Source organism: Mesorhizobium sp. M1227 (assembly GCF_040318315.1).
Classification (GTDB): Bacteria; Pseudomonadota; Alphaproteobacteria; order Rhizobiales; family Rhizobiaceae; genus Mesorhizobium.
In genome coordinates, this window is record NZ_JAMYLZ010000045.1 from 1 (window position 1) to 41341 (window position 41341).

32 protein-coding genes and 6 pseudogenes are annotated in these 41341 nt (G+C 59.6%); 15 read left to right on the plus strand and 23 right to left on the minus strand.

All coding sequences use genetic code 11. The annotated features are described in order from the left end of the window. From NKH28_RS30490 to NKH28_RS30570, 17 genes and pseudogenes are all read right to left on the minus strand, one after another. Positions 1-232, minus strand: a pseudogene (locus NKH28_RS30490) (hypothetical protein); the annotation flags it as partial. A gap of 69 nt (positions 233-301) precedes the next feature. After that, positions 302-519: pseudogene (locus NKH28_RS30495) on the minus strand (cupin domain-containing protein); the annotation flags it as partial. A gap of 129 nt (positions 520-648) precedes the next feature. Next, on the minus strand, positions 649-1197 hold the full coding sequence (locus NKH28_RS30500) for a class I SAM-dependent methyltransferase (protein WP_352819735.1): 549 nt from the start codon (positions 1195-1197) through the stop codon (positions 649-651). 124 nt (positions 1198-1321) lie between these two features. Next, the gene (locus NKH28_RS30505; protein WP_352981079.1) at positions 1322-2152 is read right to left on the minus strand and encodes a PA3715 family protein; all 831 of its coding nucleotides are present in this window, start codon (positions 2150-2152) and stop codon (positions 1322-1324) included. Between the two features lie 453 nt (positions 2153-2605). Continuing rightward, positions 2606-2962: a GYD domain-containing protein gene (locus tag NKH28_RS30510; protein WP_352819738.1), complete on the minus strand. Its 357-nt coding sequence runs from the start codon at positions 2960-2962 to the stop codon at positions 2606-2608. A 74-nt stretch (positions 2963-3036) separates the two neighbouring features. Continuing rightward, positions 3037-5337, minus strand: a complete 2301-nt coding sequence (locus tag NKH28_RS30515; RefSeq protein WP_352981080.1) for an AGE family epimerase/isomerase — start codon at positions 5335-5337, stop codon at positions 3037-3039. Between the two features lie 12 nt (positions 5338-5349). Continuing rightward, the gene (locus tag NKH28_RS30520; RefSeq protein WP_352927129.1) at positions 5350-5478 is read right to left on the minus strand and encodes a hypothetical protein; all 129 of its coding nucleotides are present in this window, start codon (positions 5476-5478) and stop codon (positions 5350-5352) included. A 683-nt stretch (positions 5479-6161) separates the two neighbouring features. Beyond that, positions 6162-6566 (minus strand): annotated as a pseudogene (locus NKH28_RS30525) (NAD-dependent epimerase/dehydratase family protein); the annotation flags it as partial. Positions 6567-6595: 29 nt separating this feature from the next. Then, on the minus strand, positions 6596-7666 hold the full coding sequence (gmd, locus tag NKH28_RS30530; protein ID WP_352981081.1) for a GDP-mannose 4,6-dehydratase: 1071 nt from the start codon (positions 7664-7666) through the stop codon (positions 6596-6598). A 478-nt stretch (positions 7667-8144) separates the two neighbouring features. Continuing rightward, complete coding sequence (locus NKH28_RS30535) at positions 8145-8843, minus strand: FkbM family methyltransferase (RefSeq protein WP_352981082.1); 699 nt, start codon at positions 8841-8843, stop codon at positions 8145-8147. A 722-nt stretch (positions 8844-9565) separates the two neighbouring features. Beyond that, positions 9566-10342, minus strand: a complete 777-nt coding sequence (locus NKH28_RS30540) for a phosphatase PAP2 family protein (protein WP_352981083.1) — start codon at positions 10340-10342, stop codon at positions 9566-9568. A 45-nt stretch (positions 10343-10387) separates the two neighbouring features. Beyond that, positions 10388-11725, minus strand: coding sequence for an NAD(P)H-dependent oxidoreductase (locus NKH28_RS30545; RefSeq protein ID WP_352981084.1), 1338 nt, complete (start codon positions 11723-11725; stop codon positions 10388-10390). A 46-nt stretch (positions 11726-11771) separates the two neighbouring features. Further along, entirely contained in the window at positions 11772-12305 is a 534-nt protein-coding gene (rfbC, locus tag NKH28_RS30550; RefSeq protein WP_352473828.1) for a dTDP-4-dehydrorhamnose 3,5-epimerase, read from the minus strand. 106 nt (positions 12306-12411) lie between these two features. Then, positions 12412-13494, minus strand: coding sequence for a GHMP family kinase ATP-binding protein (locus NKH28_RS30555; RefSeq protein WP_352819748.1), 1083 nt, complete (start codon positions 13492-13494; stop codon positions 12412-12414). A 33-nt stretch (positions 13495-13527) separates the two neighbouring features. Beyond that, on the minus strand, positions 13528-14583 hold the full coding sequence (locus NKH28_RS30560) for an NAD-dependent epimerase/dehydratase family protein (RefSeq protein WP_352981085.1): 1056 nt from the start codon (positions 14581-14583) through the stop codon (positions 13528-13530). Continuing rightward, positions 14576-15844 carry an HAD-IIIA family hydrolase gene (locus NKH28_RS30565; RefSeq protein WP_352542507.1) on the minus strand — a complete coding sequence of 423 codons (1269 nt, stop codon included), beginning with the start codon at positions 15842-15844 and terminating at the stop codon, positions 14576-14578. The genes NKH28_RS30560 and NKH28_RS30565 overlap by 8 nt, the downstream gene beginning before the upstream one ends. Beyond that, positions 15841-16494, minus strand: coding sequence for an SIS domain-containing protein (locus tag NKH28_RS30570; RefSeq protein ID WP_352542506.1), 654 nt, complete (start codon positions 16492-16494; stop codon positions 15841-15843). Before NKH28_RS30570 ends, NKH28_RS30565 begins: the two co-directional genes overlap by 4 nt. A 138-nt stretch (positions 16495-16632) precedes the next feature. Between NKH28_RS30570 and NKH28_RS30575 the strand changes: the two are divergent. Then, positions 16633-16752, plus strand: a pseudogene (locus NKH28_RS30575) (bifunctional Delta(1)-pyrroline-2-carboxylate/Delta(1)-piperideine-2-carboxylate reductase); the annotation flags it as partial. Between the two features lie 202 nt (positions 16753-16954). Here NKH28_RS30575 and NKH28_RS30580 read toward each other — a convergent pair. Next, positions 16955-17080: pseudogene (locus tag NKH28_RS30580) on the minus strand (helix-turn-helix domain-containing protein); the annotation flags it as partial. A 271-nt stretch (positions 17081-17351) separates the two neighbouring features. On the opposite strand from NKH28_RS30580, the gene NKH28_RS30585 reads away from it, so the two are divergent. The 8 genes from NKH28_RS30585 (at position 17352) to NKH28_RS30620 (ending at position 27284) form a co-directional block, all read left to right on the plus strand. Beyond that, positions 17352-18140: a WecB/TagA/CpsF family glycosyltransferase gene (locus tag NKH28_RS30585; protein WP_352473821.1), complete on the plus strand. Its 789-nt coding sequence runs from the start codon at positions 17352-17354 to the stop codon at positions 18138-18140. A gap of 162 nt (positions 18141-18302) precedes the next feature. Then, a complete protein-coding gene (locus NKH28_RS30590) occupies positions 18303-19622 on the plus strand; it encodes an oligosaccharide flippase family protein (protein WP_352473820.1) in 1320 nt (439 codons plus the stop codon). Positions 19623-19632: 10 nt separating this feature from the next. Then, on the plus strand, positions 19633-21357 hold the full coding sequence (locus tag NKH28_RS30595; RefSeq protein ID WP_352473818.1) for a GumC family protein: 1725 nt from the start codon (positions 19633-19635) through the stop codon (positions 21355-21357). Next, positions 21354-22694: a hypothetical protein gene (locus NKH28_RS30600; RefSeq protein ID WP_352981086.1), complete on the plus strand. Its 1341-nt coding sequence runs from the start codon at positions 21354-21356 to the stop codon at positions 22692-22694. Before NKH28_RS30595 ends, NKH28_RS30600 begins: the two co-directional genes overlap by 4 nt. 274 nt (positions 22695-22968) lie before the next feature. Further along, complete coding sequence (locus NKH28_RS30605) at positions 22969-24267, plus strand: polysaccharide biosynthesis/export family protein (protein ID WP_352981087.1); 1299 nt, start codon at positions 22969-22971, stop codon at positions 24265-24267. A 34-nt stretch (positions 24268-24301) separates the two neighbouring features. Then, positions 24302-25471: a glycosyltransferase family 4 protein gene (locus NKH28_RS30610; protein WP_352981091.1), complete on the plus strand. Its 1170-nt coding sequence runs from the start codon at positions 24302-24304 to the stop codon at positions 25469-25471. Between the two features lie 277 nt (positions 25472-25748). Continuing rightward, positions 25749-26774 (plus strand): glycosyltransferase family 4 protein, encoded by a 1026-nt coding sequence (locus tag NKH28_RS30615; protein WP_352542502.1) that lies wholly within the window; start codon positions 25749-25751, stop codon positions 26772-26774. A 105-nt stretch (positions 26775-26879) separates the two neighbouring features. Next, positions 26880-27284 (plus strand): recombinase family protein, encoded by a 405-nt coding sequence (locus NKH28_RS30620; protein WP_352473812.1) that lies wholly within the window; start codon positions 26880-26882, stop codon positions 27282-27284. A 19-nt stretch (positions 27285-27303) separates the two neighbouring features. On the opposite strand, the gene NKH28_RS30625 is transcribed toward NKH28_RS30620, so the two are convergent. Continuing rightward, positions 27304-28425: a right-handed parallel beta-helix repeat-containing protein gene (locus NKH28_RS30625; protein WP_352927156.1), complete on the minus strand. Its 1122-nt coding sequence runs from the start codon at positions 28423-28425 to the stop codon at positions 27304-27306. Positions 28426-28745: 320 nt separating this feature from the next. Between NKH28_RS30625 and NKH28_RS30630 the strand changes: the two genes are divergently transcribed. The 5 genes from NKH28_RS30630 (at position 28746) to NKH28_RS30650 (ending at position 36052) form a co-directional block, all read left to right on the plus strand. Continuing rightward, positions 28746-30407, plus strand: coding sequence for a GMC family oxidoreductase (locus NKH28_RS30630; protein WP_352981088.1), 1662 nt, complete (start codon positions 28746-28748; stop codon positions 30405-30407). A gap of 34 nt (positions 30408-30441) precedes the next feature. Beyond that, positions 30442-31602, plus strand: a complete 1161-nt coding sequence (locus tag NKH28_RS30635; RefSeq protein WP_352542500.1) for a glycosyltransferase — start codon at positions 30442-30444, stop codon at positions 31600-31602. A gap of 435 nt (positions 31603-32037) precedes the next feature. After that, positions 32038-33483 (plus strand): undecaprenyl-phosphate glucose phosphotransferase, encoded by a 1446-nt coding sequence (locus tag NKH28_RS30640; protein WP_352542499.1) that lies wholly within the window; start codon positions 32038-32040, stop codon positions 33481-33483. A gap of 398 nt (positions 33484-33881) precedes the next feature. Then, positions 33882-35054, plus strand: a complete 1173-nt coding sequence (locus NKH28_RS30645; protein ID WP_352981089.1) for a PqqD family peptide modification chaperone — start codon at positions 33882-33884, stop codon at positions 35052-35054. Beyond that, positions 35051-36052, plus strand: coding sequence for a nucleotidyltransferase family protein (locus NKH28_RS30650; protein WP_352818825.1), 1002 nt, complete (start codon positions 35051-35053; stop codon positions 36050-36052). Before NKH28_RS30645 ends, NKH28_RS30650 begins: the two co-directional genes overlap by 4 nt. A 1553-nt stretch (positions 36053-37605) precedes the next feature. On the opposite strand, the gene NKH28_RS30655 is transcribed toward NKH28_RS30650, so the two are convergent. The 3 genes and pseudogenes from NKH28_RS30655 to NKH28_RS30660 all read right to left on the minus strand — a co-directional run bounded on the left by NKH28_RS30655 (position 37606) and on the right by NKH28_RS30660 (position 40198). Further along, positions 37606-38025: a hypothetical protein gene (locus NKH28_RS30655; protein WP_352981092.1), complete on the minus strand. Its 420-nt coding sequence runs from the start codon at positions 38023-38025 to the stop codon at positions 37606-37608. 8 nt (positions 38026-38033) lie between these two features. After that, positions 38034-38152, minus strand: a pseudogene (locus tag NKH28_RS34565) (IS481 family transposase); the annotation flags it as partial. Positions 38153-38416: 264 nt separating this feature from the next. Then, positions 38417-40198: a hemolysin gene (locus NKH28_RS30660; protein ID WP_352981090.1), complete on the minus strand. Its 1782-nt coding sequence runs from the start codon at positions 40196-40198 to the stop codon at positions 38417-38419. Between the two features lie 380 nt (positions 40199-40578). On the opposite strand from NKH28_RS30660, the gene NKH28_RS30665 reads away from it, so the two are divergent. Then, positions 40579-40947, plus strand: coding sequence for a hypothetical protein (locus tag NKH28_RS30665; protein ID WP_352818819.1), 369 nt, complete (start codon positions 40579-40581; stop codon positions 40945-40947). A gap of 198 nt (positions 40948-41145) precedes the next feature. Here NKH28_RS30665 and NKH28_RS30670 read toward each other — a convergent pair. After that, positions 41146-41341, minus strand: a 196-nt coding sequence (locus tag NKH28_RS30670) for an ATP-binding protein (protein WP_502906682.1), incomplete at its 5' end; no start/stop codon positions are given.

The following is a 41341-nucleotide window of genomic DNA, read 5'->3' on the forward strand; positions in this document are numbered from 1 at the left end:
CGTGCGTTAGCAGAAATGGGGCAAGCCGGACCTTGGCCGATTTCCAATCCATAGTGCGAGGCATATGGCGATCGATATAAATCGTCCTGCCATCTTTGCTGTAGCCAGCAATGTATGGGATATCGAAATCATGAACGATCTTAACCCGACGATGCAGCGCCCGCACAGCGTCACTCAGTACATCATCGTCCAAGTCTTCGGAAACGTGGCGGACTTCATCTTCAAGCTTCATTTTTTCCACACTGAGACCAGCGGCGCTTCCTCCCATAGACCGGGAGACTTCCCGTGGACGGCCAACTGGGTGACCGGTGCCGGCCGGAAGAACTGCCACGTCGCCGGCCTTCAAGGACAATGTACGGCCCCTGTTGCCCCGAACCGAACCTTGCCGGTTCCGCGCGCAACCCCAAGCACTTCATTTTTGCGGGAATGGTAATGAACGTAGTGGTAGATGCCGTCCCGCCAGCCGCTACTCCAGCCATTGGCCTTGAAAAGCTCTTCCAGCACGGCTGCGGAGTCAACCTCAATGTCAAAGGCATAGGCCCGACGTCCATCCGCAAGGTGCTTTCTGCCGGCGAATCGGGCTCTCCCGGGACTGCGTTGCAGGCAGGCAGCGGGTCTGCGCCCGCTGCTGCCACATGGATGTCATCTCTATGGCTGCGGATTTCGTAAGGCGGGTTTCTCAAGCACGAGCACATGACTACCAAGAGGCGATGTGTGAGTGCTCTTGACCTGGAACCCCTCGTCAGAAAGCGTTTCGATGAATTCGCCATCCGTTCCAGGCGGAACGCGGGCAACGACGTTCGAGGTGCGCCTCACAATATTGGAAAGCACCCTTCGCGCCTTGCCTGGGCCGATGTTGCGCTGCATGTGCTGATAGACGGCCAGCAGCAGGACGATATCGTATTTCGGTAGAAGGATATTGCCGAGGCGCCGGCTGCCAAGATTCAGGCGATCGAACCTGGCATGTACCGGGGAGCCACTCAACAACATCTTTGCGGTCTCGATGTGCGGCTTGGCAATGTCGATCCCGTGGATCGAGCTGGGTTTCAGCTTGGATATCTCATAGGCGACAACACCCATATTGCAGCCAACATCGAGAATGGATTTTCCGGCGTAGTCGACCTTTGCGGAGAATAGCCCGTCAAGTCTGTCGTCCCACGTTCCGGCAAAACCCCTTTTGAATCTTGACCACCACAAATCATCAGCTCCTTTGAGAAGAGCCCCCTTGAGCGCCTCCTACCACGAGAGAATTAACGGTCGATACCCGTTCAACTGGAATTGATGACATTGACGAACCAAGGCAGGGACGTGTGCGGCCGCCTCACAACCCCATCACCTTGAGTGCCGCGGGAACCGCATAGCGGCTGCCATCATAGCGCATCCAGTAGGTCCGCTTCGCAGGCTTGCCAGGATGGGACTGGCATTCGCCACTATGGTCGGGGGAGGGATTATCGGTATTCGACCGCTCAATCGCGGTGATATCGTGATAGCCATGATGGCGCGCCGGGCTTATCGCCAGGCTGACCTGGCTGGAATGAAAGTATCCGGCGCAACTACCATCGCTATCGCCGCCAGAGCCGGCCACCACGAGGCCGTCGAGCACCACGCGTAGCGTATCGCCGGTGAGAGCGTATAGCCGCAGGTCGGTTTCAGTGAAGGGAGCGGTCAGCGAATGGTGCGCCATTTCGATGCGCAGGCCGAATGCGCTGACATTGGGGGCCAGTGCATAGCGGCTGGTGTCGAATTCCACCTTCTCGATGACAATCGCGTCATCGGTCATCAGACCGGGCTGGAGCAGGCGCTGGCGCACGCGCAGCGTATTCCTGTCGACGACCAGAAGCTCGATATCGCCGACATGCAGGTGGTCGCTGTTAGCGCTGTCAATCAGCGGCACTGCGACCAACAGCAGGTCGACATGGGCGGGCCAAATCTTGCAGACCAGGCCAAATGGCGCTTCGCTCTCCGTGAACGTTGAGGTGATGCTAGTATGAGGTTCAAGCGTGAACGAGGTGCCGTCGGCGCTCTTTCGGGCGTTGGGATAGGCCTGCTGCACCAGCGCGGCGGCATCCCCGCAATCGCCCGCCGCGGCCTTGGCGGGCGACAGGCTGGCAAGGGCGGCGCCGAGCAACAGGACAGGCAACACTATTCGCATGGAGTTCTCGCGTCGCAGGGCCGGGTTCGGCCAGGGCCCTTCTACGCGAGATTGGTGGCGGCGCACAGGGCAGGGAAGTGACGGATAGCTCCACCCGCTGCGTCAGGACCATAGGTATCCTGGAAAGTCGTAAAGTCCGAGCACCCTTAGGGACGGTGATCATGAGAACGCCGCCCGAGCGGCCAATTTTTGCCAATGCTGTTCGAGCTACCTGAAACAGATACTGACAATGTGATCTCGATTGCCTTGTCGCGCTCCGATTAGATAAAGAAGCGCTCCGAGAAGAAGCCTTTACAAAACCGGACCTCGCCGGTCCGTCAAGCGCACCTTCTAGGGCCCCGTGAGCCGGGCGCGTTCGCTGTCGGCGGTATCAAAGCAGAACCAATGCCGCGCCTGCTTCGGCTTTCCGAAACCGCAGCGTGTCTTTCCTTGAGACTTGGCAGCACGGCGCGTTCAACGGAACCGTGCTGCCTTCAATGTACAGCCAGTTATCCAATCAGCCGGCGGGCTTGTAAACGCGGCAGCCTTTTTGGCGGCTGCGAGCGCCGCCTTCATGTCGAGTTCTTCCAGGACAACTAGCTCGTTTATCCAGCCGCTTGCCCGGACCGCCAGTGCTAGGTCCATCCCATTGGCCTGGTCCGGAACCTCAGCATTGATGACAATATCATAGGCGCCGCGAGTAAACATCATACCGCATACCTTGCCACCAACGCTTTCCAAAACCGCCTTGATTGCAGCTTCTCGGTCTGAGCCTTGCATCAATCCCTTGTAGGAATGGGGCGGACAGTTTCCCAGGATTGTCACTTTCATGGGTATTCCTCCCGATCTTGTACTAGTTTCGTTATTGGTCGTTTGACCAACACGGAGCTATGGCGGACGGTTGGTCAGCCGTAAACCTGCATCGCAACGCTTTTGCTCACATCCAAAGCTGGCAGCGGGAAAGGTTCGACTTGCCCTGCGGTCTTGTCCAGATACTGCATCAACGCCGTCACGAGGTGGTAGAAAATGCTCGCGGGCACCTCCGTCGCCAGTGACCTTCCGCGCTCGTCAATTCTGTCGATCCACAAGCCTAGCGGTGCGGGATCGATATGCCATTTGAAGAGGCGGGCAACACGAGCTTCGATCTCAGGTTTCAGATCAGGCCCGCCGATGCCGTCCAGGGCGACGGCCGCCTTGACGGCTTCGCATTGCGGCCAGCTGCGGGAGAGCCGGTCGAAGGGAATTCCCTGCCGCGACACGGCTGCATAAGCCAGGCCCGTGGCCCGGTTCAATCCGCTGGCGATCGCCGACGAATAGAGCTTCCTTGCATAGGCTGCCAAGTCTTTCTGCCCGCTTGCCCGCGCGAAATCGATGAGGAGCGAGGCCCATTCGAAATGGTGCCCTGGTTCGGTCCACTGTCCCTCCTCTCCCGACAACGGTAGCCAATCGACATCGAAATGTTCCCCAAGCGTCCAGCTCTCCTGATCGAAGAAATGGCACCGGAAGAGATCGACGACACGTGCCGCCCGACGGAGATATGCACGCTCGCCGGTGACGCGATGCCAGGCAAGGAAGGATTCCAGCATGTGCATGTGCGGGTTCGAGAACCGCACCCCCTTCCAGCCGGGGGTCTCGAGGAAGCCGTTCAGACTGACGTCCTCGAGATGGGTGTCGATGAAATGGAACGTCTCTTGTGCCAGCTGCAGGGCATCCTGATGGCCGCATCGGTGAGCATGGGCAAGCGCCAGGAGCACGCAGGAATGGTCGTAGGCGTCCTCCGTCGGGTCAGCCACGCTGCCATTGGAATTAAGGATGCGCACCCAGCCACCGCGTTCGGTGCGGCCGTGTTTGGCGATAAACTCGATGCCGTGGTCGATGAGCTTGTCGGCCGGTCCAACCCAGCCGCGTTCTTTGGCCACCGCGAACGCGTAAATCTGGCGAGCCATCGTCCGCATGCGCTTGGGTTTGCCCAACGGCCTTGCATCGAAACCGAGCGCCTCGTGGAAGCCGCCATACGCATCGTCGACACCTGCAGTGGACCACAGCGGCAGGGTTTCGTTGAAGAGCCAGTGCTCGACCCGCTTGCGCCATGACCCGCTGATGATGACCCGGTCGTCCGACCCCGTGAACTTCGTTTCAAGGCGTCCGCTCTTCTCGAGTTGTTCGACGACTTTCTTCGCGTTCTGGCTGTGGCTGACAGGAGCGACGAATACCGCGTCCGGTGTCGTCACCACCGCCACATGCTTCATTCCAATGACTGTCAGCAGTCTGCCCTGGCTTCTGAGATAGGAGTTGCCGCAATCCATGGCGACAACGTCGCCCATTACGACATTGCCGTCGCGGTCCGTCGGGCTGGCTTCCAGCAGCGATTGCCACGATCCAAGGTCGTTCCAGCGGAAGGAAGCCGTAACCATCGCAATACCGCGTGCATGCTCCATGACTGCGTAGTCGATCGACGTCGACGGGACAGCCGAATAGAAGCCCTGGGGCAGGTAGATGCCCAAGACGTCGGTCCGTGCAGCCTTATGGGCCCGTTCCGCGGTGTCCCAGATGTCTGGCCGGAACTCGAGAAACGCCTTCCGCATCGTGTCGGCCCGAAACAGGAAGATGCCGGCGTTCCAGTAGAATCTTCCCGAAGCCACATATTTGCGGGCCGTCTCGGCATTGGGCTTTTCGACAAAATGTGAAACGGCGGCCCCGCCGTCACCATTTGCCGTAACCTCGATGTAGCCGTACCCGGTTTCGGGATGGGTCGGCCTGATGCCGAATACGACAATGCTTCCTGAATCGGCGGCAGGCATGCCAGCCTCGACGGTTTGCCAGAATTGCATTTCGGTCGATATCTGATGGTCGGAGGGCACCACGAGCACAAGCGCGTCACCGCCATATTCGGAGATCGTCTGCAACGTGGCTATGGCCACTGCAGCGGCGGTATTGCGGCCGACGGGCTCGAAAATCGGTCTGCCGCCGTTCAGGCCGAGCGGACCGATGTCCGAGATAACGCGGTCGGCATGCCGTTCGGATGCTATCAGATAGATCGGCGTCTCGCCGTCCGAGCGCGCCTTGAGGCGCCGGACAGTCTTCGCAAGCATCGAGCCGTCGCCCGAAAGGTCGTGGAATTGCTTGGGATTGTCTTCGCGCGACAGCGGCCACAGCCGCGAGCCGACGCCCCCGCTCATCACAAAACTGACGATCCGCTCCGGCATGATCCAGTCCTCTCAAATTTTCTGGTTGTAGGCTCCGACCTCTGGATTGCGGCGCAGCACGGCATCGACAGCCTCGAACATCTCGCGACGAAGACGAATGTGTTCGGCCTGGCTTGTCCGACTGTGTGCTGGGTCACGCATTTTGCTCGGCTCTCGCGCAGACAGGCGTAGCACGCTGCCGGGCGGGAGGCTCCTTCATGAATTGGGGTAGCCCTAACGCCCCGATTGGCACCCCCTAGTCCAATAGGAGCATGCCTGTCGGCGACCGAAAGGATGTCTCGTGCGTGCTGCTCGGGCTGACGACAAGGGTGGGCTGGGCTGCAACATGACGGTGACCGCGTTCAAGTTCCGGTTCCGCGAGAATGGCGACGAAAGGCATTTCGGAGGCTGGCTCGCCTTCTCACGCCTTTCAAGGAATCAGCGGAACGTCGTCTGTTCAGAGAAGGAATGACGGATTAGGCCGCGCTCTCATTGGACCGATGCAAACGGCGAGTACCCGAACGCACGTCCGCGAGATCGATACCTCACGCGGAACCTGGCGTTCAACCGCCGATGGCAGGTCTCGCCGGAATGAGAGATGTCATTCGTGGACAGGACGAGAGCGGCTGCCGCCCACTCTGCCAAGGGCGCAGGCCCATAGGTCCAGAATTGGCGGCGTCTATCTTTCGTGAAGTTGCAGGCACGCCTAGGCCGAAATACTCCCAAAGCGAGGTGAAGCAAGCGCTTTTCTGGAGCCGGAGAACTTCAACTGGGGACGCTGACCGGCAACTCCCGGCGTGCCAAGTCGATTTTCCGGAACGGCCCCCAGGGCGGCAAGCGGATCAACCGGCGATCTTGGCGATAGCGTACCACTCGTTGGTGGGTTCCAAGGGGCCTGTGAGAAGCGCGTCTTCCGGGATCGGCTGTGGCGCCAGATTCGGATAGATGCAGGATGAGCCCAAGAACAACAGTCGGCCAACGTCACACTGGAACGCGGCGTGGATGATATTCGTTTCGATCAGCAAGTTGTCTCGCAGGAATTCGGCCGGATAACGATCGTTGGCGAGAATCCCGCCGACCTTTGCGGCTGCAAGGACCACGGCGTCGGGCCTGGTTTCTGTCATCCAGCGATGCACGGCGTCCTGATTTCGAAGGTCGAGAACGTCGCGCGGTGCCATTAGGACCTCGCAGTTTTCCTCCTCCAATCGCCGCGCCACAGCCGAGCCGACCATGCCGCGGTGGCCAGCCACGAATAAGCGTTGTTCATGACCGGCGCTTTCTAGACGCTACTGTCCATATGCCAGCTCTCTCGCTCCAGACGTTTCAGATCGGCGGCCACCATTTCCGCCACGAGGTCGCTGAACGTCGTCTTAGGCGACCAGCCGAGCTTTGAGCGGGCTTTCGCCGGATTTCCCATCAGGAGATCGACCTCCGTTGGACGGAAATGGCGTGGGTCGATTCGGACGAGGATTTCTCCTGTGTTGCCATCCCGGCCGATCTCGTTCACCCCCTTACCTTCCCAGACGATGACACGGCCGACTGCCCGAAAGGCACGCTCTACGAACTCTCGAACCGAGTGGGTTTCGCCCGTGGCGAGGACGAAGTCGTCTGGCTCGGCGTGCTGAAGAATTCGCCACATGCCCTCCACATAGTCGCGAGCATGCCCCCAGTCGCGTTTCGCATCCAGATTTCCAAGATAGAGGGCGGACTGAAAGCCTCGCTCGATACCTGCAACCGCACGTGTGATCTTGCGGGTCACAAACGTCTCGCCGCGCGTGGGGCCTTCATGATTAAACAGTATGCCGTTGGAAGCGAACAGTCCGTACGCTTCACGGTAGTTGATCGTGATCCAATAGGCATAGAGTTTGGCCGCCGCATAGGGAGAGCGCGGGTAGAACGGCGTCTTCTCCGTCTGGGGCACCTCCTGGACTTTGCCGAACAGCTCGGAGGTTGATGCCTGATAAAAGCGCACCCGCTCTCCCATCTTCAGGATGCGGATGGCTTCAAGCAGCCTGAGTGTGCCAAGGGCATCGGCGTTGCCGGTATATTCAGGCGTCTCGAAGCTTACCTGGACATGGCTTTGGGCCGCCAGATTGTAGATTTCGGTAGGGCGCGTCTCCTGAACGATGCGAATGAGATTGGTCGCATCGGTCAGGTCGGCGTAGTGGAGAAAAAAGCGTGCGTCCGGTTCGTGCGGATCGACGTAGATGTCGTCGATGCGTTCGGTATTGAAGGAGGAGGATCTGCGTTTCAGTCCGTGGACAGTATAGCCGTTCTCCAGCAGCAGTCTGGCAAGGTAGGCACCGTCCTGACCGGTCACACCAGTTATGAGCGCAATGCGATCTGTCATCGGGTACCATCCAATTCTTGGGCTGTGGTGGCGCCGTCGACCGACGGTCTGCCCCCACACTCCTCTAACGAAAGGCGAAAGTGCCTTGTTCTGCCAGAGTGTCATTGTGGGAGGCACGCCAGCAAAAGGAGGTAATCCCCACCGCTCGATGCCCGTCCCAGCTACTTCCCGTGCGTCCCCTTTCTGCTTGGCTAGCCTCTTCAGCCTATGCTCCTATGGCATGGACGTAGCCGCCCTGCCGCGAGCCGTCAGTTCACAAGCGCTTGCGCCACAGCTTCTCCTGGAGCCGCATGCCGGCCATGCTGCCGTCGGCAATGCCGAACATGTGGGTCGGCTGATCAGTGCGGCGCGGGCGATGCCTGCCGAAAAACGTTCGCGTTCGGCCTGCATCTCGGGTCACCTGGCAAGCGTGGCGTCAGGTTGTTGCCGACGATCCCCGCCACCGAGCGCGGCTTGTCGAAAGTTCTCGTATGGCTTGTTATTGCGTCAGCAAAAATGACAATTCGTGGCCCGCAGGAGAAACATGGAACAGGGTGTAACCCTGGCCCTTTATCGCTTCCACAGTTCGGTAGGTTTGCTCCACCGGAGTGCGGTGCCACCAGTGGTGAAACTCGACGAGAATCTGTGTTGGTAAGACATCAGATCCAAGCACCTCTGGAAGGACGTCGTGCTCTGCCCCCTCGACGTCGAGTTTCAGCACATCGATAGTTGCCAGTCCGAGCATATCCAGGATAGTAGAATAACGCCTCACGTTGCAGACAATGCTCTTGCCTGTAACCAACTTCGTGGAAAAATTGCTGCGTGTGTCATCTTCGGACACAGCAAACCTTTGCTCCCCGTCGAAATTAGATATTCCCAAGGGGTAGATCCGCACAGTGGGAGGTAATTCCTGAGCGGCAATCCAGTCAAGACTGGCCGGAGTCGGATCAAACCCAAAGACCTTTGCACCGAATACTTTGCTGACTTCCAGATCAAATGAAATATCGTCCCCTAAGCCAAAGGAAAGAACAATAGGGGAGGGGGCAGCTAGAAGAGGCTCGACCGCAACGACCCAACCTCCATATGCGGAGCCGAGTTTTTGTGTAGGAATAGAGCATTCGGGCCGGAGAAGATGATCGAATCCTAAGGCCGCTCTTACAACTCGCTTACAATACCGGAGCCGATCTGGATTGTACATCAATGGTTGCCTTTGGCTTATTCCTAGTAGCTGTTCCGCTTGACTGCGCCGTCCTCACTGTGGCCGCCGTCCTCACTGTGTCCAAAAATAGACAACAGCGCCAGATGAGGTTCAGTCTGGCCTAACGCGGAGCGGCTATCGCCCTGTGAATTTTACATCGATTCCCTCCCGCGACCAGAGTGTCATTGTGGCAGGCGCTCCAACAAAAGGAGGTAATCCCGTCGCTCGGCGTTCGTAACAGATGCTGCGGGAGCATCGCCTTGGGCTCGGCCACGTCGTCGCCCTACCGCGTAGGAAGTAGTAGCCGCCCGCTGCGAGCGCCGGCTCACGAGTCGCCTCGTCCCCGGGGCCGTGCCGGCTACTGCGGAGCCAAAGAAGTGGCAATCCTGTTCGTTGCGGAGCTGAACGCAGGAAGGGCGGGCAGTTCGAATCGGTCTTGGCGGGTTGCAACGAAATTGACCTTGGGTTCGCCGATCGGAGAGATCGGGCTTGTCGAACAGCGCGGCGCGCGCAGTGTGTTGGGTACCTCAAGATGGCAGAGGTAGTAGGGCAAGTGGAAGCCGTAGAGCGGCCTTATCCAGCTTGCCGGATGCCTAATCCGCTTCATTGAGGTAATCCGCCGCTGTTGCGAACACGTGTCAGCATGATTGTTGTTGTCCGGCCAAGATGACGCTTCAGCGCGGCGATGCACGTCATGTCGCTGGCCGGCTTCACACCAGTTCCTATTGCAGAAGCCCTTTGGCAAGTTCGCGCAACGCCTGGAACGCAACAACAAGGTATGAGGCCAGAAAGCTGCACAGATAGAAGCTTGGTGGGGCGCCGCGCTCCCACCGGAGAACCAGGGCGCCGAGTTCAAGGCTCGGGTGCGTTTGTGCTACCCATACCAGGGTGGCGGCCAAGGCGAGGCTACCCAGAGCATTGGTCGGGTAATGCAGCCCCAAGTAGACTCGAGCAAGCTCTACCACCAAGGTGCAGGCCAGGGCGAGCAGTCCGAGTTCGAAGCGAACGAGAAGAATGGCGATCGCTAGACCCGCGAACAGAACCGCTCGCTCGCTGGGGAACCCGGGGGTGCCGGCGAAAGGCGATGAGCGCAGAACGGCCGCGTCGCCCAGAACGTCCGGGATATGAAGCCCAAGTGCGGAGTCAAAAATCGGCTTTGGCGTCGTCGGCAGAGTGCCCTGCAGGAAATGCGCGACGAGCGCCGCGAGGACAGCTGCGCAGACGCCGCTCACCAGCCTTGCCCTCGATTCCGGCCCGTCATGGGCGAACCAGCAATACCAAAGCAAGGACACAACTATAGCGCCCTCGGTTGTTGGGTAGACGGCACCGAAAGCGAGCCGGCTGGCGAAGGGCTGATTGCTCGCTACGGTGTTGACGGCCGTTGCGAGGGGCCTGTCGATCCAATCCGGGTTAAGGGCCAGGAAAGTCGCACCCACAAAGAGGAGGCAAAGCGCGGCGGCCTGTGTCAGGCAATGGAAATCGGACATCGGTTCGGCCATCTCAACTCTAAGGTTCGGGCGGCGGAACAACTGGAGTCCCGCTAACTAGGCGGTTGCAGAAACCTCGCGGCGCAGGGAGGCTACAGAGCGGCCGAAGAAGGCAAGATCCTGCTCCCGGCGCAGTGTGTCGCAAAGCCGCCCGATCGGAGGCTCGATATCGTCATAGCCGAGAACCTCGTCTCGCTTCACGTCGCGCAGCAGCCGGCAGCCCTCGGCGAGCCCGATCGGCACAAGCCGCTCGGCGTTCACCGTTCGCGCGTTCTCGCAGAGCCCGTAGGTCATGTAATGTCCAAGGCCATCGAGGATCTCTCCGGCACTAAGGTCCCGCTTGGCGGCGGCCACCACATCAACGGTCGGCGCGCCCAGGGGCGCAATCGCAGCATCGCGGAATATTGCGGCCCTGGCGACCGTGGAGGGCACCTCGAAATGACACAGATGATAGGGCCAATAGAAACAGTAGAGCGGTCCGGGGCCCATCTTGTAGAGTGAGAGATAGTTCTTCTCGACGGCATCCTCTGTGGTGCCAAGAACGAAGATGCCGGGGTTGGGCATGGCGCCGACACAATAATCAACTAGCCCCGGCCCCTCGAGGAGCTGATTGAGCGGATACCACCCGACCGCCCCCTGGATCGGGGTACCAGGCTCGACCACAGGCCCGTACATGCCGCGCTTCGCCACCCGCATGCCTGTGGCGTTGGCTACGATGGCGTTCTCGAACGAGATCTTCGTGCCGTCCGCGAAGGAGGTGACCATTGGGGCCTTCATCCCCCACTTCTTGGCAAAACCCTCCTGAGTCGTCGGATTTCGGTAGGGATCGTGCAGGCCCTTGATGTTCCCGCAAAGCACCGGACGTATGCCCAGGCCCCTGACCCAACGGTAGAGGTTCATGATAACGCCGGGCTGATCCCCCTCCACATTGGTGAGGACCACTCCTGCCCGGTCGGCATACACTTTCAGGATCGGTCCGATCGTGCCGTCGAGTTCGGCGTTCATCAGAGCAACATGCTTGCCGTGCCGGATCGCCCCCATTGTGACGTGAGCAGCGAACTCGATCGCGCCTGTCGCCTCGACGACGACGTCGATGTCGTCGGCCTCGCAAATGTGCATCGGGTCGGCCGTGATCGAGCGGCGACCGCGCGCCACGAGATCCTCAAGCCCTTTGGTGCTGGTCGCCTCGGTCACGTCGTCTTCACCTGCGGCGGCATAGGCATCTCGCGCCTTTTCCACGTGCCTGTTGGAAATCGCCACGAGCTCCATGCCTGGGACATATCGCAGCATCTGCAGCGCGATGCCTTGGGCCATGAAGCCGGCCCCCACCATACCCACGCGAATTGGCCGCCCCTGAGCCTGGAGCCTCTCCAACTCCCTGTCGACAATGAACATTTACGTCTCCCCTGTGCTGCTCCCCGAAAGGTCGGGTGGCGAAAGGTTAGCGGTCATAATCGGGCCAGCTTCGGTCCTTTTCAGAAATCAGCGCCGGCGCATCCACCGGCCACTTCACTGCGAAAGCAGGATCGTTCCAGCGAACACCACGCTCGGCCGCCGGTGTGTAGAATTCGGAGACGAGATATGTCGCCTCGGAGTGGTCCTCCATGGTGAGAAAGGCGTTCGCGCAGCCCTTCGGGATGACCAGCATCCGTTGGTTCGCCGCTGACAGTTCCACCGTGAGGTGCTGCTTATAGGTGGGCGATCGGGAACGCAGGTCGATCAGCACGTCGTACAGGCTGCCCCGGATGCAGCGAAGCATCTTGTCCTCGCACTGGGGAGCCAGCTGGTAATGGAAGCCGCGCAGTGTATGCTTGTGCCTGTTGTATGAAATATTCACCTGCACGACACGATCCGGAAGCCCCTGCTCGGCAAACTCCCGCGAACACCAGCCGCGTGCGAAAAAGCCCCGCTCGTCTTCGAATTTCTGCAGTTCCACCAGGGTGGCGCCTGGAATATCGGTCTTTGTGAAAAGCATCGTAGATCCATTGGTCAAATGAGTGTCACGTCGGGTTGCATCTCCGACGACCTCTGCTCAGGGTGGCTCGCGCCGGCGGTCCTCTTGTGCGATCGAAGGACGGCCATCAGACTTGCGCCGGATGCAAGAGGCGCGAGCCGTGGACTTCATAGCCGATAGGCACATAGGCTAGGTGTGAGAGTGCGCGTCTTACACTTTCCCGGCGTTCCGGCTTGACCGCGAACATTAGGAATCCGCCGCCGCCGGCGCCGCACAGCTTGCCGCCTTCCGCACCTGCGTCCCTGGCGAGGTCGTAGTGGCCATTGATCGCCGCGTTGCTCACGCGGGACGCCAAACTCCGCTTCATCTCCCACCCTGCGTGAAGGACGGCACCGAAGCGTTCTACGTCGATGACGGGCTCCGCAAAGATCTCCTGAAGCATGAAGGCATCGTCCCGCATCCGCCTGAGCGTATCGAGATTGCTTGACGTTTTCGCCTTCTGCTCTGCCAGCACGGAACTGGCCGGCCGCTGATGCGACGTCCAGAACATCATCAGGTTGCTGAAGAGATGTTCGATGGCGCCATTGCGCACCCGCTGCGGCTCGACCGTTACCGCGCCGCCCGGCTGGAAGCGGAACAGGTTCATGCCCCCGAACGCGGCGGCATACTGGTCCTGCTTGCCAATCGGCTCCTCGAGGATGTCCATCTCGATGTGACATGCCTCTTCGGCCAGTTGGCCAGGGGTGACACGTTCTCCCCGGAATGCATGCAGGGCGTTGAGCAGTCCCACCGTGAACGAGCTCGACCCCCCCATGCCCGTCGAGGCAGGCATGTCTCCGACCGTCGAGATGTAAATCGGCGGTTCGATCTCCAGGAAACGCAGGCATTCGCGAGCGATGTTGTTCTTGATCTCGCCTATGGTGTTTACCTGCTCCGTCTGTGAATAGTTCAAGCGGATGGGTTCATTAAAAATCTCGCTGTGACGCTTGACGGTGACATAGATGTACTTGTCCACTGCCGCGCTGAAGACCGCGCCGCAATCGAGATTGTAGAAATCGGGCAGATCGGTACCGCCGCCAGCAAAACTGACGCGCAAAGGAGTGCGCGTCAGGACGAGAGACGGTAGACGCTGTGCAGCGCGATCGATGATGGTCGGAAGGTCCAGTCCTGACCGGCGCTCCACCGCTTTGGTCCCGTCTAGCTGTTCCATATTTTGCCCCCTCGAAAATCGACGGAATGAAAATTAGGCAACACGCGGCTGTGCGGTTCGCCAGCGCAGCTGACCATCGAGCATCCCCGCCTTGAGCAAATGATCGAGCCAGCGCAGCCGCGTGAAGCGCTTGTCGGTAAAGTCTTCAAATCTAAGTGCGATCGAGCGGAACGCCTCGCAAAGGTCGTGTGCTCCCTTTCGCGCTGTCCACTGAAACTCGAAATCCGGGAAAGTCCGTGAGAACTTGCTGAAGTCCGCCTTGTAGGTCCTTTGATCCGCGCCCAGCTTCGGTGTCATTGTGAGCTGCGCGCCAGCGACGGCCTCAACGGCGATCTCCGCTATCTCGCGCACCTGAAGATTTAGGCTTTCAACACCCATGTTGAACGCCTCATTGTGGATGTCCTGTAGTGGCGCCTCCAGCATCAATTTGAAATAGCGCGCGACATCCTGGACATGAACCACGGGCCGCCATGGCGTGCCATCGCTATGCACTTCGACACGTCCAGTGGTGAAGGCGCTGCCCACGAAATTGTTCAGCACGGTGTCGAAGCGCATTCGCGGCGACAGACCATAGACGGTGCCGTTGCGGCAATAGACGGGCGAGAACCCGTCGTCCGCCAGCGCGCGCAGCGCTTCTTCGGCAACAACCTTCGATCTTGCGTATTCTGTTTGCGGCGCCAGCGGGGCGGTTTCGTCGACGACGGCGGCTTCCGACATGCCATACATGATGCAAGAGGAGGAAAATAGGAACCGCCGGATGCCCGCCGCCTTGGCCATCGTGGCCAGACGAACTGTTCCTCCCGCATTGATCTGCCTCGTCCAATCCGCGTTGAGATTTCCGATCGGGTCGTTCGAGAGTGCCCCCAGATGGATCACCGCGTCAAAGCCCTGCAGATCCGGGGGTTCGATGGCGCGTAGATCCTTTGTGATCTCGGGCACACTGGTATTGTCGGCTCCCAGGGTGCACGCACGAAAATATCCCATATCCAGCCCGACCACCTCATAGCCCGCCGCCTGCAACACGGGCACCATGACAGAACCGAGATATCCATTGTGTCCGGTGACGAGAACGCGTGTTGGTTCATTCATGTCTGCCCTCGCTCCGCTTCGAAAGGAGTTGACGGGTGAGGTCCAGAAGCGAGCATCGCTCGCTTACTTGCGCATATAGGCAGTCCGCGGCTTCGGCCGCTTGACGGTCACGATCGTCATCGCCGACAAAGAGTGTGCGTGTGAGGTCGAGATCAAAGTCGCGCTGTGCCTGATACAGCATACCGGGTTTGGGCTTGCGGCAGTCGCAGCCGTCGTCCCAGCCGTGTGGGCAGTGGTAGATCTCCGCGATCTTGCCGCCGACGGCTTCGCACTCGGCGCACATGCGCTGGTGAAGCGCCTCGAGATCAGCGGCGGTCATCGCTCCGCGCGCTATCCCTGCCTGGTTGGAGATGATGATTATGCGGTAGCCAGCCTCGTTCAGAAGGGCCAACGCCTGCTTTGCACCCGGAACCCACTCCCACTGGTCCCATGAACACACATATTGAGCCCGTGGCGGTCTGCAGTTGAGTACGCCGTCCCTGTCTACGAGCATGGTTTTTTCGCGGCTCATAAAGCGCTCCGTCGCGGGTAGACGCTCGATCGAGCCCACGCTGTAATAGCGGTGCTCGCTCACGAAGCCGGCGAGGCGATGCTGCGTCGCGAGCGGCGTGTAGATGGCCTCCTCGAAGAGGGTGTCCTCGTCGGGCAGGAGTTCGAGGGCGAGATCGGTTAGTATGGCATAGCTGATCTCGACTCCCTGCAGCCCGGGCGTGGTGCGGAGCCGGTCGAAGACGGTCACATTGTCGTTCGCATCAAGGATCACGCTGCCGCGTGAATAGCCGTCCTTGTTGCTGTAGACCGTAATCATTCCAGGCTTGCCGGCCGCACAGAAGCGTTGCCACAGCCGCTCCATGCGCATCGGCCAGTAATTGTCGCAATACAGCAGCAGGAAGCACGGATCTATGAGGTGACGGGCATTGGATACCCGGCTGCTGGTGAGGTCGTCGGGACGGGTGACGGCATATTCGATACTGAGCCCGAACCTCCTGCCGTCGCCGAAATGGTCCATCACCACATGGGGCAAATACCCGAGTAGAAGAAGAACCCTTTCGAACCCCTCCTGCCGCAGCTGTTCGATCTGGTATTCCAAAAAAGGGCGGCCGAGCACCGGCACCATTGGTTTCGGGCGATCGAGTGTGATCGGCCGCATGCGCGTGCCACGCCCGCCGGCCAGGATGACCGCCTGACGCGGCCGGCTGTAGCCGCGGCCTTCGACATCTGCCTTTTGCAGGCAGGGCGAGCTCGGCAGGACAATATTCATTGACCGCGCTCCGGTCGGTCGGCGATGAGGTATCGCGTGATGGCATGACAGATCGCGGCGTGGACGTCCTCGACGAGTTCGTAGGTGCCTTTTTCGGACCGCACCCATACTGGCTGATCGACGAGCTCTTTAAGCGTGCCGCCGTCAAAACCGACAATGCCGATGGTGGCTACCTTCCTTTCGCGAGCGAGTTCGACTGCCCGCACGAGATTAAGCGAGTTCCCGCTGGCTGAAATCACTATGAGCACGTCACCCGGCTTGGCGAAGTTCTCCATCTGGCCGGCAAAGATACGCTCGTAGCCTTCGTCATTGCCGAGTGCCGTCATCCAGGAGACGTTGTCTGTCAGGCCTATGACCCGGATTGGCTGCCTTCCCGAGCGTTTCGTGGCCTTACCGAGGTCATTGACCCAGTGGGAGGCGGTCGCTGCGCTGCCGCCGTTGCCGGCGACGAAGACTGTGCCGCCCGCATCGCGTACGGCGCGCAGCAACTGTATCGCCTCCTGCACGGCGTCCGTATCGATCTGCGCCAATGCGATGCAAAGCGATGCCAGATAATCCTGCGTGAATTCTTTAGGCTGCAACCAGAGGGCATCATCCCGCGAAGATTTGCGACATGCCGTCACTCCCTGATCGATCGCGAGCTCTGTCATGCCACCCTCGATTGCTGCAATGGTGAGCGATCATCACAGCGTGCGAGCACTTCGAGTTCAATTGCTATTCCGAACGGGAAGCTGGCGGGCGGCGCTCATCGGAGGTACTTAAAAGGAATATCCCTTGTTCTCCGTACAGCTGACACGTCGGCACATGGCCATATCGGCGTCAAGATCGTCACGGTGTCGCCCGACAACAATGCCGTAGGCAAACCCGCGGTGATGGGGCTTTACCTCCTGGTCGACGGCGCGACGGGCCGCTCCTTCCATGCGCTCTTTCGGCAGCGCGGAGAGAACAAGTTGATAGATGGGTAACGCTTTGAACCGGATACCCGACGAGACGCTCCAGTTCGCCGATCCGAGCCAATGCCTTCGAAAGCTCGTCAAGCGCTTCCGACGGCAATGCCGGCGCTGCACCGCCCGGGTCGTCCGCCTCACCTAGCCGGCGTACCGCTCGCGGCGGACCCATGCGACCGCGCAGAGCTGCTGGCCCGCCTGCACGAAACTGCTTCTGCCAGCGATAGAGACCCTTGCCAGAGATGCCGAGCTCCCGCGCCAACTTGCTCATATTGGCGCCCGCAGCCATGCGTTACACCGCCGCTCTCTTGAATTCGCCACTGAACCGCCGCCCCGGGTTCTTCTCTCCTCATCAGCTCTCCTTAACGAATGGAGAACTGTTACCCTTTTCGTGTCTCAGAATCGGGGTGCACCACACCGGTTCGGACAGGATATTCGGATATTCCTTTTAAGTACCTCCGATGAGCGCCGCCCGCCAGCTTCCCGTTCGGAATAGCATTTGCACTCGAAGTGCCCGCACGCTGTGATGATGGCTCACCATTGCAGCAATCGAGGGTGGCATGACAGAGCTCGCGATCGATCAGGGAGTGGTGCGCGAGCAAGTGCTTGGGGTACCCGTGCACGCGCTGGGCTTGGCGCAGGCAGTCAACTGCGTCTTCGACTGGGCCCTGCGGCGGGAGAGCCGAACGGTTTTCCTGTGCAATGCCCACAGTGTCGTCACCGCCCGCCGCAATCGCGCCCATGCCGAAGCGATGGATAGCGCCGATCTTGTCGCGCCCGATGGAGCGCCGGTGGCCTGGATGCTGAGACGGCAGGGACACGCGGATCAGCCGCGCATCGCCGGACCGGACCTGATGTGGATTTGTTGCCGGAGGGCATCGGAACTGGGCTCGGCAATGTTCCTGTACGGCGGCAGCCCGGGCACTCTCCAGCGTCTCGAACAGTGCATTAGAACCGAGTTTGCCGGCATAAACATCGTGGGCTCTTACTCACCTCCGCCCCGCCCTCTGTCGGCCGAGGAGGATGAGGCAGTGGTCGGAATGATCAATCAGTCCGGTGCGAGGATCATGTGGGTGGGGCTCGGATGTCCCAAGCAGGAAAGCTGGATGCAGGCGCATCGCGGCCGGATCAATGCGGTCATGTTAGGGGTAGGAGCAGCTTTCGATTTCCACGCCGGAGACGTCAAACGGGCGCCGCAATGGATGCAGAAGAGCGGGCTGGAATGGCTGCACCGGCTCTTCCAGGATCCCCGCCGGCTGGCGAGCAGGTATCTCGTGACGAACAGCCTGTTCATCCTGGCTTTGTTGCAGGCAACGCTGCTTCCCAGGCGCAGACTTCGTGACGGTTAGAGGGAGGCGGAACCAGTGAACACACTTGGACCGCCGTATTGCCGATCTGCGCCAACTTCTTCACGGCCGGCTGTTCTTTGGCGCTGCTTCTGGGAGGCGGCGCTGCCATATCTGGACTGGGTGGTTTGCATTGCCTCGACAGGCACCTGACTGGAGGCTACCATGACCCTGAGCAAACAGGCCGCCAGTCTGGCTGTCCTGCATGTCACCGACGTCCTGCAGCCGCTGATCATCTTGCCCTATGCCGGGCGTGTCCTCGGACCCATGAGTTTCGGGCGCTACGCGTATGCGCTCGCCATCGGACAACTCGCTGCCGTCGTTGTGGCCTATGGATTTCATTGGACGGCGCAGCGCAGGGTAGCTTCCCTCCGATACGAGCCGGCGGCGATCGCGTCCCTGGTTGCTCAGGTCATGGCCACCAAGGCAGTGCTGTTCATTGCCGTATGCCTGGTGGGCCTTGTGCTGGCCGGCGACGTGCTGGCGCTCAGTAGGCCGACATTCCTGTGCGCGATGCTCTCGGCCGCCGGCGGCATTATTTTTCCGGCATGGCTCTTCGTCGGCCTTGAACGCGCCTGGCAGGCGGCCGTCGCCGTGGTTGTTGCTCGCGTTCTGGCGCTCGTCTGTTTCGTCGCCATGGTCGCATCACCTGACCAGGTCGCACTCGCCGTTGCCATCCAGAGCGCAGTTCCCGTCGTCAGTGGCGTCATCTGCTTACCTTTCATCCTTCCCATTGGGTTCGGCGGCTTCAGGTCCGTCACGCTTTCGACGATTGGAATGCAGCTGCGCAATGGCTGGAGGGGATGCCTTTTCATAGCCGTGGAGACTGCCCTCGTCACCCTCCCTGTTGCCCTTGTCCAGCATTTCGCAGGCTATGTCGCAGCCGGGCAATATTCTGTCGCCGAAAAGTTTCTGTTAGCCTCGAGAGTATTTTTCAAGTTGCTTATGGATACTTTCATACCGAGGGTTTCATACTACGCTCATGTCGATCCGGCTGCCGGGGTTCGATTGATAAGAAGATCACTATTCACCGTAGCGGGCGGGGCGGCGATGAGTATTGGAATGTTCTTTATTGCTCCATACATAATTTTGATTCTGTTTGGAGATAAATTTTCAGGAGCGACACCTATAGTGCGTGCGATGGCAATCATACCATTTCTTATGAATATAAATACATTCACATCAAATGTATTTATGTTTAGTTACGGATATGAAAACGAATGGGCGGCCCTTAATGCAGCCGGTCTGCTAGTATTCCTGGTGGCCGCATATTCTTTGTCTTTCGTCATGGCGGAGCAAGCCATTGTTTACGCGATGGTGGCGAAGGAAGTCGTCGTGCTGGTGGTTTCAGCCGGCTTCTTCCTCATTGGCGGAGCGGCAGTCCTTCGCACGGCGGCGGCTTGCGACGCAGGCCGGGTGCGAGCACATCCCCCGGCGTCCCAATCCGCGCCGTTGGAGCACGAGGCCGATCGTTTCCAGTCGTAGGAGAGTCTGTATGTTCGCCACCGATCACTTCGTCGTTCAGCCGTCCGGGTCGCCTCACCAGCAGATACCTCCCAAGGATCGCGACGAGCTGACCGTGAAAGACATCTTGAGATTTATTCGAAGCAGTTGGCGCCTTTGCCTCCTCTGGATGGTTGTAAGCCTTGGTGTCGGCGGCGCATATACAGTCCTTTCGCCTGGATATTACAGCGCTTATGCGACGATCCTCCTTTCATCTCCGCCCGCTCCGCAACCGGGCGAAGCTCAGGCGGATGAGAGGGTCTATGTAGAGAGCCAGATACAGGTCATTCAGTCGGACGAAGTCGTCGGACGTGTTGTTGACCACACTGGCTTAGCGGAAGACGAAGAGTTTGTGACGGACGACAGCTTGCGCACCCGGATATCCAGCTATGTGCAGGGCCAATTGGCGTCTCACTTCGGCACCGAACTGCCGACGGCGGAGCCAAATATTCGGGATGAGGCGATGGTCCTTGTGAGGCGCGCGTTTTCCGTTCTTCAGATGGGTTCCTCCAGCGCCGTCGAGATCGGGGTCACCTCTTCCGATCCTCAGTTCTCCGCCATGCTCGCGAACGCGATCGCCGACGGTTACATCGGAAATCAGCGCGAGCGCCGGCAGGCGGCTGGCGCGGAAGAAGCATCTGATCTGCACAAGCGGCTGGCGGAACTTCGGGAAAAGGCTTTTGTGACCGAATCACTGAAGGAACTCCAATCGGACCCTGAATCTGCGGAGAGGGCAAGAGTCCTTTTCCGCGAGCAGCAGAGCGCGGCCGAGGTTTATCGCTCGCTTTACAATGCCCTTCTGCAGCGGACCCTCTCCGATTTTAGCGCCTCGTCGCTGATCCCGAGCGCAAGGGTCATCACCGCGGCCGAACCGCCTCGCCAACGCAGTTGGCCGCCACCCGTCCTGATGGTAGCCCTCTCCGTTATGGCCGGTGGGGTTGCCGGCGTTGGTCACGCATTGATCAGGCAAGCAATGAACCACCGCCTGATAACGGTCGAGGATGTGCACAGGTCGACCGGCCTTGATCGGATTGTAGGGATACGCAGAATTCCCCGCCGCAGGTGGAATGTTGTGGGGCCATGCGAGCAGTCTTTGCAGCCCGTCTACTCAAAGGACGCTCCCGAGCTTCACAGCTCGCTGAGCAAAATTGCCAGCCGTATGCGCGGAGTTCAGGGCCGCCAAGGCGGATTTGTAATCGGCGTTGCTTCACCCCTCGCCAAGTCCGGAAGCTCCACGGTGGCGGTTCATCTCGCAAGGCTCATTGCGGCGACCGGGCAAAAGACACTGCTCATTGATGCCAATTGGCAAAAGCCATCGATGAACCAGCCAATGGTGAACGCGGAGCCAGGTCGCAAGCTCGCAAGGGCGTTTGCCATCATTCCCGCGCATCAGGGAGGGCTGGAAGTTCTGGTTCTCAGGCCCACCGGGTCAATCTCCGAGTTGAATGCCTCGCTCTCCATCTCCGCTGCACTCCAGCATCTGCAGCAAGAATACAGTTGTATAGTGGTTGATTTTCACAGCACCGATCGCATCGCTGATCTGGAAGCTGCCATGGGCGTCATCAACGAGGTCCTTTTGGTGTTGCAGGCACGCCGCACTTTCGCGGATCACCTCAAGGGAATCCTGCGCATCATCCCTGCAGAGAAACTCTCGGCAGTAATTTTGACCAGGATGAACCGTGCGGCTTTCAGTCCTAACCGGGAATACAGGCCATGACCTCGCCAGCGACATTGTCACGCAGGAAGGGTTCAAAGCCGGTCGACCTCGTTTCCAGCCATTCCCCTGACGTGCTCGACTACACCCTCTTTCTCTCGGGCATTTGGCTGGCCTGCGCCCTCGCAATATCCCTGCGCCTGCTTGGCCTTTTCTTCATAGTGGTCCCGGTCGGTGTCTGTCTGGCCTATGCCTTGCTGCGGCAGACGGTGCCGCCTCGTCTGCTCGCGGTCTACACCGCCTTCTGCCTCTTCATTGCCCTGCTGTCCAGATACAGGCTGATGCCGGATTCCTGGCAGGTTCACTTCCTTCAAGAAGCAGTCACAAGGCAAATCGTCCCGATTGTTGGATTCTTCGCCGTCGCATGGGCGTCCAAGGCTTATTTCCGCCGCAGGCTGATGAGCGGCAATGCCTTTTTTGGTGCACCCGTTTTCCTGTTGCTGTCTCTCGTTGTCGCGCCGGCGGTGATGTTTCAGCAGGACGTGCAATATCCGCGCGCATCTGGGCAAGCCGCGATAGTGATTCTTTATGGTGCGCTGATCAACAACATGGTCATTGCCGTGTTTTTCATTGCAGGCGGTATTTTTCTGACGAACGACTGGCGCCGATACGGCGGCATTTTGCTCCTTTTGGGAATAGCCCTCGCCAGCCCCTTGGCTCAGTTCAAGGTGCTTGCGGTCACGACGATCGTCATTCTGATTGGCGTGCCCGGCCGGTTGATGGCCGCAGCTTTGGCGACCGCACTGACTTCGGCTTATGCCGTCGGGCTCAACTTCATACCTCAAACCTTTGCTCTGGACCCGAACTCCGGGATCCGACTCGCGTTCATTTCGGACGCACTCGTATCCGTTGCGGATACATACGGGTTTGGCATCGGATTTGGGAGGGAATCTGTCCGATGGCGATACGAGTTTCCCGGATTCGAGGATATTACCTTTCTTCCCGACACCCATAATATTACGCATGCCAGAATGCTTGAGGTACTCTCGACAGGAATTCACAATTCGTTCTTTCAAGCCATATTGCGGACGGGGGTCATTGGTTTCATTTTGATCGTGTCTGCCATTTTGGTGGCCTTCCCGCCAAATCGACTGCCACGCGGTGTTCGCAATCATGCGTCCACGGTCTTCATCACGATTTTCCTCGCCATGTTCGTCAATCCGGCCCTGGAGAGCCCTCTACAGATTGTGGGAATTGCTTTCTCATACGGCTATTTGATTGCGCTTCGCGCCAGCGTTCCGGCCTTGGCTGTGGAACTTCCTCCAGTTGAACCGGATCGAACGCAGCATTACGCTTGTTCATACATCGGAACGAACATGGATGCGGCCCTCCCGACATAGGGCAGGCTATCGGTCTCGGTAGAAGGGATCGCGTTGTACGATTTTGGCGCGGCAGGAGCAGGGGAGCCGTCCACTGATGTGCCCGCTCATGCGGCGGCGCCGTGCCGGTCCATCAGGAGTGCCTCGAAAGAACCAGCGAGCCAGCCATTTTGCCTCGGCCTCGGCTATGCCTCTTCTGGTAGCATAGGGCCATCCACTGCGCAGGTTCGCCCGCGCCGGAGAAACCCGTAATAAGCCGCCCGTAGAGATACGGGGGCAACCCGTTGGGGGACCCATGAAGCTGTTGAGATCCTTGTTGTCGGCGCTGTCGATGACCATGGCTTCGACCCGCCTCGCTTCGTTTGCTGGCGCCATCGCTCTGATTCCGACAGCGGCACTTGCCGACTACAAGCTAAAGCCCGGAGATACGCTGGAAGTATCGGTCCCTGGTATTCCGGATTTCAGGCAGCGATTGCTGATCGGAGTGGACGGCGAGGTGAACTTGGCGCTGGTTGGAGCGGTTCAAATCAGCGGCCTTTCCGTTCAACAAGCGCAGGAAATAATCGCCGGCAGTCTCGCCAGCAAGCCCTATCGGCGGGGGACCGAGGACGGCCGTGAAATAACGCAGCTGATCCAGACGGACCAGGTCTTCGTTTCGCTTGCCGAATACCGGCCCATCTATGTTTATGGTGATGTGGCCAGGCCGGGAGAGTACATCTTTCGGCCGGGTATGACCGTCCGACAGTCTGTGGCGGTTGCGGGTGGCTACAGCGCTGCCCAGGTTCGCATCGCCAATCCGCTCATGGAAGCGGCCGATTTCCGTTCCGAGTACAAAGCCCTATGGGCGCAATTCGCAACGGAACAGGTTCGCATTTGGCGCCTTCGCACCGAACTCGGCGAAGAAGTCGAACATGTCGAGAACGCACCGGTGCCTGAGGCGCTCGCCGAACGATTGAAGCAAACGGCAACAGCGCATATCGAAGCTCGTCAGTCAGACAGTGAAAAGGACAAGGAGCTTCTGCGACGTGCTGTCGAGGAGGCTAACATGCAACTGGGGCTCCTGTCTGAAAAGAAGAAGAAGGACGAGGAGGGAAGCCAGGCCGACACCGACGACTACGAGAGAGTCAGGACGCTGTTTCAGAAGGGCCTGGCGGCGACCACGCGCCTATCTGAAGCCCGTCGAGCGGCGCTTATGTCATCAACCCAACTGCTCGATACGATCGTCCAGGCATCGAACATCGAGCGCCAGCGCGGCGAATATGTCAGACAGATGAACAAGATCGACAGTGAACGACGAATCGCGGCCTTGGGAGAGCTACAAGAAGCCTATATGAATCTGGCCCAGACCTCGGCGCGTCTTGAGGGTACTGCGCAGAAGCTGGCGCTTACAGGTCAAGCGCAATCCACCTTGCTGATAGCCGCGGGTCGGCCCGAGATAACAGTGCATAGAAAGCGAGAGCAGGGCGCCGAGACGCTCCCTGGCAGCGAAGATCTCGGGCTTGCGCCCGGCGACGTTGTGGAGGTCGTTTTGCCAAAGGTCGACTTTTCCGGAGCCGTCGCGTCGTCGCCACCGGCGTCCGGGATGCCGAATTGAGATTCGGACGTGGCGGACTGCGATGCGCGTCTTAATGGTTCATAATTTCTACCAGATAAGGGCCGGAGAGGACAGCGTGGTTCGGGAGGAGCTCGCGTGCCTCAAGCAGAATGGGGTCGACGTCGAGCTGTTCTCCGCCACGAATGACGATATCGTGTCGGTCGCGCGGAAGATTTCTAGCGCCGTGGGGGTCATCTACAACCCTCATTCACGGCGGACCCTGTCCCGAAAATTGGCGGAATTTTCACCGGATGTCGTCCATATCCACAATTTCTTTCCTCTCCTGAGCCCCTCCATCCTGGATGCGTGCCGCGAGGCCGGCGTGCCATCAGTGATGACCTTGCACAATTTCAGGATTCTCTGTCCCAGCGCCTTGCTTTATCCCGATGAGAGGCTTCGGGAGCGAAGTCTCCGCCACGCCTGCTGGTGGACTGTTCCGAAGAAGGTCTACAGGAATTCCCTGGCGGGCACGCTCGCCGTCGCCGCAATGGTCGAGTTTCACAAGCGGGCCGGCACCTGGTCCCGCAAGGTCGACCGCTTCATTGCCCTTACCGACTGGGCCAGGCACAAGCTTGTGGAAGGCGGCCTGCCGGCCGAACGCATCGTCGTCAAGCCGAATGCGGTTGCCAGGCCGCCGATCTTCGGTGACCTTCGTCGCAATGGAGGGCTGTTCGTCGGACGACTGGATGAGCACCACAAGGGAGTGGCCACGCTGCTCGAGGCGTGGAAGGAGATCGACTATCCGCTGCGGATCATCGGCGACGGGCCGTTGGCTCCGCTCGTCGAGCAGTCTGCGGGCGAGCGCGTGGAATATCTCGGGCGTCAGTCGCGCGACACGGTGCTGAAGGAGATGCAGGCTGCAGCATTCCTGCTCTTTCCGTCGAAAGGCTATGAATTGTTTCCCATGACCGTCATCGAGGCCTTCGCAAGCCGGCTGCCGGTCATCTGCACGGATTTGCCGTGGATCAAGGGGGTCGTTGAGCCAGACGTCACCGGCCTTGTCGTTCCTGTCGGCAATGCCGGCGCGTTGGCCGATCAGGTGCGCTGGGCGCTTTCAAACCGATCTGCCTTGCAGGAAGTGGCAGGCAGGGCCTATGCCGCCTATCAGGAGCGGTACACGCCCGAAGCAAACTTCAATCGGCTGATGGCCATCTATGAACCCCTGGTCAGGCGCCCGATCCGGGCCTTAGCGGCAGTGTCGTGAGGTGGGCCGGAACATGGGCTGGCAGGAACCGACCAGGGCGGCCCATAGGGCAGACCAAGCTTCACGCGTCAACAAGCGCAGTGCGGGCCGGGGTACTCCCCATTTGCTCGAGGATCGATCCTGCCGCCTCGCATACTTCGGCGAGGTCCTCTTTTGCTTCCATTGCTGAAACACGGTGCCACTGGAGGCTGCGGCCGCCCGCAGGCACCTGTTGTCACGGTTCGATCGAATGCGCATTGTCTTGACCCGGCGCGAACCTTTGGATTCACCTGATGGTGTGAGCATCTTCATTGTGGCACTTGCCCAGGCGTTGCTCGAACTGGGGCACCAGGTGCAGATCGTGGTCGGCACCTTCGAAAGCGCGAAATTCCAGCGACTTCTTTCGCCTCGCCTCAAGTTGCCGATAATCGGATTGAGCCGCACGCGGTTGACCGGACCGGCCTCAGTCGCGGCATGGCTGCGGGCGATCGGTATCATCAATCGGTTCCGGCCGGACCTTGTCATCCACAGCGAGACGGTGCCGCTACCGCTGCGTGGCACGATCGTCCAGGTCGTTCACGATCTCGAGAGGCGGAAAGGGCCGCTTGCGGCAGTATGGCGAGCCATTCGACGCGCGAGCATGCGGCGCTGCCACTACGTCGTCGCCTCCACGACCGAGCTTCAGGAGGAACTGGTGCGAGATCTTGGGCTGCCAAGCGACCAAATCCTGAAAATTCCCAAATGCATCGATCGCCAGTCATATGCGTCTCGTGGGCTGGCAGAGCGCGAGCGGGCAATCCTCCATGCCGGCACGTCGCCCTACAAGGTGCCAGAGGCGACGATCCGGGCATTCGGCGCCCTCAACGACCCTTCCGTACGGCTCTACCTGACGGGTGACATCACACGACCGGTGACGAAGGCGGTCGACGCTCTTCCTGAAGCGATACGGGGGCACGTGGTCCTTCTCGGGATGGCAGAGGGAGCACGCGTTCGCGAACTACACAGCCGCGTTCGCGTCGCCGCTTTCCCCACGCGCTATACGGTCCCTGTCGCCTCGGCAACGGTGATGGAGGCGATCGCCACCGGCACGCCCATCGTCGGGTCTTCAAGGCTCAGCCGGGATCTGCTCGCGGATGGCGTGAATGGGGCAGTGGTCGAACCACAGGCCGAGGCGATGGCCGCAGCGCTGAAGGCTGTGCTGGACGATGATGACCTTTGGTCGCGTTTGTCGGCAGGTGCCGGCCAGTGGGTGGGACGGTTCGATGCACAGGGAGTCGCAAAGCAATATCTCGAGCTCGCGGATCTCTGCGGACATGGGAGATGACAAAGGGACTGCCGAGCCGCAGCGGCATTCAGGCTCGCAGATCGTCAGCGGCTTCCTCGGGCACCTTGGACCCTCGCTGAAAGCTTCTTACGATTGGGGATTGCGATGATCATCGGCTACTGTCGTATCAACACCTTCGAACCCGCTGCCAGGCTGGAGGCGCAAAAGCTTTATCTTGCCCGCTTGGGAGCCGAGAAGTTCTTCTGCGAGAAGACTGGCATATTCGGTTCGACGCCGGAGCTCGAGAGGGCGATCGCATGTGTCAGGAAAGGAGACGTGATTGCGGTCACGAAGCCGTACCGTGTTGCGCGCACAACCCGCGAAGTGCTGGCGCTCATCGAAAGGCTTGGCAGCAAGCATGTCGGTCTTCGCATCGTCGACACACCTATCGATACGAGCACGACGACGGGACGCATGATTCTTGCATCAGCGCCTCTCTGGACGCTTGGGATGTCGCCGTCGCGGTCAATGCTGTCAGACCTGCTTCTCTTTTGGCGTCGTCGTCGATAGGGCCACATCGGATCTCTGCTCACTGCCAGTTGAAGGCAAGCCGCAATGGCGGTCTGGGATCAAATGGCTTGCGCTCGATGGACCAACCGGCATGCACGGCCGCCCTTTGCCAGATGAGGTTGCGGGGACTGGCGAGCGCGTAGACGCAGCAGTCCCTAACACTGTGCTTTTCAGCGCCTTCTGATATCCGGGTATGGAACGACAGGCCGTTGGATGTCGGGGCGTCCCTGCCGTCCCGTGGCTCATTGTAGGTGTCCCGGCTCCGGCAGCGGTTGAACGAACAACCGCCACTGCCGACCTTGCCCTGCGGAACGGCCGAGAAGGCGCCGTTGCCCTGTTGAACGGCATCGACGTCATCGACCCGGCAATTGAAGCTTCCCTCCAGCATGACGCCAGCGCCCGTGGGACTGTTGTTGTAGAAGACGAGTCCACGTCGAATTGTACAGCGATCCGAGTGAAAGGCGGAAATGTTGTCCTCGGTCCAGGAGGTGGGACCGTTCTCGGCCGAGAATTCTTCCAGGCTCGTATCCGGAGAGCGGTCGAACTGCACATTCTGTCCACGGGGGAACGGCCCGCGCGCGTCGTGGAGTTCGAGGAAGCTCATCTGGGTGCCTGGACAGTCGAAGACATAGATATTGGAGGAGCCGCGGGACGCCTTGACACGGATGATGATCGCATCGGGGCAGCTTTCCAGCTCTATGTTGTTGCGGTTCTGGCTTGGTTCGGTCCCCGGGGGAACGCCGACATGATCGATCTCGAGATCCTGCAAGCGTATTCCGGCGGCTCCGCGGGCGTATATTCCGCTGCCCATGGCATGACGAATGCGGCAGCTGCGTACGATGACGCCCTGATGGAGTGCCGTGATCCCGTTGCCATAGGGGGCGTAAATGTCAAGGTTTTCAATGATCTGCCCATCCGCGCGCGTGAGCACGGGTCCACTTGGACGCGCAAGGGAGACGGCACCCCCGAACCATTTATCGCCCGATCGCCCCTGGGCCAGAGGCACCGCTGCACCGACGGCACCCGAGGCAGGCAGCGCTAGCAGCCCGGCAAGGAGACGGCGCCGATTAAGGCGCCGGGGTTCAAGAGACTGCCGGCCGCGCAACATGAAATTTATCAGCCCGCCCAGTTCGGGTGCCAAACGTCGATTCGGCTTGTGCGGAGACGTCGAGGTGGCCAACGCGATGCAGATAAACCCTACCTCTCGGCAAGGCGGCTTCTTCGGTCAGGTTGTCGTCAGGCATCCCCATTTTTCCCCTGTTTTCCCCTGTGCGCCAGCGGCGCAGGTTCGCGAAGAATGCACATCGGCGGCAGGCTTATGCACGCACAGCACTTCGCACACCATCTCTCCATTCTGGCCGCCGCGAAAGCCCTTCATAAGGCTTAACTCCGATGGGCAAAGTGCCATCGGCCGGATTCCCTGCCATTCTCTGAAGCTGGTAATAAGCGGAGCGCGAGGCGATGTCGGTTGAAGCGGACGTCTTTGACTATGTGATCGTCGGAGCCGGGGCGGCAGGCTGCGTCTTGGCCAATCGTCTGGTGGCTGATGGGACCAATATGGTCTGCCTGCTCGAGGCGGGCCCGGCCGACAGCAGCATCCTTCTGCACATTCCGGCGGGACTCTACAAGACATCCTCGAATCCGAAATATGCCTGGCAGTTCGACACGGAGCCTAGTCCGGGGACGGCCAACCGTTCTATTCCGATGTCGCAGGGCAAGACACTAGGCGGTTCGACCGCAATTAACGGGATGAACTACAACCGCGGCGCGGCTGCAGACTTCGACGAGTGGGCCCACCAGGGCAATCGAGGCTGGGGCTACGCCGACGTGCTGTCCTATTTCAAGAGAACCGAGCGGAGGCTTGGGGCATGCGATCCCTTCTACCGCGGGACGGACGGACTGCTTCCAGTTACAGATTGCGATTGGCGACATCCACTATGTGATGCATTCATCGAGGCCGCGCTCAATGCCGGCATCCCGCGTAATCCCGACTACAATGCGGCAAGCCAGGCCGGTGTGGGCTACTATCAGCGCTATATCGATAACGGATGGCGCGTGAGCGCAGCGCGGGCTTTCCTACGGCCGATCGCCAGAAAGAAGAACTTGGACGTCCGCACGAACGCGCAGGCCACGGCCGTCCTGTTCGAGGGAAAGCGTGCCATCGGCGTTCGATATGGACGAGGGGGGCCGGGTCATCCCACCAGCTGTGTGAAGGCCCGTCGAGAGGTGATCCTCTCCGCTGGCGCGGCGAACTCACCAAAGCTGCTGCAGCTGTCAGGCGTGGGTGCTGCGAGAATGCTCTCCGGCCTTGGAATTCCGGTTGTGCACGAATCCCCCGGTGTCGGTGCAAATGTTCAGGACCACTACATAGTCCACCTGATCGCCCGGGTGGAGGGCATCGAAACGGTCAGCGGACACGGCTTCGCCCTCCTGCGCGAGGCAGCGAAATGGATGCTGGGCCGCCCGAACTTTCTCGCCGTCAGCCCGTCGCTCGTCTACGGGTTCGTCAACTCGCGGGATCTTCACTCCACCCCCGATATCCAGCTTGACCTTGCCCTGGGCAATTATACCGATCACGGTGGCGCGCGGCGGTTGCCGGTCATCAAGCTTGGCTATTATCAGTTGCGACCGAAGAGCGTCGGACATGTTCGGGCGGTCTCGGCAGATCCGTCACAAGCGCCGCTGATCCAGCCCAACTATCTCGCCGATGATCAGGACCGACAGGTCGTCATCAACGGCATGAAGACTGTGCAGCAGCTGTTTCGGGCCCCCGAGCTCAGGCGCTACAACTGCACGGAAGAGCTTCCCGGCCCGAAAACAACGGACGACGCCGACCGGCTGCAGTTTGCCCGCGAAACCGGGCTGACAGCCTATCATTTGTGCGGATCGTGCCGGATGGGCCCATCCGCTAGTGTTGAATCTGTCGTGGACGACCAGTTGCGGGTCCACGGCCTCGAGGGCCTGCGGGTCGTTGATGCTTCCATTATGCCCTCCGTTCCCTCGGCCAACACTTCGGCCGCTGTCTTTATGATCGCGGAAAAGGCAGCAGACATGATCCTGGGTCGGCAACCCCTCCCGGCACTGGAGCACTATGCGCCGGGCCAACCTGCGGCGGCCGAATAGTTGAAAGTCGAATGACAAGTGCCGGGAGAATTCCTTGAAGAGACGTACACTGGTTGCCTCTGAATTCAATGCGAAGGACCGGGCTCACTTTGCGTCGGCGTATGAGTTTTGCCGCATCGTTGCCGAATGCGAGGATGCCGATCTGATCGCCCCTGGCATCGACAACTACCTAACGAGACGCTTTCACGCCATTTTGCCAAAGCACGACCCTCACAACGTCCAGCGTGACTTCAACAGACTGACAAACGCGTTTCGCAAAGGGCTGGGGTTAATGAATGCGCCAAGCATTGAGCATGTTCGGCTCACGCAAGATTATGACCTTTTCTTCTTCGTCGCCTGGAGTCCGCAAAGCCTTGTAGAATTGTCTCGGATCCACGACTGGCGCCGCCGATGCAAGGTTGCTGTCGCGTATCTGTTCGAGCTCTGGTCGAGCACTCTCGAAGAGGACCGCCGATATCTGAAGCTCCTGGACCAGTTCGACCACGTGTTCCTGTTGCACAGCGCGTGCATACCTCGCCTGCCTCAATACACCCGCACGCCCTGTTCCTTCCTTGCCACGGCCGTCGACGGCCTCATTGCAACGCCGTACCTATCGCCGGTCAAACGCGTGATCGACGTATACTCGATCGGGAACCGAGCCGCGAAGATACACCGACAGCTTCTGAAGCTGGCCGAAGAGCGGGACCTCTTCTATCTCTACGACACGCTCGCAAGCACAGATTCCCGGGTGAAGGCGTGGCATGAGCATCGTTTGCTGCTCGCCAATATCATCAGGCGCACGCGCTATTTCATGGCTTTCAGTCCAGCGACGCTTGCAAACTCGAAGGCCGTCACGGTTGCCGGCGAGCAGGTGCTGCCTGCCCGTCTTTTCGAAGGGGCCGCGGGGGGCGCCGTCATGCTTGGGACCGCGCCGCAATGCGCCGAATTCGGCGCGCACTTCGACTGGCCAGACGCAGTGATCGAGGTATCACCAGACTCGAGCCATATCGCAGACGTAATTGGCGAACTCGACGCAAACCCCTGCCGTACGGAATTGTTGCGCCGGACAAGTACGGTCCGTTGCCTGGAGATGCACGATTGGGTCTACCGTTGGGATCACATCCTAGCCACGATCGGCATGCAGCCGCTCCCACGCCTCCACGTTCGCAAGCTCCAGCTGCGACGGATCGCCGCCGATGCTATGGCGCTCGCCTAGACGATCAGGCCCTAAAATGAGACCCGGTTTCGGGTTCGGCGCTCAGCGGTGCCCAAAAAAAGAGAAAGAGCGGCAGTTTCGAACCGGTCGCTTCCGTCGGAGCGTCCGCCGCTCCAGGCCTGCGCGCGAGAGCATATCATTTCGAGGTACTCGAAAGACTAACAGGCGCCGGAAGCGGGCAAGGAAGGTCGGTGTGTCCGCCGGCTCTACCCTTTGGGGTTAGAGCTTATGCCGAATTGGATTCGCGCAGTGTCGCTGCCATTCTCTGGCCATTCCCCGTGCTACCGCAGCCACCGCAATCGAACTTCGCGTGAAGGGGCAATGATCGCAGGCGAGGGGTGCCACGTCACGCTGGGCACTCCGGTGGTTTTCAGCAGAGGAGGGGGGTCGTCCGATGTTGGTCGATGAATGCGGCTTCGAACGCAGGTGAACGTCATGGCACTTCTTCATGAAGGCCCCCGTGCGGGCGCCACGTCAAACGCACCGCGGTGGAACGCGCCCCTCAAGGTCAATGTTCTTCTGCAGTCGTCTCCGCTTCTCGAGGCAATGTCCGTCGTGCTGCTCAGCATCGGCTCGGGAATGGTATATGATCTTGTGAGTTTCGGACATTTCGGCGAGTACGGCCGGAACTTCGGGCTCGGTGTTGTTGTAGCCGCCCTTTTTTCGACTTCCGCATATGCGCGCGGCCTGTATCTGAGTTCCGAGCTGCGGTCGCTGGCCTCTCAGATCAAGGAGGTCGCGCTGATCTGGACGGCGGTCTTTCTTTGCCTGTCGGTTGTGGCGCTTGCACTCAAGGTGGGAGACATGTTTTCGCGCCAAGCCCTCATGCTGTTCTTCGTGACGGGACTTGGCGGCATCATCTTCGTGCGCCTTGGCGCCGGACGACTGTTTGCCTCGCTGACCAGGTCGGACATGCTTGCCAAACCGCAAGTAGTGATCGTAACGCAATCGGACGTGCGCGTGCCAAGCGGCGTTGTCCAGGCAATCGAGGCTTCCGGATGCCAGGTCTGCCAAACGATTACATTGCCTGCTGCATCCAGCGAGAGCTCGCTCCTTGAGTGTATGGATAAGCTCATTGAACATGTGCGTCGGCGTTCGGTCGACGAGATAGTCCTTGCTGTCAGTTGGGCTGACATATCCCTGATTGAGAAAATCACGGCCCACCTTTGCGTGGTCGCGGTACCCGTAAGGCTCCTACCGGACCACGTCGTTAGCGCACTCTTGAAGCGACCTGTCGTCAACCTGGGGGGGACGAGGGCGATAGAATTGCAAAGCGCGCCCCTGACGGCGCCTCAGCTCCTGATGAAGCGGCTCTTCGATCTTGTGCTGACCACTGTCGCCCTCCCATTTCTTCTGCCCCCTTTGGCCGTTGTTGCGGCGCTGATTGCGCTCGAATCCAGGGCGCCGGTGCTCTTCTGTCAGCGTCGGGCCGGGTTCAATGGCCGCACGTTCAAGATCTATAAGTTCCGAACGATGACGATCCTGGAGGACGGGCCCATTGTCCATCAAGCCTGCAGGGGCGATCCCCGCGTCACCCGCGTTGGGCGCATATTGAGAAGGTTTAGTATCGACGAGATTCCACAGCTATGGAACGTGCTGAAGGGCGACATGTCGTTGGTAGGCCCACGGCCGCACGCGCTCGCGCATGACAGCGAATACAGCCAGATCATCTCTCTTTATCCGGCTCGGCACAAGGTGAAGCCGGGGGTCACCGGCTGGGCACAAATAAATGGCTGGCGCGGCGCGACGCCTGATGTTTACATGATGATCAAGCGTGTCGAACACGATATGTGGTACGTCAACAACTGGTCGGTCTGGCTCGACGTAAAGATCCTGCTTCTGACCATCCCCCGCATCTGGACGGGGCGAAACGCCGTCTAGCCCAACTTTGCCGATTTATGTGGCAAGTGATTGATTTGCAAGGAGTGGCGGCTGGCCGACGACCCATCGATTAACTGCCAAGCGACACCCCACTCGGAAAAAGCGAACCTCTTCTTCGGTATAAATTGAATACGACTTTGGGTGAGGCTCGACACCATGAGAGGTGCGGCTCTACTACAAAAGGCGCTGTTACAGAACAACTGAATGCAAGCGATGATCAGGGCGAAAAACAGCGACCGCTCAATGCATAACCTGCGACTTCAAGCAAAAGTGCCCGCACGGCAACGGAGTTGGCAAGTTACCGCTTTGGGAGCGGAGGGGGAATGCCATGAAGATCGTGTCTCTCTGGTCGTGAGTTCCACTCGAATCGAACGATCTCCACGCCCAGACAAACGAGGATGACGGCTTCTGTGAGCCCGCAACAAACCCGAACCACTGACCGAACTGCGGGGCCTCCCCTTGTAGAGTACGCTACGGCGAGGTTAGTTCCCCAAGGTCGGCTTGCATGCATCAAAGGGCAAAACATCCTGCTCAGTTCAACGCAGGGGGTAGTCTTTGCGCTCAATGACACTGCGGCGGATATCTGGCGCTCGCTTGAAGAAGGCGTGCCGGTCCAGGCTATCTTGGGCGAGATGGCAGCCCGTGGCGTTGATAGGCAAGAGGCCTATGGCTATGTCGAGGCTGCCCTTCAAGACTGGGAACGGCTCGGCCTAATCCAGCCTGCTCCACCGCCGTGCCCAACCGCAGCTCATCAACATATCTGCCAGGTCGTTGCTGTTCCAGGCGTGTGTGTGCGCATACTGTATCCGGCTGCCGTCGCCTTTCCGGCCGCGACCGTATTTCAGCATCTCGAAGTTCGAAACAGGGCCGTCGACGTCCTATTCCATCTGGTTGAGCGTGGGCAGCGGATCCACCTGTTCCGGGATGGCCACTGGACTAATTCCTGTGGTCGAGACCAGATACCGATTATGGTCAAAGGGCAACTGCTGGCCGAAGTGCTTGGGCACAGTGAATATGAACTCGCCCTGCATGCGGCGGCGCTGTTCAAGAACGGCCGCACGCTCCTCCTTTGTGGTAACCCTGGCTCGGGCAAGACGACCCTGACATTGGCGCTGGTCCACGCGGGGTTTGGCTTCGCGGCAGACGATGTGACACTTCTCGACTCGGCCGGACAGAGTATCGGCCTTGCTTTTGCGCCTTCAGTCAAATCGGGATCATGGTCCATTCTCGGACAATATTTCCCCGAACTCGGCAGGTCTCGGGTTTACCGGCGTCCCGATCGCAGGCGTGTGCGTTTTCTTGTGCCTAGGGATCATGTCCCTACCGTTCCCCGGCCCGTGGGCTGGGTGGTCTTGCTCTGTCGGACACAGGATGCCAAACCTTCCCTGCGCGTGATCGACCCGAGCGAAATCCTGGGTGGCTTGCTGAACGGCGCCTTTGCGCGGAATAAAGAGCTAAGTAGCACTGCATTCGACGCTCTTTGCCAAGTCATCCGCTCGGCAGAGGGCTTTTGCCTGACCTATGCCAAATTGGGTGACGGGTTGGAACTGCTGAAGGCGGCGTGCCGATGAAGCCTACCAGGGATGCGTTCGAGGCCCTGATCGCGGGACTTAACGGGCGCCTGGTGGTAACGGCCGACTGGCTGGCGGTAATTGCACTCGCCAACCACACTCTGCTTACGCCCGTCTTGTGCGCCACTCTTGCGCACACGGGCCAGCTTGACCGGCTCCCCGAAGGGGTGGGCCAGTATCTTCAGTTCATTTACGGCTGCAACCGGGAACGCAATTTGCGCTTGCGCAGGCAGCTGAACGAAGCCGTTGCTGCCCTCAATCAGGGCAGCGTCGTTCCGGTCCTGCTCAAAGGGGCCGTTCCCTTGTTCCTTTCGTCGAGCGGCAGGGTTCCCGACAGAATCATGAGCGATCTCGACTTGGCTGTGGAAACGACAAAAGAAGGGGCTGCCCGGGCTTGTCTTGCCAAGCTTGGCTACGCCGAAGTGACGGTCGCTGGTGGCATGGCGCGCCCGCAAGATGTCGGTCTCCTGGAGCTCCGGCCGTACCGGGAAATTGACCGCGAGCCCCCGAGGCTTGCCCGCCGTCACGGGCTTAGGGCGAAAATCCCCGCCCCACAGTCTAGGGCCCTCCACTGGATCATGCATGATCTCATCAAGGAGGCGGACTACTGGCGCGGAAGGACCGACTTTCGCCACCTTTATGATCTGGCACGGCTGGCGGAGCAGCATAAGCTGGATTGGGCGGAGCTCCGAACATCCTTGCCCGATCAGAATGCGCGGAATGCGTTCGATACTCAACTCTTGGCCTTGAGTCACTTCTTTGGCGTCATAGCACCGGCGCAATATGTGCGGCGTCCCTTGGTTCGCTTTCAACACTGGCGGCGCGTCTTCCCCTTGTACCATCCCGTCCTCGGCGTTCCATTGCGCCTGGTCGGCAATTCGCTGTGGGGTATGTGGCGACTCCTACATGGCGATGGCTGGGGCCGACGGAGTCCGCTCGACTTTGGACGCCGCGCAACCAGCATCCTCCTTGACGGCGATCTCGGGTCAAAAGTGTAGTAATACTTAATTTCCTGGTTGTATCTTGATGGCGCCTTGTCTTCACAAAAGGCATATGTCAAATTAGAGCGTTGGAGTTGTTACACAAGGATAGGAGTACATTCGATGAAGAGCGGGAAGTCTTCCAAGAGAAATACAGACAGCCAGGTGCCGGAAGAACAGGCGCGTCGAGAATTTCTAAAGAACGCCGGGCGTTTTGCTGTTGTAACACCTCCATCCATTGCTCTGTTGCTTGGCACGAGCTTAAACTCGCAAGCTATTGCCGCATCGCATGGCGCGCGTCCCGGGAATGGATTCGGCGACACGGGCCACGTCCACTCTGGTCCTCCTGGGCAAAATCCTTAGAATGGTTGCTTTGGTCGTTCTGACCGTTCCTCGTCTCTGCGGTCTATCCTGATCCCGGCATACCGGGCCTGAGTTTCTCGCGGACCTGTTCGGGGAACTGAGAGACCTGCACGGAACCTTTCAATTCGTAGTAGGGCTCACGCGTCACTTCCTCATGGGGCGCGTCCGCCGGCAACGGTCTGCACCTCGCCGATCGCGACCGGCGTCGAGCGAGCCTTGAACGAAGGCAGTCGCATCTCGGCAGGAAGGCCCTCGGCAACATTGTTGATGAGTTGATGTCGACAGGCGACTCTTCGCCGGACGGTCAAGTGTCGTCATCAGGGATGATCTCCATCAAGGTTTCGCCGGCGCGAACCGACGGCTCCTATCGTGTGTACCTTAAAGCCGACAACGCTCCCGGACCGCGGTGCGCGCTCGGTCGGTTGAGCACGTCATCTGCAACGTGCAGCTTTTCGCCAGCTTCGGCCTTCGGCGAGGTTGGCGACTTGTCTCGGCAATCGTGACTAGTTGCTGCCGTCGCTCGTCGGCCCGAACGTAGCGCCGGCACCGCGGCAGCCCGTCTGGGATGGAGGGCGCGCCGGACGGCCGGCGTCAGAGGCAGGCGTCCGGCAATCGGCGGGTTCTCCTGGAATATGCTTTCCAGGCGCACATGGGCGCTGCGCGCCGACGCGATACTTTTCCATTGCATGATCTCGTCGGGGCAAGCGCCCGACCATAATGAGTGACGCCGCAAACAGGACGCGCCCCGGAGATTTCCTGGTTAATAGCCAGGTACGCACCGACTCCCATTATGGCCGTTTGAATGGCCATGCGCAGAAACTTGGATAACGCAAGAAGAGTGCCGCCGCGCTTGCCCGCGCTGACGGACTAACCGAGCCCTTCCTCGGGGATACCGGTGCACGATGACCGTAACAGCGGGCCTATCCCGAGCCGCCGGCGCTACCGTCGGCCGTTCCCAAAGCGGCCTGACGGCATGCTACGACGGCTCGCTATGGCGCAAGATGTCGACGAGACCGAAGTACGATCGGGTAGGTTGGCGTGGAAAAGGCGGGGCTGTGGGCTCTGGATGCCCGCGCATCTGCCTTCCTGCTGGTTAGGAGAGGGACAGCCCGCCAGGCGGTCAATTGTAGGTTGGCCGACAGACGGGTGCTCCCGCGGCGCAACCGGACGCGTTTGCCTGGAGAGAAGCAAACACCGGTTTCCTGCGGCTATAAGGCTTGCCGCGGCGCATATGCGGAATCGGCGGCTCGCTCGCAGTGACGATAGAGCTGTTCCCGACCCGCTACGCAGATCTGAGCCTTTAGCGATCCGACCGGATCGTAATGCCGCATGGATAAACTCGGAATTACACGAACTTGTCTCAGTGCCGAGGCGTCCGCTGCTTCGAGGATCAGAGTATCCGTTCGATGAGAAGCCATGTCGCGCGACGCCGGCGACCCAGGCGCCGGCAATGACGCAGTCGACACGTTATAGCCCGCGGGCAGTCCCAGGATGAAATCGTGAACGCCGGCGAGCGATGCCCGCTCCATGGGGATAGCCGGATCGGCGAGCGCGATGTTCTCGCGAATGGACCGGTTGAAGAGCATGTTCTCTTCAAAACGACGCCGATCTACATCGACCAGCTTCACAGGCCGGCTCGCTTCGACACACCATAGGCCTGCGCCGCAAGGCTTGGGAAAGATGTCGCTCGATGGCCGAACGAGCCAGTTCCTCTCGACGCCACGGCGTCAGACGGGCATTCTTGTGAATATTGATTTAGTACCCTCCGGTGAGTGCTGAAAGTCTGTAACTCCAGTCTCCTCGGTTCGGTCCGCGTGAACTACGGAAAGCTCACAACTCGAGTCTGTTCCATCCCGATGATATCGGGATGGAACTCCATGAGCGTGATCTTCTCCGAAACCGGGCTCCCCTTTTTGGTACGCTGACCTTCGGTTCGGGATCATGGCTTTGAGGTACTGTGATCCAGTCCCTATTTGCCAGGGCAGCCCCTCGCGGGATATTGGTTCCCCGCGTAGTCCTTCAGGTCACAAAGAACGAGGCTGCGGTGAGCGACAGATGTGGGGAGAGGGTGGCGAACTGCGTTTGAGATGCGCCGCCGGCCCCGTCATCGTCGAAAGAGAGAGCCCCGGTTTCACTGTTGTAGATGATATGATCGGAGCTGTCATGCGCGGCTGCACCTACAAAGAAAGCTTTGAACGGAAGCCCTCCCGACTGAAGCCCGGCAAAAACGGTATCGCTGAGATGGAAAGTGTCCTGGGAGCGCTTGAAGTCGGTGATCTTGTCGACATTGCCGGCTCCAAGAGCCGTATTGAACGAGAAGGCATCGTGGCCTCCGTAACCGGTCAAAACGTCGGCGCCGAGTCCGCCGTTGATGACATTGTTGCCGGCATTGCCCTCGATGGTCTGGGCGAACTCGTTGCCGGTGGTGCTCATCGCCTGCGTGCCGGACGGGTTGTTGGTGGCGAGATGCTCGATCTCCGAGCCGGCCGAAAGCGCATAGCTCACCGAGGCGATCACACTGTCGTTACCGCCGTCCACAGCCTCAACCGCCTTCTCGTTGGCATTATCGACATTGTAAGTGTCGTTGCCGCCATAGCCGATCATCGCGTGGCCGCTGGTTCCATGCAATACATCGGCGCCGCCGGTGCCGTACAAGGTGCCATCGCTGGTGCCGCCGGAAGGAGCGGCAATCCCGGTTCCAGACCCAGTTTCGGTCCCGGTCGAGCCAGTGATTGGCGGGGTGACGTTCGCGCCCGTGACAGTGTCGGTCGAGCTATCCCCTGCGTAGTCCCAGGTGAACTGGTTGTCGACGTGTGCCGCTGGGGTGGCGGTGGGATCCTCGTGCACGTCGGCTACGACCGCCTTTGACGCGTCCCAGATGGTGTTGTTGGGATTGCCAGGGTTGGTGTAGCTCGAGTTCAGGACGCTGACCCCGCCGGAGCTTACATTCCAGATCAGTCCATTCGACGAGGGCAGCCCGCGGCCTTGATCCTCATTGATACCGTCGAACGACCTCGTGTGATCGAAGGTCACATCGCTCGCGTAGGAAGAGAACGCGCCATTGCCCTGATGGATGGCGTCAACGTGATCCACCCTGCCGCCGGTCGATCCGTTCTCGAACATAACGGCCACGCCGGTCTGAGAGTTGTTACCGTCGATCACCCCATTTGAGATCGTCGTATTCGGGCTGCCATATACCGAGACGATGTCCTCCGGATGCGAACTGCCGGCGTCATTTACGGCATAGAAGTCGGTTAGCGAACTATTGCCCGAGTTGTTGAACTGGACGAACTGACCGCGCGGCATTGGGCCATGGAAGTCGTAGCCATCGACGTGTGAAAGACTCGCGCCGGGCGAGTTCACGAGATAGATGCCAGTCGAGCCTTCCCGCACTGTGGTGTTATGAACGGTCAAGTTCGAGGCGTTTTCTGCGTTGATGTTGTTGATGTTCGGGCTCGTCTCGGGGTCGATTCCCGCCGGCGGGTCGGCGTTGATGACTTCGGTGTTCTCGATCGTGACGCCGTTTGCGCCCGATACCACCACCCCGTCACCTTCGACGTGATGAATAAGACAATTGCGCAGGATGACATTGTCGTGCGTAATCGTGACCGCGTCCCCGTTGGTGACGTAGATGTCAAGATTTTCAATCACCTGGCCATCATACTGCGATTGGATCGGTGTCGTGGTGTAGGTAAGACCCTGCGCCGGCTGCGTCGTTGCCGTCGACGCGGAAACGGTGGAAATGGGAGCTTCGGTCGTCACTCGGCTGCCTCCGTCGTCGCGCGTAAGTTGTTCAACCATTCCGAGTGTGTTCGCAGTATTTCCTTGTAGCGACTCATCGATCTCATGTGTTTCTCCAGTTAAGCAGTAATCTGTATAAGTATCTACAAAGACACTCACGGGCAATAAAACGAAGATCTATCGTCTTAACGAAATTCTGACAATACAACCAGAAATTTCATATGAGATATAATGCTAACGTTCATGACCATAATGCGGCCTTGATAAGGCTATACTGAGACTCTCCCGGGCGATTGGCGTTGCGCTCAAGCTTGCGCCTACGTCGAATTGCAAACGTCGTCTAGTATGTCGGATTACGTGTGAACTTACCCCCGAGGACAGGAGACAAGGTCATGCACGCATGAACGTTACCGACACGGGTCCGGCACAGCTCGAAACAGGTGATCTACGAGGGCTATCCTGAATCGGCTACAACTACCGACCGACCTGCACGCTGCCATCGGCGTGAGCAACTGCAACGGCTTCCCGCACTCGTCACGCGGCGGCGGCAGCTTGCGGCGCAATTCGGTGCGCGCCTTCGCGACATCGCCGAACTGGAGACACCTACCGAGCCTTGCTGGACTCGCAGCAATTGGCAAAGCTACTGTGTGAAATTCCCCCACTGGTTCGACCAGCGGCCCGTCTGCCTCCGGGAGGGCATGCCCTATTGCGATACCGCGGCGATGCGGGAGCACCTCGCCGAGATCAGTCGGAGCGCCGACGACGGCGCGCATGCGGTGCTGATCCTGATCAGGCCGGATCGCAAGTGACGCGGCCGGACAACATCACTCTGATGTTCGTGCCGCGCGCTCACTGGAACTGAACCCAGTCGAAAACCTGCGGCAATTCATGACAAGGGGCTCTCCAACCGTATATTCAAGGACTACGACGAGATCCTCAATCATTGCTGCGCCGCTAGGAACAAGCTCCTTTTCTGCGCATTTCGCAAAAACGGGACAGTCGTTCCGCTAAATCGCGGACAGCAGTTTCACTAAGTCGCGGACAGCTGGATGTGGTCGGCCCTCGGTTGCCTGGTTGAACTCATTTGCGATTGATTTCGCCGTTTTGGCGCCGGTCAAGAGCGGCGGTGGTTTTTGCTTTCTCATGCTGTCGCCTTCGAGGGTGACGCGATGGGCGTTGTGGACGATCCGGTCGAGAATGGCG

What these genes read in the sequence shown, in the direction of transcription:
- NKH28_RS30640 (WP_352542499.1), top strand. Translation starts at nt 32,038, where the DNA reads ATGGCACTTCTTCATGAAGGCCCCCGTGCGGGCGCCACGTCAAACGCA.
- NKH28_RS30570 (WP_352542506.1), bottom strand. Translation starts at nt 16,494, where the DNA reads ATGACAGAGCTCGCGATCGATCAGGGAGTGACGGCATGTCGCAAATCT.
- NKH28_RS30515 (WP_352981080.1), bottom strand. Translation starts at nt 5,337, where the DNA reads ATGCCGGAGCGGATCGTCAGTTTTGTGATGAGCGGGGGCGTCGGCTCG.
- gmd (WP_352981081.1), bottom strand. Translation starts at nt 7,666, where the DNA reads ATGACAGATCGCATTGCGCTCATAACTGGTGTGACCGGTCAGGACGGT.
- rfbC (WP_352473828.1), bottom strand. Translation starts at nt 12,305, where the DNA reads ATGCTTTTCACAAAGACCGATATTCCAGGCGCCACCCTGGTGGAACTG.
- NKH28_RS30585 (WP_352473821.1), top strand. Translation starts at nt 17,352, where the DNA reads ATGACAGAGCTCGCGATCGATCAGGGAGTGGTGCGCGAGCAAGTGCTT.
- NKH28_RS30645 (WP_352981089.1), top strand. Translation starts at nt 33,882, where the DNA reads ATGACGGCTTCTGTGAGCCCGCAACAAACCCGAACCACTGACCGAACT.
- NKH28_RS30610 (WP_352981091.1), top strand. Translation starts at nt 24,302, where the DNA reads ATGGTTCATAATTTCTACCAGATAAGGGCCGGAGAGGACAGCGTGGTT.
- NKH28_RS30535 (WP_352981082.1), bottom strand. Translation starts at nt 8,843, where the DNA reads ATGTACAATCCAGATCGGCTCCGGTATTGTAAGCGAGTTGTAAGAGCG.
- NKH28_RS30545 (WP_352981084.1), bottom strand. Translation starts at nt 11,725, where the DNA reads ATGTTCATTGTCGACAGGGAGTTGGAGAGGCTCCAGGCTCAGGGGCGG.
- NKH28_RS30510 (WP_352819738.1), bottom strand. Translation starts at nt 2,962, where the DNA reads ATGAAAGTGACAATCCTGGGAAACTGTCCGCCCCATTCCTACAAGGGA.
- NKH28_RS30660 (WP_352981090.1), bottom strand. Translation starts at nt 40,198, where the DNA reads ATGGTTGAACAACTTACGCGCGACGACGGAGGCAGCCGAGTGACGACC.
- NKH28_RS30505 (WP_352981079.1), bottom strand. Translation starts at nt 2,152, where the DNA reads ATGCGAATAGTGTTGCCTGTCCTGTTGCTCGGCGCCGCCCTTGCCAGC.
- NKH28_RS30520 (WP_352927129.1), bottom strand. Translation starts at nt 5,478, where the DNA reads ATGCGTGACCCAGCACACAGTCGGACAAGCCAGGCCGAACACATTCGT.
- NKH28_RS30620 (WP_352473812.1), top strand. Translation starts at nt 26,880, where the DNA reads ATGATCATCGGCTACTGTCGTATCAACACCTTCGAACCCGCTGCCAGG.
- NKH28_RS30650 (WP_352818825.1), top strand. Translation starts at nt 35,051, where the DNA reads ATGAAGCCTACCAGGGATGCGTTCGAGGCCCTGATCGCGGGACTTAAC.
- NKH28_RS30600 (WP_352981086.1), top strand. Translation starts at nt 21,354, where the DNA reads ATGACCTCGCCAGCGACATTGTCACGCAGGAAGGGTTCAAAGCCGGTC.
- NKH28_RS30630 (WP_352981088.1), top strand. Translation starts at nt 28,746, where the DNA reads ATGTCGGTTGAAGCGGACGTCTTTGACTATGTGATCGTCGGAGCCGGG.
- NKH28_RS30540 (WP_352981083.1), bottom strand. Translation starts at nt 10,342, where the DNA reads ATGGCCGAACCGATGTCCGATTTCCATTGCCTGACACAGGCCGCCGCG.
- NKH28_RS30595 (WP_352473818.1), top strand. Translation starts at nt 19,633, where the DNA reads ATGTTCGCCACCGATCACTTCGTCGTTCAGCCGTCCGGGTCGCCTCAC.
- NKH28_RS30590 (WP_352473820.1), top strand. Translation starts at nt 18,303, where the DNA reads ATGACCCTGAGCAAACAGGCCGCCAGTCTGGCTGTCCTGCATGTCACC.
- NKH28_RS30555 (WP_352819748.1), bottom strand. Translation starts at nt 13,494, where the DNA reads ATGGAACAGCTAGACGGGACCAAAGCGGTGGAGCGCCGGTCAGGACTG.
- NKH28_RS30565 (WP_352542507.1), bottom strand. Translation starts at nt 15,844, where the DNA reads ATGAATATTGTCCTGCCGAGCTCGCCCTGCCTGCAAAAGGCAGATGTC.
- NKH28_RS30605 (WP_352981087.1), top strand. Translation starts at nt 22,969, where the DNA reads ATGAAGCTGTTGAGATCCTTGTTGTCGGCGCTGTCGATGACCATGGCT.
- NKH28_RS30560 (WP_352981085.1), bottom strand. Translation starts at nt 14,583, where the DNA reads ATGAATGAACCAACACGCGTTCTCGTCACCGGACACAATGGATATCTC.